Raw genomic sequence first — 55,183 nt, 5'->3', positions numbered from 1 at the left:
GAGGGCAAGGAATGGGGCGTCAGTCACTATCTGCTCCGTCCGGCGGAACGGAGATGACCGCGGTCCTCAGAAACGTTGTTGCAATAGCGCGGCGCTATGCCGATCATCCGGATCCGCGCGTCGCTTGCGCAAACACCATCGCGCTGCTCGTCGCGTCCAACCAGCCGTTCTATCCGCTCTATGTCCTGTGGGCGGTGAGGCAGGATATCACGCCGGTCTGGTTCACTTTTTTCTCCACGCCCTTCTTTCTCGCGGTACCGGCGCTCTCACGTCGCAGCGGTGTCGCGGGGCGGGTCTTGCTGCCACTCACGGGCATTGCAAATACAGTTCTCAGCGCATGGCTGTTTGGCGTAGCCTCGGCCGTGGAGATTTTCCTTATCCCTTGCTCGATTATCGCGCTTCTCCTGTTTCGCCCCTCCGAGCGCGCTGTCGCCTTTGCCTTGGCGGGATTGGCTCTTGTAGCGTTCCTGTTCCTCCACGAGGTCTATGGAGCGCCGATGATCGACTATACGGCACAAGAATATGCGGCGCTTGCACGGCTGAACGCGATCAGTGCTGCGATGCTGACGGGGTTTGTCGCGCTTGTTTTTTCGAACCGCCTCGCCGAGGCCGAACGATCAGCCGAAGCGGTTGGCGACCAGAAATCCGGTTGACGCGCCCACCGCTGTCACGAAGGCGCCCCAGGGAATGTCAGCGAGCGTTACCGCCAACGGCCAATCGCGCAGGGTCGCCTGGTTCGTCAGATCGTAAGTGGAATAGGCGACAATCCCGAGCACTGCACCGTTGAGGGCTGCCTTTCCCATTCCGCCGCCCTGAAGCGCCGGCAGGACCGCGAAGAAGACGATACCCGCCACATAGATGAGATAGAAAAAAATGGCAGGCGCGAGCTTGAACGCCGGTTCGAGCCTGTCGCCCAGCAAAGGTCGGTAAAGCGTGTCGGCCATGGTCGTCAGCCAAATGGCATCAACGACAAGGAACGCAATGCCGACGGCAAAATAGGCGATCACTGCAGTCTTCATGCCGAAACTCCGGTGGGATCTTTCGGCTTTTACGCCTTCTCCGCCTCTTCGGATCACCTCAGAGTGAACCATTCGCCTTTCTGTCGCGTATGAAAGAGATGGAGGATACGCGATGAAAATCCCTCTTCTGACAGCCCTTGCCTTCTCCACACTCGCCGCATCTGCGGCCGCCCAGCAACCGGCCGATCCAAGCGGTGTCTGGATGCGCGACGACGGCAATGCCCGCGTACGCATCGCGCCATGCGGCACGAACATCTGCGCCACCAACCTTTGGATAGGCGATACGAGTAAAGGCGAGGAGGCCGGTGATCGTCTCGTGATGTCGCTCACGCAGAAAACGGCCGATACGCTCGCCGGAACGGCCTACGATCCCAAACGCAACAGGACCTATTCGATAACCGTGGTCGTCTTGGACAAATCACTGGTGACGCGCGGATGCATTCTCGGCGGCATCCTTTGCCGGGACGTGCATTGGGCGCCCGCACAGTGACGGCCGCAGGCAGGCCCACATGACCCACCAGAGGATTTCTTGCATGACGGAAAACGGGCCGCCTTCCGAAGCGGCCGGAACCCTCTACTGCGGAAAGGTCATGCATCAGCGGTTGAGCCCCTTCGGCCACCGCTTCAGCTATTCCGTCTTCTCCCTGCTCGTCGACATCGATCGACTGGAAGAGCTCGGCCGCATGACGAATCTGCTCTCCGTCGACCGGCCCGGCGTCCTGTCCTTTCACACGCGGGATCACGTCGAGCAGGAGAAAGAAACCGTGCGGGCGTTCGCCGATCGCCTGTTGGCCAAGGCGGGGATTGCAACGCCGGCAGAGCGCATCTTGCTGCTCGCGTTCCCGCGGATGTTTGGCTACGCGTTCAATCCGCTTTCCACCTATTTCGCCTATGACGCGCAAGGAAATCTGATTGCCATCGTCTATGCTGTGCGCAACACCTTCGGCGAACGGCACAGCTATGTCGCCCCGGTGTTGCCCGGCGAAGAGAGCGCGGCCGGCATTCGCCAGAGCCGCACGAAGATCTTCCATGTTTCACCCTTCATGGACATGGGCCTGCGCTACCATTTCCGGGTATTGCCTCCGGGAAAAACCGTGCGGCTGCGCATCCACGAGACCGCGGGAAACACGCCTGTTCTGACCGCAACGTTCAATGGCACCGCGGCCTGCGTCTCCGACGCCAATCTCGTTCGCGCTCTCGTGCGCTTTCCCTTCATGACGCTGAAGGTCATTGCCGGTATCCATTGGGAAGCGCTCAAGCTGTGGCTGAAGGGCGCCCGCTTCCGTCGCAGTCCACCGCCGCCAGCATCCGCGAGCTTTGGTGATGAGACCGGGAGCCCATGAAGTGGCGCAGACCGGAGGCTGGCGACGTCGTTTTCTATCCCCAGCGGCTGGCAACGGATCGAAGAAACCTCCGCTCATCACCAGCACAATGGCGGCGCCGGGCCAGCCCCTCCGACGCGCTTGGGTGAGCCGTCAACGCACCAGCGCCTATGCTTGGTGTCGCATACGAATTCGTTCCGCTCGGTCACCCATCAAGACGCCGCGGATCGTCGCCGCGCCCCCTAAGGTGACTGAACTCCGCCACGCGCTCCAAAAAGGGGCCTCTTCTGATAATGAAGAGGCTCCAGTTGGACTACATGCTGCCGCAACAGGGGTCGTCGCCTGCCGCAATCGCACGATTTCAGGTTACAATGCCGCCAAATGAGCGCAACTCGCCCGATAGAAGTGTATCTAGCTGATTGGAATTACATTTCCCCGCAGGTGGCCTCGTTTCGACGGTCGGTTAGATTGGCGAGCATGCGTGGATGGCCGCCCCTTGGATGCGAAGAAGACCACCATTTCTTTACGCTTGGACGGGGGCTTGAGCCTCCGCGCCGGCGTTAAAGGCTGATTGAGGCCGTCCAGCAATCCTCCACCGAGGCGAATGGACCTGCGCTACTCTCCTCGTCCAGAAAGCAATGCGTCGAGCTGCTCCATCTGCTCCGGCAATGCGGTCGCCGAGCCCTGTAAGGCTTCCTCGAGCGCCTCCTTCGAAGGATAGATCTCGTGGAATGTCAGCAGCGTTTTCTCGCCCTGACCCTTAAAGGTTACGGTTGTGACCGCACCTTCTTCGCCCTCATCGTTGGTCCAGACGATGCGCTCGTTCGGCACCACCTCGAGATACTTGCCGTAGAAGGCCATTGTGTCCGATCCGCCGGCGCCGAACTCCAGTCGATATTTGCCGCCGGTACGCACATCCATTTCGCACGAGACGAGCAAGATGCCGGGTGCCGACTTCGGCACCCACCAGCGCTGGAACAATTCAGGCTGGCTCCATGCCCTGAAAACCGTGCTCGGTGACGCATCAAATGTCCGCGTTACGACGAGCTCACGGTCCCCTTTGCGCTCGACCGACGTGCGGTTCTGCGCGCCAGCTGCGTCGTTGACTTGCTCATTCATCGCCTACCTCCCGTTTCAGTTCGTCGATGATTTCGTCCAGTGCCTCGAAGCGAGCCTCAAAGAGCTTGCGGTGCGCCTCGATCCACTCGGCCTCCGCCTGAAGACCGTCCTTCCCAAGCTTGCAGGTTCTCACCCGCCCGACCTTTTGCGTGACGACGAGGCCGGCCCGCTCGAGAACCTGGACGTGCTTCTTCATGCCGGTCAGCGTCATGTGGAACTGGTCCGCGAGACTGGTGATCGACGCCTCCCCTCGCCCAAGCTGATCGATGATCCCGCGGCGGGTCGCGTCGGATAGCGCCGCGAACGAAAGATCGAGAGGGGAACCTATATACTGAACCATTCAGTTCAGTTTTACCCTGCCGACGCGCGAAGCGAAAGCGTCTCGGAGCGCGTCCGCGTGCTTGACGCTTCCGCCCGATCGGGGGCGCCTCAGCAGGCGCGAAAGCTTGCGCTGGCTTGCCTCGTCGGGCCGAGACTGGGCCGAACGCCCGACGGCGTGCACTAAACGACGCTTCCAACGATCATCGCACTCAATGCGGCAACCGCTTCATCTGCCAGTGTCTGCACCGTTCGGGCTTCGCCTGCCATCGCTTCGGCTGCGCCCAAGATACCGACGCAGCGCAGGCTAAGCTGCTCATCCGTGAGGCTGGAGTGAACGCGCAGCGCTCCGCACATGATTTGCACGTATTCATCGACCATGGCTCTTTGTTGCGCCGCCATCTCGTCGGTGCCTTTGAGTGCCGCCGAGATGGCTGGTGCCTCCGCGCCAATATCGGCGAGACAGTTGAAATATGCGCGGCTCATCACGTCGGCCAACGCCTGCAAATCCCCGGGAGCCGAGGCAAGAGCCTGTCGCAGTTTTTCAGCGTAGTTGTCTTCGAGGCGCTGGAACAGCGCCAGCAACAAACCCGGCCGCGTGGCAAAGTGCTCATAGGTGACGGGACGGCTGACGCCGGCGCGCGCAGCCAGTGTCGCAAGGGTCAGTTCGTCCGCACCCTTGTCCCGGACGATCTCCATCGCCAAATCGATCAACTGCTCACGCCGCTGATCCTTGGGCATCTTTGCCATTCTCGCCCCACTTGTTTTCTACATTTTGTAAGTTACATTTTGTAGGAATTGAAATCAAGGAGGGAATGCGTGATGAGCGATGTCAGCGTAGTGGGGCTCGGAGAAATGGGCAGCGCGTTGGCGCGGGCCCTGGTCGGTGCCGGCAAGGGCGTGACGGTCTGGAACCGCAACATGTCGAAGGCTCCTCCGCTGATTGCACTCGGCGCGACAGCTGCCGACACAGTCGCCGAGGCATTGGAAGCCAGTCCGGTGACCGTGATCTGCCTCTCGGATTATGCGGCAACACTGTCGCTCCTCGACAAACCCGTAGCCCGGAAAGCGCTCGAGGGAAAATTGGTGATCCAGCTCAGCTCCGGCGCACCTGACCATGCCCGCTCGTTCGATGGCTGGATCAGAGATCACGGCGCGCGTTATGTCGACGGCGCCATCGCTGCCTGGCCACGCCAGATCGGCGGTCCGGAGGCCGCAATCACAGTCGCCGGTTCCGAGAACGCGTTTGCCGCCGCTGAGCCTTTGCTCAGGACACTGGCCGGCAACATCAACTATGCAGGTACGAACATTGGCCACCCGGCGGCGCTGGCCAATGCCGGCCTCGCGTACTTTGCCGGACACTGGCTAGGCTTTGCCCACGGTGCCGCTGTATGCGAAGCAGAAGGCATTGATCCGGCCGTGTTTGGCGACATGATGGCTGAGATCGCGCCGATGTTTGCTGACGACATGCTGAGGATGGGCAAGGCCATGGCCGAAAACCGCTTCGACAGCGCCGAGGCTACCATCAAGACGATTTCCGCCGACCTCCGCTGGCTCGCCGAATATGCAGAGCGTACCGGGATCAGCAACGCGTTTCCACGGCTGGCGGCCGACATCTTTCAGCAGGCCCAGGATGCCGGCGCAGGCGCCCAACAGCATGGCGCGGTGATCAAGGTCATCCGGCCCACAAGCAAATAGCCACCGCGACGCATCTCGAAATGGCAGCTTTCGAGACGTTTCAAATGGGCCCGAACGACGACAAAGGGCAAGCGACGCATCTGTCTTATCCGCGTCAGTTTAACGGTGTCGCGGTGCGGACAATCTGTTCCTCAACGGGCTTTTTTCCAGTAACTGATCCTCATTTGTGTCACCGAACAATGACGACCAAACGGGAGATCAGATGAAAGGCCGAAGAACGCATACGGCAGTGCTGGCGCTAATTGCAGCAACCGTCTTTCAGCCGTCAGCAGCTGCGCCCAGGACACAGGAGCAAATCATGGCAGATTTGGCTGCCGGCAAAAAAACTCCCCTCGATCCTGAGACCTTTCTGCGCCTAACAGGACGCGCAATCGCGATTGGCATGTACTGTCCAGATGCCGAACCCAACATGTCTTACATTCAGGGCGTCTCTGACGGCGCTGGATTGGCCACCGACTTACATCCAGTCTTTCGGGATTCTTTCAACAGGGCGCAAGAAGAGGTCAAACAGCAAGGGGAGGACCTGTTCTGCGAAGCTTACATCAAGCTTCTGAATGCGAGTGGAATGCCTATCCTCACGCCCAGAGTGACGCCTTTGCGCGGCACCAAAACAAGCAGGTAAGGGCTTGGTGTCGATAGGCTCCCAAAAACCGTCCGATGGCTCACATCGACAAAATGGCCTCGTACAGACGCATCGCGTAGCGGATGCGAGCTAGCTGGTGGCCAATCGAGACATGAGGGCGAGTGATCAGGGCATCCTCCCTTCACCTTCTCTATTCGGCGGGTCGAGGTCAAGCGTCGTCGAGCTCCGTTTCCGTCCTAAGGAATTCCATCGCGGGGTCTTGCTTCTCTCCGGGATCGGCCTTGCGGGCCTTCCCACTATGGGGTCAGAAGAATGAAGCAGAACAATCTGCACCGACGTCCTGATCGCCTGCGGCAATCGATACAAGGTGAGGGCCGAACTTACTTCATCCATCGTCCCGCGAGGGACCTCTTCTCCGCACGAAGCGGAAACCGTCATCTTGTCAGGATCATTAGCCGTGTCATGCATGCACGGTGGTTGGTAATCCCTTCCTCGTCCAGCGGAACTCGGTGCCATCACTCCACATGCGGTGCATGATCACTGCCAGGCGGCGCGCCAATGCGGTAATGGCTTTTTGGCGCCCTCGCCTCTTGGCCACGTTCATGGCCCAAGCTTTCAGCCACGACCATTTCCTTGTGACGGACAACAAGCTTTGCGCGGCTTCATGGAGCAGCATCCGCATCATCGCGTCCCCGCAACAAGAGATGTGCCCAACGCGTTTGCTTTCGCCCGACTCGTTCAGTTTGGGCGTCAATCCCAGCACAGCACCGACCACCTTTGAGTTTTTGAATCGCTGAGGAATGTCGATTGTGCTGGTGAATGCGAGCGAAACGACGGGGCCGACGCCGGGAATCGTCATCAGCCGCCGGCATTCAAGGTCGTTGCGGGCGATATCCAGAACCTTTTTGTGAAGCCGCGAGAATTCGTCACGCAGCTTCTGTCTTGCCGCCAACAGTGGCTCCATAATTTCTCCGATATCGGAGATGTCATCCACCAGTTCCCGGATTCGCTCCTCGAACTTGACCGCGCCGACGATACCGACCTTCAGTCCAAAATTGCGCAACAGTCCGCGGATGTCGTTTTCAATGGCGATCGCCTTTCCCTGCAGCAATTTACGCGCCGTCAGCAAGGCCCGGCGCTTCTGGCTCACCAGTGTCTTCACATGCACCGGCCGGAACAGATTGACGCGCATCATCTGGGCGATCCCACGGGCGTCGTTGCGATCGCTCTTGTTCGGCTGTGCCTTGAGAAATGCCTTGGTATGGCGCGTTTCGATGCAGATGACCGGTAACCCGGCCATCGCAAGGCCTTCGAACAGCCATTGCGATAGGGGGCCGGCCTCAAGACCGATCCGGTCCAGATTCCAGGCAGGATCTCGCAACACGGCCACCAGGTCGTCGGGATGGCTGACCGCCTTGAACTCGCGGCAAATCCTGCCGGTTTCATCGACGATGCAAATGGACGTCTCCTTCACCGAAACGTCGAGGCCGCTATAGTATTTCATGCTGCGCTCCTTTCCGATGTTTGTGGCTGTTGCAATACAAGACCACGTTTTATCATCGCTCGAAGCGCAGCACCTCCTCTCTACAGTCCACCGGTATCGAAAGATGAGGCTTGAGCCGAATACCTCATCTGCCCGGCTGCGTCCGACTGGCAATGTTTATGATGCCATCCTGCGTTGCGCCCCGTCACAGTTGACGGCTCGCGATCAGGGCGCATCGACCGAAAGCTCCTAAAGGCGGCGACCTGCCACTTGTTCTCCAGCCTTTGCCGAAATAATCTTCGTTGGTGGGAGTGGCCTTCGCGTGAACACCAATGTTGTGATCGTCGGCGCCGGGCCCGCGGGCCTCGCGGTCGGCGCCTGCCTGACACGGGCGGGTCTCGATTTCATTGTCCTTGAAAAGGCGGGCGAGATCGCGCCGGCCTGGCGACGTCATTATCGGCGCCTGCACCTGCATACGGTCAAGGCGTTCTCCTCGTTGCCGCACATGCCATTCCCGGAGAACTATCCGCGCTACGTGCCGCGCGAAAAGATGGTCGAGTATCTCGACGCCTACGCCGCGCGTTTCGAGCTTCGGCCGCACTTCGGCGAGACGGTCAACTCCATCCGCCGCGAGAACGGTAACTACCTGGTCGAGACCGGCACGAAAACCGTGTCCGCTCGCCACGTCGTCATCGCCAGCGGCAACAATGCCGAGCCCATCGTTCCCAATCTGCCCGAAATGGGGACCTTCGCCGGCAGCCTGTTGCATAGCGCTGACTATGCCGATGCCACCCCGTTCGTTGGCCAATCGGTACTGGTGATCGGCATGGGCAACACCGGCGCCGAGATTGCGCTCGACCTTGCCGAGTTCGGCGCCCGGCCGACGCTGTCGGTACGCAACGGCGTCCACATTGTGCCGAGACAGCTCTTCGGCGTACCGATCCAGATGGTTGCAATGGCCACCCAGCTGCTGCCGCGAGCAGTGAACGATGCGTTTTTCCCGATCATTCTCGACTTTGCGCTGGGCAAGCCTGAAGAATTCGGCATCGTCAGACCAAAGCATGGCATCCTTGAGCAGGTCGCTGCCGGGCACATCCCGGTCATCGATGTCGGCACTGTTGCAGCGATCAAGTCCGGCAGCATCAAGGTGGCACCTGCCATCACGCGTTTCACCGAGCGCGGCGTCATCTTTGTTTCTGGCAGACAGGCAGAGTTCGACAGCGTCATCCTTGCCACCGGCTACCGGCCAAGTTTCGAGAAATTTCTGCCTGCGAACCTTCGCCCCGGAAAAAGCGGCGTCACGCGGCAGTCCGCCGAACTCGGCCTCTATCTCGTCGGCTTCCACAATCCAGTCACCGGCCTGCTCCGGGAAATCGGCCGAGAGGCGGCCGCGGTGACCGCCGACATCGAGCGACAAAGCCGCGTAAAGTAATTGCTGCGAATGTGTGCGATGGTGGAAAGTGTGCGCAAATGAGGCGGGCTACCCGGTTCGCCTAGCCGCGTCAAAAACCAGCGCTCGCGTGGCATCATCCATCGACTCCGAAGTCGAAAGGACACGCGCGCCAATCGATTTTTGGAAACGCCGACGAAACCGTCGATGCCGGCCAAGCGACGTTCAGCGTGTTTGACGGCGGCCGTCTCGCCGGTATGTCGGATCCAGTTGCTTCGGCTCGCTCGCCGGTCCCTCTGTTTTCTCAAATCCAAACACGCTGCGGCCGCCCCATTCGGCCGAACGGCGAAACTCTCCGGCAACGATTTCCTTAAGGTCCGGGCCAGTGGCGTATCTCTCGAGCTGCCGTGCCTGGTCGTCCAGACGCCTCAGAGCCTCCAGCTCCTCGCCAAGTCCCAGCCGCGCCTTCGTCACTGCCGATCGCATGACCGCAATCGTGTGGTCATAGACCTTGAGCGGCACGGGAAACGGATGGCGATCCTTGCCGCCGTGGGCAAGCGAAAACCGCGCCGGGTCGGCGAAACGGCAAGGGGCGCCGTGGACGACCTCCGCCACCATCGCGAGCGCGTTGACCGTGCGGGCACCGACGCCCGGAACCATCAACAGCTGCTCGAAATCTTCGGGGCCGCGATCGGCGGCCGCAGAAAGTGTCGCATGCAGCCGTCGCATATTGACGTTCTCCTCCCGCACATCGTGGTGCGCCGGCATCACGAGATGCGGGAGCAAAGGCTGATCAACCTTTTTCGACCTTCCCTTTGGATCCAGAGCAACGACTTCCCGGACAATTCGGTCCGGCCCAAGCGACGCCAAAAGGTCAAGCTGCCCATTGCGCGAGGCGGCGGCCCGCTTGTCTGCGAGATTGACGATTTCCCCCTGCCCTTTTCCTTCGATCGCCGCATGGGGAGAGTCGACGAAACTCGAAACGCCTTCGGAGAACCAGTGATAGCGCCGGGCCTGGCGTTTATCGCCGTTCATGCCCTGCTGCACCACCACCCATTTGCCGTCATCGGCAACAATGAAGCCGTGCAGGTAGAGATCGAAGCCATCCTGGACAGCCGCACTGTCGACTTTTGCAACAAGCCGGCTGGTGGCAGCAAGCCCGGCACCATCGAAGCCGACGCGGTTGCCGATGGCAATCAGTTCGTCAGGCGTCTGCCGCGAATGCCGCCCGCGGCCACCGCAGACGCTTATCCCGAGATCCCGGGAACGAGAAGCCAGACCACGCTTGAGAGCGCCGATCACGCTGGTCGTGATGCCGGAAGAGTGCCAATCCATGCCCATGACGCAGCCGAAGGACTGGAACCAGAAAGGATGGGCCAGCCGGCGCAGAAACTCGTCACGGCCATATTCGATGACGATGGCTTCGGCGATGATCGTCCCGAGCTTCGTCATGCGGTCTCCGAGCCAAGGAGGAACCCTGCCGCCATGAAGAGGGAGATCTGCACTTCCAGCTCGCTGAACCATTCGTGTCTTATAGGCCGCTTACAGGCGTTGCGACAGAGTAAAGTTCTGCGAATGTTCCACCCAGCGGAATTCAGAACACGAATGACCCTGAAGGCAGCACTTCGAACTGGCGGTAGCGAGAACAAACGCTGACAGCGTATCGGGCATGACGCTCCAGGAGATTCCCCTGGAGCGTCACCCGGTTGCCTCAAGCCACCTGAATTTGCCAGCAGATCACGCGACCGTCATCGGCATCAATGCGCTCCCCCGTGCGCAGGAAGCCATTGCTTTCAAGTACGCGCTGAGAGGCCACGTTTTCCGTGCCCGTTTCTGCCGAGACGTGCGTGACCCGCGGATCATGCAACGCCCATTCAAGCATCTGGCGCACACCCTTGGTCGCAAACCCGCGGCCTTGGCGACTTGGCGCGACCCCGTAACCGATATGGAGATCGCCTTCGGGCGAAACCCGTATCACAGAGCAAAGACCAACGATCTCGCCCTCATGCACGATCCACCAAGCCGACGGGGCAAAACGTCGCCTTGTTTCGAAAGCGAGGTTGCGCAGCATTTCCATCACCTCTGGCGGAGCGATCACAGTATCTGCGGCGAGGTACAGGCCTTCGCGCACGACGCCTCCAGGCATCGCGATGAAATCATCATCAATTGCTTCGATAAGCATTTTTCGGCTTTCTGATCTGTCAGGTGTCCAAAGCCGAACAGCGAGCGCGTTTAACTATGCCGAACCCGACGACATCAACGCACGCACCGCTGCGGCCAACGATTTTGGGAACAACTCGACGGCAATCATAGGCCTTCTCCTGCGGTTGAACGCGACGCTACTCGATCCCAGCCGAAACGACAACGTGTTGCACCCCCGCCGGTCGCGGCTTTCCGGCGTACGAGGCCCGGCAATGAGGCGATGCAGATCTCAGTTGTTAAGGTTTGTCAGCGGTATGCGAAGCGCCAGACAAAGTCCGTCGGTCCGCCAATTTCGCACCAGCGATCCGTTCAGCCCCAGAACGGCCGCTTTCTCCAGCGTCGTGCCAAATCCCGTCCTTTCGGAACTCTCGGATAACGGATGTGAGCCATGTTCACTCCACTTGACGTGAAGTTCCTCGTCGATGGTCGAAACGTCGATGGTCAGTTGCCCCGTGGGGACGGAAAGGGCGCCATATTTGACAGCGTTGGTGGTCAGCTCGTGCAGAAGGAGGGCAAGGGACGTCAGTGCCTTGTCGCCGAGCGGAGCGTCCGATCCGGATATCATGACGCGAGAGCCGTGAGCGTGGTCGTGTGGTGCAACGATTGCCTTCAACAGGGCTACAACCGTCGTCGCAATCTCTGCACGATTGTCCTCCCGAACAAGCTCGGGCAGTGTAAGCTCGTGAGCGCGAGACAGCGCGTGCAGCCGCGACCGTAGATCAGCCTCGAGATCGGAGACGGTTTCGGCTTGCCTGGCACTGACCGAGATCAACCCGGCGGTGAGGCTGAACAGATTCTTGATCCGGTGATTGATTTCCCGCAGCAGAATATCCTTGTGCTCCGCTGCCTGTTTGAGCGCCTGTGCCTGGGCAGCGAGTTCATCTCGTTGGGCGGCAAGTTGCTGCCGCTGCCGGTAGAGTTCGAAGAACACGTTGACTTTGCTGGCCAGGACGTCCGGTTCAATCGGCTTTTGAATGAAGTCCACCGCTCCAGCTTCGTAGCCGCGAAATCGGCGTTGGCCGTCTGCGATACCGGCCGTCACGAAAATGATGGGAATGTGCCGCGTGCGTTCGTTGCCGCGCATCAGCTCGGCGAGTTCGAAACCGTCGAGACCCGGCATCTGAACATCGACGAGCGCGAGCGCTACGTCTTGTCGAAGCAGGATCTCAAGCGCCTGATCACCGGACCGCGCTTTCATGAGAAGGCGATCGTCGCGGCGAAGCAGTGCCTCCAGCGACAGGAGGTTTTCCTCGAGGTCATCGACCAGTAGAAACGGGACGGGCTCCATAATTATTCTCAGACCTCTTTCAAGTATTCGGCAATGGCATCGAGCGTCAGGATAAGAGCGCTCGGGCAAGACTGGATTGCGGCTTCCGGCATGGCGCGAGCGTGAGCGCCTTCAGGGTTTTGCACGATCGCCGTCCCACCTGCTTCATGGACTGCCGCCAGGCCATCCGCCCCATCACGATTGGCACCGGTCAGGACAATCGCGACGAGAGCCGGCCCGAAGGCATCGGCAGCACTTTCGAAAAGTATGTCGATCGACGGGCGGGAAAAGAGGACAGGCTCATCCGAAGAGAGGGACAGGTTGCCGTCCGTTTCCACGAGCAGATGATAGTCCGGCGGCGCAAAATAGATCGTGCCGGCCTCGAGCGACTGCTTGTCCTCGGCCTCTTCGACAGGCAACAGGCACTTTGCACGGAACAGGTCGACCATAAGGCTCGGTCTGTCCGATGGAATGTGAACGACCACGATCACGGGCAGCGCGAAGCTGCGCGGCAGCGCCGGCAGGATGGCCGAAAGCGCTTCGACGGCCCCGGCCGACGCGCCAATGATCACCACTTGGGCTTTTGCGGGCGTCATTCGGCACGCCTTTGGTAGATTTTCTCCTCGCGTACGAAATCCGTGAACGCATCGGCATGAAGCGAAAACCGCAGGTTCTCCTTGGCGCCGAGCCCAAGGAAACCTTTGCGGGCGAGCGAGTCCTTGAAAAGACCCACGGCTCGGTCCTGGAGCGCGCGGTCGAAATAAATCATGACGTTGCGGCACGATATGAGGTGCATTTCTGCAAAAACAGCGTCGGTCACCAGGCTGTGGTCCGAAAACACGACGTTGCGGCGCAAGGTCTTATCGAACAGCGCCTTGCCGTACGCCGCCTGATAATAGTCCGACAACGATGACTTTCCGCCGGATTTTCGATGGTTCTCGGTGAAAAGCTGTACCCTGTCGAGGGCATAGACGCCCGCCTCGGCCGCCTCCAGCGCTTCATGACTGATGTCAGTGGCATAGAAGATCGTTCGATCTTCGAGGCCTTCTTCCCGAAACAGGATAACCAGCGAGTAAAGCTCCTCGCCGCTGCTGCAGCCAGCAATCCACACCTTCAAGGAAGGGTAGGTCTTCAAATGGGGAACGACCTTTTCCCGGATCGCCTGGAAGTAACTGGGGTCCCGAAACATCTCGCTTACCTGAACCGTCAGAAAGCGCAGCAATTGCGGCAGCATTGCCTGATCGTGCAGAAGTGCCTCCTGCATCGCCGAGAAAGTTTCGAACCCCAGTTGTTCGCGGGCCTTCTTCAGCCGGCGCTTGATCGACGCCAACGCATAGTTGCGAAAGTCGTAGTGGTATTTGAGAAACAGCGCTTCCAGCAGCAGCCGGATTTCGATGTCTTCCACCTTTTCAACCGCGGCGGCTTCGATCATTTGGGCATCCATACGCGCACCAGCGACAACAGTCTGTCGACGTCCAGGGGCTTGGCCATGTAATCATTCGCGCCAGCTTCGATGCAGCGCTCCTGATCGTCCGGCATCGCCTTGGCTGTCAGCGCAATGATCGGCAACTTCCTCCAAGCCGGGTTCCTTCGAATCTCGGCGGTTGCGACCAACCCATCCATAACGGGCATCATGACGTCCATCAGCACGAGTTCGATGGGGCGCCCTGGGCCAGATGACGCATTTTCGAGGGCGTCCAGCGCCTCGCGCCCGTTGCGCGCGATCTCGACGATCGCGCCGCGCGGTTCAAGAATGTTGGTCAGCGCGTAGACGTTTCGGATATCGTCTTCCACCACGAGGATGCGACGGCCCTCCAACAGCGCATCGCGGTTTCGCGCCTTGCGGATCATCTTTTGCTGCTCGTCCGGCAGTTCCGATATCACCTGATGCAGGAACAGGCTCACTTCATCAAGCAGCCGCTCAGGGGATTTAGCCCCCTTGATGATGATTGACTTCGAGTATCGCCTCAACTTCTGCTCATCATCTGCCGAGAGTTCGCGTCCGGTGTAAACGATGACAGGCGGGAAGGCATAGGCGCTCTGCGAACTCAACGTCTCAAGCAACGAATATCCGGACGCGTCAGGCAACGACAGGTCAAGCACCATGCAGTCGAAAGTCTGGTGCTTGAGGAGGTCAAGGCATTCGGCGGCGGTGCTGGCGGTCACCGTCTCGACGTCCTGGGTACCGATCAGTTTTGCGACCGCCTCGCGCTGAACCGGATCGTCCTCGACGACCAGGACGCGATGCATCTGTTTCGTAAAACGCGCCTCAAGTTCTTGCAGAACTTTCAACAGCTCTTCTCGATTGACGGGCTTGATGGCATAGCCCGCGGCCCCGAGAGAGTAGGCACTCTCGGCATGATCGCTGCCCGACACGACATGGATGGGGATATGACGGGTGAAGACATCATGCTTCAACCGGTCAAGCACGGCCAGGCCCGATTGGTCCGGCAGCCCGATATCGAGCACGATGGCGCTTGGCATGAACTCCTTGGCAAGTGAGAGTGCCTCTTCGGCCGTTGCCGCGACAATTGCCTGGAACCCCATTTCCCTCGACAGGTCGCGAACGATAGCTGCAAATGTGTCGTCATCTTCGATGACCAGCAACACACGTCTGGTATCGCTCAGAACGTCGCGGTCGTCATCGATCCGGCGGATCGGCACTGGCGTCGCTGCAGGCACCTTTGAGGCGGCACCCGCCATCGGGAGCGAAAGCGCGCGTGGTTCAAGAGGCGTTTGCTTGGTTGGCTCGTATCGCTCAGCGATCGAGAAAGCGAAGGTGCTACCCTTGCCCACCTGGCTATCAAGCGTGATCGCTCCTCCCAACAGCCGCGCCAATTGCCGAGATATGGAAAGGCCGAGGCCGGTGCCGCCATACTTGCGACTGATCGTGCCATCGGCCTGATGAAACGCGTCAAAGATCGCATTCTGGTGTTCCTGCGCAATCCCGATCCCGGTGTCGCTGACGCGGAAGCTGATCTTGCCGTGGCCCGCAGGCCCGATCGACAAGGTGACCTTGCCTGCCTCGGTGAACTTGATCGCGTTTGAAATCAAGTTCTTGAGGATCTGTTCGAGTCGCAGCGGATCGGTTTCGATGCTGACGGGGCATTCCTCAGCAAGTTCAACGGAGAACCCGAGTTTCTTCTCGGTCGCCAACGGCAGAAACACCTGGCGCAGGTTGCCGGCCAATCGCTCGAGCGACACGGTTTCCGGCCGGATTTCCACATGCCCGGCCTCGATCTTGGAGAGATCGAGAATATCGTTGATCAGGTTCAAGAGATCATTGCCCGAGGATTGGATCGTCTTGGCGAACTTCACCTGCTCCTGGGTCAGGTTTTCGTCTGGATTGTCCGCAAGCAGCTTGGCCAGGATCAGCGAAGAGTTGAGTGGCGTGCGCAACTCGTGGGACATGTTGGCAAGGAAGTCGGATTTGTATCGGCTTGCCTGCTCCAGTTCTTTCGCCTTGGCCGACATCGATACGTTCGCGCGCTCCAGTTCATCGCGCTGAACCTCGAGCCGCTGGGCTTGTGTTTCCAGCTGAGCATTGTTCTGCTCAAGTTCAATCTGCTGCTGCTCAAGGTGCGCCTGAGATTCCTTCAGCGCCCGCCCCTGTTCCTCGAGCTCCTCGTTGGAAACGCGCAACTCCTCGCTTTGCGTTTGCAATTCCTCGGACTGCCTTTGCGTTTCCTCCAGCAGGTTGTGGAGCTGGCCGCGATAGGTTGCTGACTTCACGGCAGTCGCGATTGCTTCCGACGCGCGATCAAGCAGGGTGACGATCGCCTCGTCGATCGGCGTTAGAAAGCCGAGTTCGATCACCGAATTCACCGACCCGTCGACCTTGCCCGTCTGGATCGCGAGATGGCGTGGCTTGTCCATCCCAAGCCCGGAACCGAAGGTCAGGTAGCCGTCCGGGACATCGTCAACCACGATTGCCCCCCCTTCCACAACCGCTTGGCCCAGGAGACCTTCGCGAGGCCGAATAGTCATCGGCAGGTTCGCCTCGGGCGGAACGCCACGGACGCAAGCCCGCTGGAACGAACCGCCACCGCGAATGAAGATCGCTCCGGCAACGGCGCCGGCATACGGCGCCAGAAAGTCGAGGATACTGTTGCCCAGCTGCTCGATCGACTGATCGCCCATCATCGCCGATGCCAACCCGACCTGACCGGCCTGAAGCCACTCATCCCTGCGGCGGGCGATCGTGGCCTTGCGGATGAGGAGTACGATTGCAGCGGTCAAAGCAATGCCGAGAAGAGCAGAAAGCAGAGTGCTGAGGCGCGCCGTCTTCTGCGCGCTTTCCATTTCAGCTAGCCGATCAAGGCGCACTTCCAGCTCTGCGCCCGATATTGCCGCGACTTGCGCGCGCACGGCATCCATTTCGATCTTACCGCGATCGGAATTCACCATCGCGATCGCCGCGTCCAAACCGTTGGCCCGTCTGACGTCAATGGTTTCGCCAAGTTCTGCAAGCTTGGCGTCCACATGTTGCCGGAGGGCGACGAGCCGCTGGCTCTGACCCGGATTGGCGGCCGTCAACTGGCCGATCTGATCGAGCTTCGGCCGGATGGCGCGAACTGCGGCATTGTAGGGAGCAAGATAGCCGCCGCTATTCGTCAACAAAAAGCCACGCTGTCCGGTCTCGGCATCCTGAACAAGCGACAACAGTTCGTCGAGAGAGACAATGGCCACGTGCGTTTGCACGATCCTCTCGTTGCCTCGCTGCAGCGCCTCCAGGTTGAGATAGGCAACGACGCTACTTGCGACAAAAAAGATGAGGGTGCCTGCCAGGCCGAGGGCCACGCCCGGTTCCAGGCCCAAAAGCGCTCGGAACGAGCGCGAACTCAAGCTCGGTCTTTTGGTTGCGGTCGCGGACATTCAGACTCCGGGGAAAAAGCAATTGCTGAGGGGAACAGCGGCCGTTTACGGACGTTGCATTGCTGATTGAAAGACCATCCATGCATTGGCGGTTCCTGCCGAAGCCCGAATCCCACCAGTCCATACGGGTTCGCACCGCTTCTATATTGCAATATCAGGACTGCCCACCGATGCGTACAAACTTTTGAAACAAAAGGCCGTTTGTTCACCCATCTCCCCCAGAAACCTCCCCCTTGAAACCGCGCAATGCGGGACTTGCGAGCTCTAACTATGGCTCCCTCATTCTTTTTCCATCTCCGGGCCACCACGTTACTGTCGGCAGGCACCACATGTCACATTTTGGTGACACCTCACGGCAGTCACCGCAGCGGCTTCACAAAGAAACCCGCGGCACCTCCAGGAAGCGTTCCGCGGGCCCGACCAATCGCCACCGGGCAAATCCATCTCCGTGGGCGGATTCTACCTTTGCGTTTAGGGCTTGCGGTACAGTCCTCTTCAGCACGACCGCGCCAAACCCTGAGTGCGGCAACTGGTAGTCGCGACCTTTCGAGCCAAGGTGCTCATCCCAAATCATTGAGAAGGCAAGGCCCGCCGGAGACGTTGCCAGCGCCCAGGTGATCGAAATCGTGCCGTCGCCCATCCGCAACACGCCACCCTTTGATGAATGCAGGGCCAACTCGTGGATCGCCATCCCAAGATTTTCGATCGCAGCCGGCGCAAGTGCTATCCCTGGGCCAGAAATCCGACAGAACGCTTCGGCATGAAACGCCGCGATCTGCTTTTCGACCAGGCCTCTCAGATCCGTTGCTTGCCAATCCGCCGATGCGATCAGGTCGTGGGATGCCGAAAGGGCCCAGATGCGGTTCTCAAGATCCTTCTGGAAGACCGCAGGTTCCGTGTCTTCGCTCCTGCTTTGCCTGATCATCGAAAGAATGATGGCATAGTGGTTCTTGACCCGGTGATTGACCTCCCGCAGGAGCAGGCGAATTCGCCTTTCGCGGTCCTTTGTCGCCGTGATGTCACGGGCAACCTTGGAGGCTCCGATGATGCGGCCTTTGGCGTTGCGGATCGGGGAGATCGTCAGCGAAACGGTTATGTAGCTGCCGTCCTTGCGTTGCCTGACGGTCTCGAACGGTTCAATCTGCTCACCTTTGCGCAGGCGCTGCAGCAACTCTCTCTCTTCACCGTGAAGGTGCGAGGGGATGATCTTCAGGATTGACTGCCCGACCATTTCCTCGGCCGGATAACCGAACATGCGCTCGGCAGCGCCGTTCCAGGTTTGCACAGTACCATCGAGATCCTTGCTGACGATGGCGTCGAAGGACGACTCCACAATGGCTGCAAGCCTCGCCCGCAAGATATCTTCACTCCCCTCCTTGTCGAAAGAACCCAAGGGCATCGCTTACTGCTCCAACTTCACGAACATTCCCTTTTCAAAGGGCTACCAACCCGGTGGAAAGACGTGGACGTTGTTATTGTTCCAATGCCCAGTGCGGACGGCTCGGCGCGATCGCGGTGCAGTTGATCGATGCACGCATGGAACCTGCCGGCATCCAGGGGCGCATGAGCAAGCCGGCGCATCAGGAACTTGGCGCTGGCTCTCGACGTTACCTCTGCCAACAGGAAATGCTGCAGCGTTCTTGTGAGGCCGACAGCAGCCTTGAGAGGGAAAGATGACCAAGGGCAGGACGCGGGCCGATTTTGACCATGGCCGCTTCGCGAAGGGCCTGGCACGGGGCTTTGCCGGCGCGTTGCTTTTTGCGCTGCCCATGTTCCTGACGATGGAAATGTGGGAACTCGGGCTCTACATCGACCGCGGCCGGCTGCTGGTCCTGCTTCTGGCCAACATTCCGCTCCTCGTCCTCCTTGCGCGTCGGATCGGCTTCGAAAACGTTTCGACGTGGGGCGAAGCGCTGCGAGACGCGAGCATTGCATACTGCCTTGGTGTCGGGGCGAGTGCCTTTGTTCTTTTCATCATTGGCGTTCTAAAGATCGGCCAGGCAGTGCCGGAAGTGCTTGGAATGATCACTATCCAGGCGGTCCCGGCCAGCATCGGCGCCTTGCTTGGCCGCAGCGAACTGGGGACACGAACCGAAGGTAGCGAGGACGAGAAGGATCCGATCGGCGAAACCCGGGGAGATGGCTACGGCGGCGAACTTTTCATGATGGTCGTCGGGGCTCTGTTTCTCGGTCTCAATGTTGCCCCAACCGAAGAAATGATCCTGATATCCTTCAAGATGTCACTGTGGCACGCCATTGCCGCCCTATTGGCGTCGATCCTGCTGATGCATGGCTTCGTCTACGCCTTGTCCTTCATAGGCGGCCATGAACTCGATGAGACCACGCCGGGCTGGCATGCGCTTATCCGCTTCACAATGCCGGGCTACGTTATCGCGTTTGCGATCAGCCTCTATTGCCTGTGGACGTTTCATCGGCTCGACGGCCTTGAGCCAACCCAGGCGATTGTCGCCACGACGGTTCTCGCCTTCCCGAGCGCAATCGGCGCGGCGGCCGCGCGGCTCATCCTCTAGGTGATATGATGGCGAATTCCCCCAAACCAGGCTTAGTTGAAAATCGCAAGGCGCATTGGATCGAATGGGCGACCGGTGCGGTGTCCGCGATCCTGGTCATGACGCTTGTTGGCTGGATCGCATATGAGGCAGCAACACAGGATGACAGCCCTCCGGATCTCTCGGTGACCATCGTCAACAGCGCGGGGCGTGCTGGCGGATATCTGGTCATGTTCGATGTGAACAATGCAGCCGACCGAACGGCGGCGGCCGTCGTCGTGCGCGGCGAAATCACGGATCAAAACACCATCATAGAGACCGTCGAAACCACACTCGACTATGTGCCGGCGCGATCGACGGCGCGAGGCGGGCTGATCTTTCGCAACGACCCGACGGGCAGGTCCCGTCTTTTCGCGACCGGCTTCAGCGAACCATAGCGATCGGAGCCCGTCGGCTTGGCATCAAGGAACCTGTTTGTGCCGTGGCAGTTAGAACCTGGAATCAGCCAATGGGAGCAAGGCAATGACTTTGACGCTGAACGACATCTCAGATCACCTGAAAAACATCGACTTCGGGATGCTGTCGACAAAGAAGGCGGACGGAACGATCGCCAGCCGTCCAATGAGCAACAACGGCGACGTGGAGTATGCGGGCGACACATGGTTCTTCTGCGACGCACAATCGCGCAAGATCACGGAAATCATGTCCGATCCGAACGTCTCACTGACGTACACCGCTCGCCCAAGCCTGCTCGGCAAGCCCGGCATTTTCATTGCCATCGAAGGTCGCGCATCGCTCGTGGACGACAAGACGACATTCACCGAGCATTGGCTATCCGAACTTGAGAGGTGGTTTCCACAGGGCGTCGACACGCCAGGCCTTTTGATGATCAAGGTTCACGCCTCGAAAATCAGCTATTGGGACGGCGAAGAGGCGGGCAACATCGCTGTCCGACCAGATGGCCCTTAGGCAAATCGATCGCCGGGTGCGAAATCGATACCCGCGCAACAACGACCACGACCCGGCAATGCCGGCCCGCGCGCCTGAGCAATCAGCCGATCGATAAAGTCCAACTTCACGACGACCGGCGGCAACAGGACGAACGGAGCGCGCTTGCCCATGGTCCCTACGAGGGCGTTGGAAGCGAGATCCACCGGAACCCAAGGACCAATTGCCGCGCGCCGAGCCCCTTTAAGGGTTAGTCGCCCTCTGCTTCGAGATCATCGTGGCGACCAACGGTCCGAAGGATCTTGTCGTTTCGCGCGCGTCAACGACGTTAAACAAGTGCGCCGGGCTTCTTGCAATGTCTTCGAATGGATCACTGCTTGCGTAGGCGGACATAAAGCTGTCTTGCCAATTGGCAGGTGGACCGCCGTCGTCGTTCCTTTCCCGCAAATTGGTAGAGGCGCATATCTCACGTCCACTCGCGCCGCCGAAGGCGCCGATAAAGGCCATCGTGGCGGCGCGCATCGTCCAGAGGCGCTCATCTGGCAGAGGTTCTTGCATCGATCGGGCAAAACAGCTGCGCGCGCATCAAACGCCGAAAACGCGTAGAAGTTCCTTGAAAAAACTTCGTTTTTCGGCGCCCCGAAGAGGGAACAGATCGGCTCGTTCTGCCGTTCAATCGCCGTGAAGGCCGGTGTCGTATCGGCCCATGGAGAAGATCACAATGCTGAAACCGATTGTTACTCTCGCCTTCGTCGCGGCGTTCGCCAGCCCGGTCCTCGCACAGCAGAAGGTCGTCTGCGACGAAGCCTCGATCGCCAAGGCTGAACAACAGGTCGCACAGATTTCCGACGGGGCTAAGAAGATCGAGTCTACGAAGGAATTGACCATGGCGCGGGATGCCATGATGGCGAACGACATGGAGAAGTGCACGTCGCATCTCGACAATGCCATCAAGGGCATGGACGCCATGTAGCATTCCGTTCGGACGGGTTCTCACTGCGCCAAGGCGCAGTGCTCCCGCCGACCGCCAGTCGAAATGAATTCGGGCGCAATCGGATTTGCCCCTCGGACCTTAAGTCCCCGCAAATCGAGACGCCTTGGCCGGGAAGGCCACGAACAAGGAACCAGATCATGAAAAAATTGCTGCTCGCCGCGGTCTTCCTCGGCGCATCGACGATTGGCGCGCTCGCGCAGACTGCAACGCCTCCCGCCACCGCGAACGGCGATACGCCTGCGGTTGCCACGCCCGACACGACCAACCCGACGGCTCCCGTTGCCGGCGCCAACAGCTTTACCGAAGCGCAGGCAAAAGATCGGCTCACAAAGGCCGGCTACAGCGATGTGACGGGGCTCAAGCTCGACGACAAGGGCGTCTGGCGCGCAACCGCATCGAAGGACGGCAAGTCCGTGCAACTCGCCCTCGACTACCAGGGCAACATTGTAGCCAACTAATTCCAAAAGCGAGGAAATCCCAATGAAAACCGTTAGTGGACTTTTTGACGACTATGCCGACGCCCGCGCCGCAGTGTCGGCGCTTGAAGATCGCGGCATTCCCTCCGACGACATCAGCATTGTTTCCAACAATGTCGGCGATCGCTATGGCAGCGAAAAAGACAGCAATGCCGCCGAAGGCGCCGGAACGGGCGCCGGTGTCGGCGCTGCGGTCGGGGGCATTGGTGGCCTGTTGACCGGTCTCGGGGTCATGGCCATTCCGGGTGTCGGGCCGGTGGTCGCAGCTGGTTGGCTTGCCGCGACGGCAGCTGGTGCTGCGGCCGGCGCGGTTGCCGGTGGGGCCGCCGGCGGCATCATCGGTGCGATGACGGATTCGGGCGTTTCGGAAGAACACGCCCATGTCTATGCCGAGGGCGTACGCCGCGGTGGCGCCGTCGTCACGGCACGGGTCGACGACGCGCTCCAGGCGGATGCGGAAGCGATCCTGCGGCGCGGTAGCTGGGTCGACCCGGTGCAGCGCCGAGCGTCCTATGCCGAACAAGGCTGGCGCCGCTTTGACCCGACGCTCGCCCCCTACACGGCCGACGAGGTCGAAGAAGAACGCCGGCGCTACAGGCTCTGACGCCTTTTTCTGGATATCTTCTCGGTGTGTTCAACTCCTCCGTTGCCAGCATGGTCCGCTGGCAACGGATAGCTTTGTCGGCCGAAGGCACCTTATTCTTCCTCAGGCCCCTCGCCCGATTTACTCCCCGTCATAAAGATCGAGCCCCTCCCAGGTACGAATCCCCTCCCCAGATGTCGAGTTTGCGCGCAGCATCTGCTGCCTGGCGGCATCATTTTATCGACCATCTTGCCGACCAGGCCTCGTCGACCGACCCCACCGCTCTTCCCACGACAACTTCGAGAAAAAACGGAACAAGTGCGAGGTTCAGTCGTTCCAGAAATGTACCTGAAACAACAACGGAGTGTCCTCGATGGATTGGAACCGTGTCGAAGGAAACTGGAAGCAGATCAAGGGCAAGGTCAAGGAGCAGTGGGGAAAACTGACAGACGACGACCTCGACCAGATCAATGGCAAGCGTGAGCAGCTCGAAGGCAAGATCCAGGAGCGCTACGGATATGCCAAGGATCAGGCAAAGAAAGACATCGACGACTGGTATTCAAACCAGCGTTTCCATTGAGCCAAGATGCGCTCGTGCTTTAGCTTTCAAAGGTCGCCGTTCCGGCGGCCTTTTTGATTTGGGGTCCGGCGTCGAACTCAGCGAAAAGCGAACAGTTCGCTGTCCGGATCGCGGTGGCCCAGAATAGCTGACGACACGATCTCGGCAGCGATCTGGCTGTAGGTGATGCCATTTCCCCCGTAACCCATCACAGCATAGACATTGTTGAAACCTGGAACGGCTCCGATGATCGGCAAGCCGTCAGCGGTCGTGCCAAAGGGCGCAGCCCAAAGGTAGTCCGGTTCGCCAATTTCTACGTCCAGGAGCGCCGACAGCTTTGCGCGCAAGGTCTTGGATTTCGACTTGAGCTTTGAAGGGTCGGCAAAGGCCGTGTCACCTTCTTCGTCTTCCCCGCCAACAATCAGGCGACCATCTATCGTCGAGCGAAAATAGAGGTAGGGATCGGATGCCTCCCAAACGAGATGGTTCTTGAGCCAGTCAGGCCGCGGGTGATACGGTTTGGTTGCAAGAGCCCAGGTGGATACCATTCGATGGCCTTGGTCGGCCACGGCGTCTAGAAACTCGTAGCCTGTGCAAAACACAACGTGCCTGGCCTGGATGATTTCACCTTTCGAGGTTGCGACAGCGTTCCATTCGCCAACGCTGCGAACATCCGTGATTTCGGTATCGGCAACGAGCGAGACGCCGTCATCCTGTACTTTATGCCACAACCCGGCTGTCAATTGCGCCGGATTGGCGGCTGCAGAAACATCGGACTGGATTGCCGCGGTGCGATTGAGACCAAACTCGTCGCGCAAGGAAGAGGACTTGAGAAACCTTGCTGAAATGCCGGCGGTCTGCCGCGCGTCGGCTTCCAGGCGAAGCGCTCGGGCCCCATAGTCATTGCCGGACAAATAGAGAGACTTCTTCCTTTCAAGGCGACAGCCGATCCCGAGAGTGTCGACAAGCGTGATCAGTGTTTCCACCGCTTTTGCCGAGCGTTGCCAAGCCCGCCGCGCCTTGTCCTGTCCAATCATCGTGGTGAGCCGGTGGAGCGGCACATCGATCTCGTGCTGGATCATCGCGGTGCTCGCCAAGGTACTGCCCTTCGCCGGCCCGCGGCGGTCGACGACGAGAATTTTCATGTTTCGCTTGGCAAGGGCCAATGCCATGAGCGCTCCACCGATGCCCGCGCCGACGATCAGCACGTCGACGTTGTCGGCGCAGATCCGACTTTGCGCGGCAACCTTGATATGAGGCGTGTTGGACCACAGTGGCCGGTTGGCCCGCAGCTTGCGCTTTCGTGTAATCTCCTCCAACTGGGGCGTCTCCATGTTCCGGTAGATGGCGCATAGCCGGACGAATGCGCCTCATTCCGCTTTGGGCTTTGTACATTTCCGGATCCCTTGCATGCCGCGGGCGTCGCAACGCCCGCAAGAGAGGAGCCCCGCCGACAAGGGGTCGTGCCGCAGATAACAGCGCGGGCCGCTCATCGCTCCGACACGGACCACACGCCGTTGCTCGCTTCGAGACGCGCGTCTTGGGATGGATGCAGGCAAGGCCTGCGAGGACCGTTGTATGGCTGGTAGGCGTTGTCAGCGGCGCGATACGACTGATAGCCGGCGCACGATGCTAGGCGCAGACCGGCCGTCGCGTAGCCCACAAACCGCCGATTGATTTGCGCCGTCCGGCTTTCGTTCGTCGGATGGCCGGCCGCGTAGGGCGACCGGCACGCTCGCATTTGCCCGCCATACGCGCGGTACGCGTTGGTTTCTGGGTCATAGGACTTGTAGCGGCTCGAGCACCAATCGAGGTGGGCGGTCGAGATGCCGGCACCAGAGGCCGCCCATGTTGGAGCGGTGGTTGCCGGACGCCGCGACGTTAGCTTCACTGAGACCGGGTTCGTAACGTAGCTGGAATAGACGGGCGGCAAACGCTCGTAGTTCTGCTGGCTCCGATCGATCCGTACCGGCGTTGCGGTCCAAAGGTCTGGAGCTGAAGCCGCCTTGAGCAGAGGACGTTCGGTGGGCTCGGCCAGCACGAGTGATGCCACGGATGCAGCCCCGGCGCTGGCGCAAACCGACAACGCGATGCCAAATGCCAGCGATCCGATCGCTTTCATGGTTTTGCCCCTCCGTCCGCCACTGGGAATGCCTGTTGGTATCGGCGCAAGATCGGAAAGCGATTGAATTCCCAACGAAAACGCCTTGCCGCAACGACCGTGGTCGCCGACAGCTAAATGCCGAGGCTGATTTTTTGTTCCCGCTACCGTCGTTCGGCGGATGAAATTCAGACCAGGTGGGGCTGATCGAGCGCTTTGAAATCCCGAAAGCGCGGACTTGGCGATTGCACGGCGGCCTTGTCGACCGACTGCGCGCAGGCGGCGATCCACCAGTGAAATGCAAGGACGCCTGGCGCGCCAGGTCCGCTTTTATTGGCGGATCAAGCTTTCGACCCGCCGCGCCAGCACATCAGCGGTGAAGGGTTTCGTGACCACTTCCATACCATGGTCGAGGTGCCCGTGGTTGAGCACTGCGTTCTCCGCGTACCCTGTGACGAAGAGCACGTTAAGACCGGGACGCTGGACGCGCACCGCATCGGCAAGCTGCCGTCCGTTCATGCCATTCGGCAGCCCGACGTCGGTGACCAGAAGATCGATGGTGGGGCGTGCGTCCAGTATCTTGAGGGCGGAAGGACCGTCGCTCGCCTCCAGCACCTCGTATCCCAGCTCTTCGAGGATTTCGACCGCGACCATCCTGACCAGAGGCTCGTCGTCCACGACCAGGATGGTGTGCACGCCGGACGCCGCAGGCGCAGGGCCCGCTTCGACTGGCATGTCGGGGCTATGATCTTCGGCCGCATGGCGGGGCAAATAGATGCAGATCATCGTGCCCTTGCCCACCTCGGAATAGATGCGCACGGCACCACCGGACTGGCCGGCAAATCCGTAGACCATGGAAAGGCCGAGCCCCGTACCCTGGCCGATCGGCTTCGTCGTAAAGAACGGATCAAAGGCGCGGGCGACCACATCGGGCGACATGCCCGTTCCGGTGTCGCTAACGCACAAGGAAACATATTGTCCCGGCAGCAATCCCCGTTCTGCCGCTGCGCGTTCGTCGAGCCATCGGTTACCCGTCTCGATCGTCAAGCGCCCACCATCCGGCATCGCGTCGCGGGCATTGATGCAAAGATTGAGCAGAGCGTTCTCGAGCTGGCCGACATCGACGAACGCCGTCCACAGTCCTCCGGCTCCGACCGTTTCGACCGCCACCCCAGGGCCGACGCTGCGACTGATCAAGTCCTGCATGCCCGCAACGATGCGATTGATGTCCGACGGCTTGGGATCGAGCGTCTGCCTGCGGGAAAAAGCAAGGAGGCGCTGGGTTAGGCCGGCGGCCCGTTTTACCGCCCCTTGTGCGCCCGTCATGTAACGATCGATTTCACTCACGCGGCCCTGGGCCAGCCGCGTTTTCATCAGGTCGAGGCTGCCGCTGATACCGGCGAGGATGTTGTTGAAGTCGTGCGCCAGCCCACCGGTCAGTTGTCCGACGGCCTCCATCTTTTGCGCCTGGCGCAGGGCGTCTTCAGCCTGAACCAGTGCCGCGGTGCGTTCCTCTACCCGTTGTTCCAGCGTCTCGTTGAGGGTGCGCAGGGCCGCAAGGGCATCGTCACGTTCGGCCTCGACGGCGCGCCGCTCCTCGATATCGATAAGGACGCCGGGAAATTTGAGCGCAACACCGTCGCTGCTGCATTCCACGCGTCCGTTCGCCTCGAGCCAGCGATATGTCCCGTCCTCGCGGCGGGTCCGGTATTGCTGGGCATAGGCGCCGCCTTTTGCCAGGGCGTTTTTGACGGAGGCGGTGACCCGTTCCTGGTCGTCGGGGTGAACGGCGCCGACGATATCGGCAAGGCTGAGACCCGAACGCCCCTGCCCCGGTTCGAACCCAAATGCAGCCGCGAATGCTTCGTCGACGGTGAAGCGGTCGGAAGGCACGTCCCAGAGCCACGTGCCGATGATCGCCCCTGCCGCCATCGCCATCTGCACGCGCTGGACGTTGTCGCGCGCGTAGCTTTCGCTCTCGCGCAACGCCGCTTCGGCTTTCCTTCTTTGCGTCACGTCGCGAAACAGCACCGCAACCTGACGCAGGCCTTCCGGCTCAATGCGGGTGGCGGAAACCTCGATGTGCCTGGCGACCGACTGGAACTCCTGCTCGAAGCGCACTGGTTCGCCAGTGCGCAACACGCTGCCGTAGATATCCAGCCAGACATCGGCGTTATCGGGCTCGATTTCGCGAAGCCGCTTGCCGACGATGTTCGAGATGCCAGTGTGGCGCCCATAGCCGGAATTGGCTTCGAGGTGCACGTAGTCGCTGAGCGGGCCATGCGGTCCGTCGATGAAGCCGATAATACAGAAACCGTCGTCAATTGCCTCGAACAGCGCACGGTAGCGTGCCTCGCGCGCATCATCGCCGGCGTCACCCCTCTTCTCGCTGACACCGTCCTGCAGCAAGGCTCTCAACCCCAGGATCTCTTCTTCGAGTTGCTCGCGAGACAACGATTGGATGTCGGACATCGATTTTAGTCTTTCTCACTCGCGTCACTGCGCTTTGCGCGCATCCCGATGGGTCTCGTCCCACAGCAGTGAAAGTGCCCCGACCATGGCGCTTCGACTGTATGGTTTGCGCACGATCGACACGCCAACGAGTTCCGGCGGCAGATCCGCCCCCTCACCATAGCCCGTCGCAAACACGAATGGGATGCCCCTGCGCATGAGCTCGGTGGCGATCCCGAACGAATTGGTCTGACCGAGATTGATATCGAGGATCGCCAGCTCCGGAGCAGCTCTTTCGATATGTGCCATGGCCTGCTGGACGGAGCTCGCGGTCGAGACCTCCGAGAACCCCTCGTCCGACAACATTGCTTCGAGATCAAGCGCGATGAGCATCTGATCCTCGACGATCATGATCCTGGGGTTTGCACGGACAAGGCCGCTCTGTTCTGGGGCGGCGGTGCCGACCATGTATGTTGCCATTGTCGGACCTGACCCGGTGAGTTTGACGTGTGGGGACGGGATGCTGAACTCTGCCTCAAGCCCTGATGGTTCGAAGCGGACGGAGCTGCGTCCATGAAGATCGTAGGGAACGCTGCGCTCGATGAGCGCGCTGCCGAAGCCTCTGCGCGACGGGAGAGTGACGAGAGGACCGTTTCGCTCGCGCCAGGAGACGTCGCAATCCCGGCCGGTCATCGTCCAGCGCACCTCCACTTCGCCAGCCGTCACCGAAAGCGCGCCGTATTTGGCGGCATTGGTCGCCAACTCGTGAAACACCAGCGCCATTACAGAAAAGGCACGGCTGTCGAGCCAGACGGCAGGACCTTCGAGCGTGATTGTCGACAGCTTTGTCCGGTAAGGCTGAAGCTCTGCCTCAAGCAGGTCAGCGAGTATGCCGCCACCATCGCCGCGCACCACCTGGTCATGCGCGACGGCGAGCGCCTCGATGCGACCTTGCAGGGTCGAGACATACTCTTCGAGCGAATTCTTGTGCTGCTGCGGGCTCGTCACCAGCGACTTGATGACAGCGAGGATGTTCTTGACGCGATGGCTCAGCTCCTGGTTCAGCATCCGCTGCCGAACTTCGGACTTGCGCCGCTCACCCGCCATCAGCTCGTTGTGCCGCAGCACCACCTCGACAATTGCGACCCGGACTATCTCGGCGATTTCGCGTTCGGCCTCCGACCATGGCTGCGCCTGCGCCTTAACCGTTTCCTTCCAGATCGCAAAGCTCTTGCGCGGTGTCAGCCGGTCGCCGAGAGGACCTGCTTCATAGGTTTTTTCAGGGTTTCCGGCCCAGTTGAGGGTCTGGACCAATTCCTTGCGAAAGAACAGCAGGCAATCCGAGCCGGTCTGCGAAAGGGGAATGGCCAGAACCCCTGAAAGCCGCTCGCTATAGCCCGAAGCCTCCGGGACTTTCTGAGACAGGGCGTGCGTGGCCCAGACGCGGCCTTCGCTGACGGTGCGGATGAAGTCCAGAAGGGCGGCTCTTTCTTCGTCCGGCGGAGCGGTGCCGATCCCCGCCCATTTGCCGTCGACCATGACGCCGATACCGTCGTTTGCCAGCAGTTGCGAGAATTCACGCAGGCTCTGGCGCAGCAGTTCCCCGACATCCTCGTGATGGGACGACAGAATGAGAAAGCGGTCGAGCGCTTCGCGTGTGCCGGCGACGGCCGCCACCCGACGCCGTTCCTTCAGAGATTTCAGGTGTAGCGAAAAAAATTCGCCGAACACTTCGAGAGCGACGCGCTGGGCCATCGGCAGTGCGCGCGGCGAATAGTGATGGCAGGCGATCAACCCCCAGAGCTGGCCGTCCAGAACAACCGAAATCGACATCGACGCAGCGACGCCCATGTTGCGCAAGTATTCGCAATGGATGGGCGAGACGCTGCGAAGATGCGCGAAACTGAGGTCCAACGGCTCGCCCGATCCGTCCAGGACCGGCTCGACGGGGACGCGGGCGCCGCTTGCGTCCGAGATGACGCGAATGGTGTTTTTCAGATAGAGCGCACGCGCCTGCTGCGGGATGTCGCTTGCTGGAAAATACTGGCCGAGAAAACTTTCAAGGTCGGCCCGTTTCGCCTCGCTGACCACCTTGCCGGATCCGTCCTGTTCGAAGCGGTAGATCATGACGCGGTCATAGCCAATCGTACCGGCAACAATCCGGCACGCGCGCTGCACGAGACGGTCAACGTCGGTAAGGTCCTTGATGCGGCCGATCATCTCGCGGGCAATATGCAAGGGTTGACCGATAGACGGGGCCGGCTCGAATTCGATGATGACGGCCGACTTGTGCAGGTGGACGGCAATGTCGAACACGCGGTCGCCGAAAGCGACGTCGAGCATGAGGGCCGGGCGTGAAGCCGCCCCCGCGGCCGCAAGCGCATTGCGCAGATCATGCAACAGTTTCGGACCGAGCACGTCGGCAAGCTGGCGCCCGAGCAGATCGCCGTCCCAGGCGAGCATTTCGGCAGCGTTGGCCGACACCCGCTCGATCCTCGTAAAACCGATGTCGCAGGCCACAAGACAGCCGTGCGGCTGGATGCTGCCGGGAATATGAATGGGCTCCCTGTCGCAAGTCTCAAGGTTTACGGGTTCAGCTGGCGGCAACGGACGTACTTTCAAAGCAACTGAGGGCGAGCGCGAACACGGCATTTGCCGCGACCGCGGACCGCCCGACATCATAATTAGGTGTTCCCTCCAGGAGGGAAAGGAACGATGGCCACCGGGTCGTGTCACTTGCCATAGAAACAAGGTGCCTCGCACCAAAGGTTTCATCGAGCCCAAGCTTCAACGCCCTTTGACGCAACACCCGCGCACCGAGAGACGACCCTTCCACCACATAGAGCGCACCGAGCAGTGCGCTTGGATCGGAAAGATCGAAATCAGGCTCCGCATGGCGGACCGGCGGCACGCCGAGATCGCGCGCATCCTGAGCGAGCAACTCTGCAACCGCGGACGGCTGCCAATTCCAGCCTTCAGGCCAGGAGACGTTCTGCAGCGCTTCGTCCATTGTCACACGAAACGGCAAAACGTGCGCCACGTAGCGACGATAATCCTCAAGGGTGCTAAGCGTGCCGACCGCAGCGTCTACCCGCTGATGCGCTTCCCGCGTCCTGCTCCTCAATTCAACGCGTTCATTGCCGCGCATGCACCCTCCGCCCAGTCCTAAGATACTGCCTGTTTCGCAGCACGTGCGAAAAACCAAAAATCGCATCAGGAACTAGGGCATCACCATGACTGCGACAAGGGAATTGCCTTCAATTTTCGAGGGATAGCTGCATGGGGCGAGACTCTGGAACGTCAAAGCTGGACGGCTTTCAAGGGACAGTCACACGCGAACGCCGGGCTCGTCGACCCGTGACGCCTCGGGCTGCGACGCAGATATTGGACTGGTATTGACCTGGTGGGTGTCCGCCGGTGCCAGGACCTCATTTTTTGGCGACTTGAAATTCGTCATAAACCGGAGTGTCGCGAACGTGACGATCGAAAGCACGATGGCGGTATCGTAAGACCCAAGCCCGACAGCGACGCCGATTGCGCCGGTTGCCCAAATGCTCGCAGCCGTGGCGGTCCCGCGAGTGCCGAGTTTTCCAACGAGGATCGCCCCGCCTCCGATGAAACCGACACCGTTGATCAGGCCTTCCACCACGCGGGCCGTGGCCTCCGCATTGCCGAGTGTAATCGTTTCTGCTGACTGGATAAAACCGCATGAGGCGATCGCGACCAGCGGGAAGGTGCGAAGGCCAGCGCTCCGCTCGTTTTGTTCACGATCCCAACCGATCGGTAGCGCGAGGACGTAAGCCACCATCAAGGCAATGAGATGCGGTAGGATGTCCAGTTCCACGCCCATCGATACCAGCCAGTCGTTCACTCGCGCCTCCTTGAACGGTGTAAGTGCCCGGCTAGATATGAGCGCAGATGAAAATGGCCAGCCCAAAAGTCGAAATAGTGTCTTCTCGACCGGCCGATGGTCCGACGCTTCACACGCACCTCAAGCATCAGGCACGACAAGAGCGGTCGGCGTCCCTGCCATTTACGCGGCAGCCGGAACGCGCTCCTGCAGTGGTTCCGGCTTGATCTCGATTTAATACGATGCGGCTGGTCGAGCCCTGCCCCGTCCAACAAAAGCCAGTTCCGCGGCCTTCAGCCATTTGCCATTACCCCCCACCCGCTGTTGGTTTTACGATGGTCGGATCGTCAGTTTTTTGGCAATCCATCGGGTCTCAGGTACTTTCGTAGCGCCGCAATGCGAAAGATCGCATTAGCGGCTCCGTAGCCGCGATAGCCGCGCCTTTCGACGATCTCGAAGAAAAACCCTTCACCAAAGGTCGGGCTGTAGAGCTGGAAGTACTCGCCGTCCTCGTCACGGTCATAGAGGATGTTTTCGGACTTCAGCCTCTCAATGAGTTGAACGTCGAGACCGAAACGCGCTTCGACGTCATCGTAGTAATTTGGCGAAATCGGTAGAGCCTTGAACCCATTGGCGCGCAAGGCCTGCGCGGTCGAAAAAATGTCGTCGGTGGCAAAGGCCAGATGCTGGACACCGGAACCGAAGGTTTCGGCGATGAACCGGCCGGCCAGCGTGTTGCGGTTTTCCGCGCCATTCAGTGTCAGACGCAACGTGCCAGCGTCATTTTCCACGACCTGGCTGCGAACGATGCCTGCCGGATCGACGATGTCGATCATCGGCGTCTTATGAGCATCGAGTAGCGATGTGTAGAAGAGCAGCCAGGTCAGCATTTCCTCATATTTGACGGTCTGAGCGATGTGATCGACGGAGCGTAGTCCGGCAGCGACGACCGAGCCGCCGTCTCGCACTGGCTCGAACTCGATCTCCCAGATCTTGGAGAGCTCGGATTTGTCGTCCAGGAAATAGACGAGCCCTCCGCCTACGCCATGGATCGCCGGAACCACGAGCTCGCCTGGGCCAACCGGCTGCTCGAACGGTTCTGCTCCAAGCACCCGCGCCCTTTCTACCGTGGCCGCAGCATCGTCCACCATGAGGCCGAAGGCATAGGCGGACGTGCCGTGGACAAGATAGGAAGCGCTGGCAAAGCCTTCGCGCTCTGTGTTGACCACCAAATTGATGGCGCCCTGGCGATAAACCACCACCTGTTTCGTCCGATGCTGTGCTGTTTTCGCAAAGCCGATTGAAACGAGCAACGCTTCGAGTTCGCCTGCTTCCTCCGCCGAGGCACTGAACTCAACAAACGCTACATCTCTCACGTCGACGCGAGGAGGCATTGTGGGGACCGGCAAACGAGTATCCGGTTCGGCGCGCTTGACCTGATCCCCGAGATAGATCAGCGAACGATATCCGTCGACAGCGATCGCACTGGGGTTGCCGCCACGAAATTGGTCGTTGAAGATTTCGAGCGACAAGTAGCCGTCATAGCCGGTCGCCGCCACTGCGCGGGTAAAATCGGTGACCGGCAAGTCGCCCTCGCCCGGCATGTTGCGGAAATGCCGGCTCCAATACAGCAGATCCATGTCGATCAGTGGGGCATCGGCCAACTGGACGATGAAGATCTTCTCCTTTGGGATCGAGCGGATCGAGTTGATCTCGATCTTGCGCGACAGCGTATGAAAGCTGTCGAGGATCAACCCGATACTCGGGTGATCGGCGCGCCGGACGATCTCCCAGGCGTCGCGATGATCGCTGATGTGGCGCCCCCAGGCGAGCGCCTCGTAACCCACGCGCAGGCCCCGTTTTGCGGCCCTTTCACCGAGTTCGCTAAAGTCCGCAGCTGCCCTGTCAATGCCACCAACGGCAGCAGGCGAAACATTGGAGCAGACAAGGACGAGGTCGGTGCCAAGCTCCTCCATCAAGTCGAACTTGCGCTCGGCACGGTCGAACGTTCGGGCTCTTAACGGCTCCGGCATGCCCTCAAAATCCCGGAACGGCTGGAACAGACTGATCTCCAAGCCGAAATCTCGCACCATGCGGCCGACCTGACGCGGGCTTTCATCAAAAGCCAGGAAATCGTTCTCGAAGATTTCCACACCGGCAAAGCCCGCCTTGGCAATCGCACGCAGCTTGTCCTTGAGGTCGCCGCTGAGCGAAACCGTTGCTATCGAGGTCTTCATCACTCGCTCCTCGCTGAGTTCTTCGGGGTTCAGCCGGTCAGTGCCTTGAAATGGGCAAGCATCCGCGTTGTGTCGGGCTCAAGACCTGTAAACAGGCGAAATGCACCAACTGCCTGGAATACAGCCATTCCTCCACCGTCGAGCGTGCGGCATCCGCGTCGCCTTGCTTCTGAAAGCAGCGACGTCTCGAGCGGGAAATAGACGATCTCGGCGACCCAGTGGCGCGGATCGAGAAGCTCGACGTCAAGCGGCACTCCGGGATAGTTGGCCATGCCGGTCGGCGTGGCATGGATCAACCCGGATGCCGAGCGCATGGCAACAGAAAGCTCCGTGCCGGCGGTAATATCTGCGTCTGGAAACAGGGCGGTCAGCATCGCGGCCAGCAATCGCGCCCGTTCCGGCTCGCGATCGAAAACGATGAGACGCTTTAGACCGAACGAAAGCGCGGCATAGGCTGTTGCGACGCCCGCACCGCCTGCGCCCAGCTGCACGGCCGTGGACAGGTCTGCATCGGGCAATCCTCGCCTGAAGCCTTCGGCAAAGCCCCACCAATCGGTGTTGTGGCCATATCTTCGTCCCCCCTTGAGCACGACCGTGTTGACGGCACCGAGCCGCTGGGCGTCCGGCGACAGTTCATCGAGATGGGCAATGACCGCCTGCTTGCACGGATGTGTGATGTTGAGACCGGAAAACCCCTGCGTCTCAGCGTCGGCGAGCAGCCGCTGCAGATCATTTTCCGTCGCGCCGATCTCGAAAAGATCGATCAGCTCGTAGGCATAGCGGAGCCCCTGAGCTGCACCTTCGGCCACGTGCATCGCAGGCGTTAACGAGGCCTGGATGCCAGCACCGATCAGGCCCGCCTTCAAGGGTCTTACAAGCGTTTCGGACATTGTTTGTGTTTCCATCTTCCGAGCCCGTTGCAAGGGGCAACCAGCCTTCGGCCCGCCGCGGCGTCGCGGGCGGGCCAAAGTATTCGCGCGGTTACTGTCCCCGCGCGGCACCTATCTCCTTGAACAGCAACTGCACCGTATCGGCGCCGATCTCGGCGCTAAACTTTTCGATCACCGGCTTGACGGCGTCACGCAGCTTCTGCGTTTCTTCGGGGCTGAATTCGCTGACCTCCATGCCTGTCTTGCGGATTTCCTCAAGGGCTGTGGCATCCGCCTCGCGCGAGACCTTGCGTTGATAATCGCGGGCCTCCGTCGCGGCCGCTTGCAGCACGTCCTTTTCCTCGTCATTCAGCCCATCCCAGAACTTCTTGCTGACGAGCACGATCTGCGGATTGTACTGGTGACGGGTCAGCGTCATGTATTTCTGCACTTCGTAGAATTTGGCATTCAGGATGTTTGCCGCCGGGTTCTCCTGCCCATCGACCGTCCCAGTCTCAAGCGCGGTGTAGAGTTCCGTATAAGGCAGCGGAACAGCGTTGGCGCCGAGCGTGTTGAAGAGCTCGATCGGGATCGGAGACTGGATCGTGCGGATCTTCAGACCCTTGATATCTTCAAGCTTGGTCACTGCATGGCGATTGTTCGTCAGATTGCGGAAGCCGAGCTCCCAGTACCCAAGTCCGACTAGGCCGGTATCGGGCAAGAGCTTGCTGAGGCTTTCCCCGAAGGGGCCATCCATCACCTTGTCCGCCTCTTCGCCACTGTCGAAGAGGAACGGAAGGTCGACGGCGCCGAATTGCTTGACGTTGTTGGCAAGAATACCAGCGTTCAACACGGTCATCTCGATAACTCCGCCCTGGAGAGCGGAGACAGTCTGGACGTCACCACCAAGTGTGCCGCCGGGAAACAGCTTCACCTCGATCTTGCCGCCACTCTTTTCATTCACCAGCTCGGCAAACTTCTCCATGCCCGTCACTTGGGGGTGCCCCTTGTTGTTGGCTGACGCGAACTTGATGGTCTGGTCGCGTATCTCTGCAAGCGTTGGTCCTGCTGCAAACAAAACGATCGGCAGGGCGACGCCCAGGGCCACTTTTGTCAATCGGTTCAACAACATCTTATCCTCCCAGATTGGGCCGGTAATCCTGCCGGCCTGTTGAAGCGCAATAGAAAGTTGCCGTCAGTGCCCGAACCAGGAGACCGGTACGGTCACCAGTTCGGGGAACAAAACGAGCAGGAAAAGGACGACCAGTTCAGCAATGAGGAAGGGCCACACGCCCTTCATCAGGTCCTCCATCGACAATTTCGAGACGCCGCAGATAACGTTGAGGACCGTGCCCACTGGCGGGGTGATCAGGCCGATCGAATTGTTGATGATGAACAGCACGCCGAAATAGACCGGGTCGATCCCCGCCTGTTTGATGATCGGCATCAGAACCGGCGTCATGACGAGGATCGTCGGCGTCATGTCCATTGCTGTCCCGACGACAACGATCAGGACCATGATTGCGATGAGCAGAAGGGTCTGATTGTCCATCAGAGGTTCGACCAGTGCGGCAAGCGCACCGGGCACGTCGGCAACCGTAATCAGCCAGGCGGAAACGGCAGCGCAGGCAACCAGGAACATCACGACGGATGTAATTTTCGCGGCCGCGACGAAGACATGGAAGAGCTGGCCCGGCGTGAGCTCCCGGTAGATGACCATCGAAACGAACAGGGCGTAGACCGCCGCAACAACACCGGCTTCGGTTGGCGTGAACACGCCAAACTTCAGACCAACGATGATGATCACCGGCAAAAGGAGCGCCCACACACTGTCGAGCAGCGCTCCAAGCCGCACGCGGGCGCTTTGTCTTGGCGGGAGCTCGAACTGCTCCTTGCGCGCGACGATGAGCCAAGTGATGCAAAGGGCCGCGGCGATCATCAAACCCGGGAAAATGCCCGCAAGGAAGAGCTTGGTGATCGAGACGCCGCCAACCACACCGTAGAGGATGAAACCGATTGACGGTGGAATGATAGGCCCGATGATCGATGCAGAGGCAAGCAGCCCCCCGGCGCGCGCCGGATCATGACCGCTCTTCAGCATCATCGGCAGAAGCAGCGCGCCGAGGGCAGCGGCGTCGGCGACAGCTGAGCCAGAGAGGCTGGAAAGAATGCAGGCGGCAAAGATCGCCACGAAGCCGAGGCCGCCGCGAATATGACCGACCATCGCCATTGCCAAGGCGACGATGCGTCGGGAAAGCCCGCCGGTGTTCATAACCTCCCCTGCAAGCAGGAAGAAGGGCACGGCCATCAACGGAAAGCTGTCGGCGCCGTTCAAGACGTTTTGGGCGACGATCTGTGCATCGAAGAGCCCGAGAAAGAGCATCAAGGCGACACCGCTGATGATCAACGCAAATGCAATCGGCACGCCGAGCACCATGGGACCGAGAAGCGCGCCAAGGAAGATGGTGACCGTCATCGGCTCGTCCTCAGTGTTTGACGGGCAGCGGCCCGAGCGTGGCGGTGGGGGGCGGGTCGAGCGCTACTTCGTCTTCGCTGTCGCGAACCAGTTCCGCCGTCGTCACGTCGATGCGTCCGGTCGCGATGGCGAAAGCATCGGCAAGCAGGATGAGGAATGCGGGTACCCCAAAGGCGAGACCGGCCCCGTAGAAGAAGCCCATGGAAAGCCCGGTCGCAGGCGCACTGACATGCAGGTTGATGAGCGTCTGCGTCCAGCTGCCGCTAATCATCAGCCAGGTCACATAGAGCATCATCATATGACCAAGCAGCACCGCGACCTTTGCGGCGACCGGCGGCAGGCGTTTGATAAGCGTATCAACGCCGAGATGCCCGTGTTCGCGCAAGGCAACCACGGCGCCAAGAAACGTCAGCCAGACGAAGAAGATGCGTGATATTTCCTCAGAGGCCGTGATGCCTTGATTGAACGCATACCGCAAAACGACGTTGCCGAAGACGAGGACGACCATGCCGGCAAGCAGCAAGGCAATCGCCACCTTCAGTGCGAAGAAATAGAAATCGATAATACGGATCATGCGCTCCTCCCAAAGCGGAGTGCCGTCTTGGCGCCCGCGCATTACATTAGCGCCACGGGGCGGCGTCAGGCACCGGTGCGAACACATCCTCCTCAAGCGGTCTTCGCCATCACAAAATGTACGAACTAGTACGTATGTCAAGTAGACTCTCTTGAAAGACCCCCGTAACCTCAATATGAATTTCGAGGAGGCGATGTAGAGAGCCTTGGGGCTTGCCCGTTTCGATCTGGTTTCATTGGAAAATTCGGCGCGTGCCGGGGAGTAACGAAAAAAGAATGGCGCGGCGGGTTGAGGCAAGTCGGAAGAACGATCCGGAACGCACCAAGGAAGACATCCTTGTCGTTGCCACCGAGGAGTTCTCGACGCACGGCCTTGCGGGTGGACGCGTTGACGCGATCGCAGAACGGACGCGAACCTCCAAGCGCATGATCTACTACTATTTCGGGGGCAAGGAGGGTCTATACCTCTCCGTGCTCGAGCGAGCCTATCGCAAGATCCGCACGCTCGAGGAGGACCTCAAGCTCGCAAGCCTTGCGCCGGAAGAGGCGTTGCGTACGCTAATATCCAGCACATTCGACCACGATGAGGCCAATCCCGATTTCGTGCGATTGGTCAGCATCGAAAATATCCACCACGCAGCCCATATGCTGCGGTCGGAAGCCATACGCGACCTGAATGTCTCGGTCATCGAAACGATCGCGGGCATTCTGGAACGCGGTACCGCCGAGGGTGCTTTCAAGCGAAAGGCCGACCCGATCGATGTGCATATGCTGATCAGTGCCTTCTGCTTCTTCAGGGTTTCGAACCGATATACCTTCGGAACCATCTTTCGCAGGGATCTCTCCGAATCGGCCACAATCGGCCGCCATCGCCGAATGATCGCCGACGCCGTGATCAGCTACCTCCAGACGGAGGAAGGGGCAGATAACCCCATATCCTAGGGATATAGCGCATGGGATGGGAAGCACTCAGGCAATGGGGAGGAAATGCAAACCGCATCGCACCGCTCACGGGCGGAGTCGCAAACGATGTCTGGAGCGTTCGCATCGACGGGCAGATCGCAGTCGGCCGCCTTGGCTCGAGGCCTGATGCCGATCTCGCATGGGAAGCCAGTCTGCTCCAACACCTTGGCCGTGAAGGCATGACTGTTCCCGTGCCGATTCCGACGCCTGATGGGCGCCTGTTCGTGGGCGGCTTGATGGTGATGACATATATGGAAGGCGGGCCCCCACAGACGCCATCTGACTGGCGCCGGGTGGCCGACACGCTGCGCGAGTTGCATCGGTTGACCAAAGACTGGCCGCAACGCCCGGGTTGGAAGTCGTTGAGCGATCTCTTGCATGCTGAGACCGGAACAAGGATCGACCTTACCGCGATGCCACCTGAGGGCGTCGCCCGATGCCGAGCAGCATGGGCGCGGCTCCTTGGGCGTCAAACCTGCGCTGTTCATGGCAACCCGGCCAACCCGGGAAACATTCGCATGACGGCCGATCGCGTCGCATTGATCGATTGGGACGAGGCACACGTCGATGGTTCCCGACCTTGACCTCGTGCTTCCCAACAACGCTGCGGATCTCGATCACGGTGCTTATGACATTGCCGCGCAAGCGTCCGCCGCATGGGACGCCGCCGTTTGCTGGAATGACGACTACTCGATCAAACGGCTTGCCGAGGTTCGAGCGCTCTAAGCTTTGGTGGACAGGGACAACTGCTCGCGCCGTCGACCGGGCAATCTCGATGATGTGTCCCGTAACGCCTTCGGTCTTGTCTTGCTTCGTTGAAAAGTACGGTTCTGGCGCGAGAACGTAGATTTTGCCCGCATGCGCGATTGCCGCCAGGGTAAGTGCTGTATAAGGTCCTGCGGCAAAACGCAGAACACTCAGTTGACGAGGATGACATGGCAACCGGTACCGTTAAGTTTTTCAACCAGGACAAGGGTTTTGGTTTCATCACGCCCGACAGCGGCGGACCTGACGTCTTCGTCCACGTGTCGGCGCTGGAAGGCGCAACCTCACTGCGCGACGGCCAAAAGGTCAGCTACGAACTCGGCCAGGACCGCAAGACTGGAAAATCGAAGGCTGAAAACGTCAGGTCAGCCTGAACATCGCATGCCACACCGCGGGAATTCGCTTCATTGCATTCCCTCGCCTGCCCGGCCGCGCGAGCGACCGGGCAATCTCGGTGATGTCGCCCCCCAAGCCCGATCTTCAGATCGACGCAACGCACCGGCTTGAGCTCGCCGCTGCGGTTCGGCACATAAATGTTGGCGGCCAAGACATGCAGCTTCGGCTGTACATTTAGCTTTTGCGATGGCTAATCCACCCGGTCGCTTCAGCGGTTTTGTTTGTGCTGATGCGACGAGAGTGGGCGGCGCATGACCTACCGTGGCTCAATGAGCGTGCGGCGCCACAAGCTCCAAACAGCGTCGGCTTGAAACGCTCACCTTCCCTGCTTCAGATCACTTGCGCTGCGACAGGGTGGTTTGAGTTGTTGCCGCAACATAGACGGCTCCACTCGGCGCGCACGGGTTGCGTCCGGCCCGTCATGCCGGTGGCGCGAGCCTTGCCCCGCCCTCCCCGGCGGGGTTTTCTTTTGGACGATTTTATGGGCGAACCAGCCTGGAACGTCTGCTCTTCCTCTCGCCCAATCAAACGCCATAACCTCAAAAAGCAAAAGCGCCCGCAGGAGATGCAGGCGCTTGGCAATTCTTCAGTCTGTTTGGGTCGCCTTAGCGGGCGAAGGCCGTGCGTGCGACGCGGTCGATGTCAGCACGTTCGATGCCGAGGTCGCGAAGTTCGCGGTTCGACATGCGGCCCAGTTCGGTGACCGTCTGACGGTACTTGCGCCAGTTGTTGATGGAGCGTGCGATGTTCATTTGATCCCCCTTTCAATGGGCTTTCGAAGCCTGGCTGCCAGTCCGTGGCGCCTCGTTCACTTCGATGAACACCTTATAGCTCAGGCTTTCCGCAAGTTGCAGCGCTCAAAACTCAGCGCTCCCATGTGCGAAATGCATAGGCGCTCGACGAGCCAACGGCGATGGCCACAAACCATCGTGAGCTGGGCGCTACATGTCCGGTGGCAAGGTAAAACACGGCGCGAACGCGTAAGAGTGACAACCACCGAGCGGATCCATTCCACTTTGAGTACGGTCTAGTCAATCAAGGCGACCTTCGTCGCGGACTGGCGTAAGCCGGCATAGATTTGCAAGCACAAACGCGGCGCCGAGACATCCCTATCCTTTTTGACTGCGGTCGCTACCAACGAAGGGCTATCGAAACCACTCACCGTCCGCGCGATGTAGGTCTGATCCTTCGCATACCTTCACCTCAGCGGACAGCCTTGCAAAGATGACCCTAAACGAAGCAGATCCTCGCCGAAAATACGCTGTCCGTTATCCAGACGGACTGACATCAAAAGAAGCAATCACCCTGCTCGAGCAAGCATGCGCCGACGTCGCTCCGAACCTGACACTGAGCGAAATGAGTGGCGGAGCCACGATCGAGGGCGAGCCCTGGCACATCCTGTCGGTCTGCTTGGCTCTGCCGCTGTTCGAGTTGACCGAGATACTCTAGCCCCCTCGCCAGGTTTGCGCCTTCCGCTCCAGCCGGGACAATTCTACCGGGGAGTGTTTCCCGATCCATTCCAATCGCCAATGCTGGAAGGCAGTTCTTCGAGCTGGCCAAGCGTGTCGAGCGGTTCGCAACATCTCAAAGAGATTCATCGACGATGACGACGGGGCGCCCCAGGGAGCAGGCCTCTACCCGCGCCTCGACTCGATAAACCGAGCGCAGCATATCCGCGGTGATAACGTCGTGGGTGGGGCCGCTCGCCAGCACCGATCCGCCACTGATGACGATCGTGTCGTCGCAATAGCGCAGCGCATGGTTCAGATCGTGCAGCGCAATCAGCACCGCCATACCCGATTGCGCCGAGAGGCGCCTCATGAAGCCGAGCACCTCGATCTGGCGAAAGAGATCGAGCGCCGAGGTCGGTTCATCCATCAATAGCACTTCGGGCTTCCGCACGAGCGCTTGAGCAATGGAGACGAGTTGACGCTGGCCGCCTGAAAGCTCACCAAGGCCGCGAAAGGCGAGATCGGCGATCCGGAGTTCGCCCAACACCCGGTCGATCTCGGCGAGTTCGGCGTCCTTCACCTTCCAGCCGGATCCTTGCTTGGCCGATAGCAGCACCGACTCGTAGACCGTGAGCACGGCATTGGCGCCGGTATCCTGCGGCATGTAACAGATGCCATGCGGGCCCTTCGCCGCATCGGACAGATGAACAGTGCCGGGCCCGGACGTCAGGCCTGCGATGCGCTTGAACAGTGTCGATTTTCCGGCGGCATTGGGACCGATCACCGCCGTCAGACCGCCACCACGAAGCACGCCCGTGTTGACGTCCGAGAGCACCGTGTGGCGGCCGTATTTCGCGCCGACTTTTTCCAGCGTCAGGCTTACCATGCGCGCCTCCTGTTGGTGAAAATCAGCACGAAGAAGAAGGGCACGCCGACGAGCGCGGTGATGACTCCGATCGGGAGCACGGCGCCGGGAATGATCATCTTGCTGACGACCGAAGTGACCGAAAGCAGGAGTGCGCCACACAGCACAGAAGCTGGCAGGAAGAAGCGCTGATCCTCACCGACCAGCATTCGGGCGATGTGCGGTCCGACGAGACCGACAAAACCGATCGTTCCGACGAAGGAGACCGGGATCGCCGCAAGCAGGCTGACGGTCATCATTGCCTCGAGCCGCAGCCTGCGGACGTTGATGCCAAAGCTTGCTGCCTTGTCGTCGCCAAGCCGAAGCGCGGTCAAAGCCCAGGCGTGCCGGGCGAAAAGCGGCAAGGCGAACAGCAACACGGCGCCGGTAATCCAGACCTTCGGCCAGGTTGCCTTGGTGAGACTGCCCATCGTCCAGAAGACGACGGCGGCCAGCGCCTGTTCGGAGGCGAGATATTCGAGCAAAGATAGCGCAGCATTGAAGGTAAAGACGAGCGCAATGCCGAGCAGAACGATTGTTTCGACCGTAACGCCACGCATCGTGGAGGCGAAGTGGATGAAGAGCGCTGCCAGCATCGCCATCAGGAAGGCGTTGATCGGCACCATGTATTGGACGGCGACGGGAAAAACCGCCACGCCGGCAACGAGACCGAGGGCCGCACCGAAGCCGGCAGCGGCTGAAATGCCGAGCGTGAACGGGCTTGCAAGCGGATTGGCAAGGATCGTCTGCATTTGCGCGCCGGCGACCGACAGGGATGCCCCCACCGTCACGGCCATCAGGGCGATCGGCATGCGAATGTCCCAGATCACCACCCGAAGCTGGTCGCTTACCGTTTCAGGGCGAAAGAGCGCGGTCAGCACGTCGGCGAGCGGATAGTTCGCAGGCCCGAGCGCCATGTCGACAGCAACCGACGCAAAGAGCGCGCCAACGAGGCAGGAGATCAAGACCAGGCGGCGCAGAACGAGGGAGCGGTAGCGCGCTCGGCTTTCGACCCCGGATATTTGTTCGGTCACGGCAACCATCAATCACCACTCTTGGGAAGCGAGGCGAAGTAGCCAGGGCGGTAGGTCACCGGCAGGAACTTCTCATGGAACTCGCGGAAAGTCCGGTCCGGGTCGATGTCGGCAAAGAGCTCCGGATGGAACCACTTGGCAAACTGCTGGATCGGAATGAACTCGTAAGGCGCACCGTAGAACTGGTGCCAGACGGCGTGCACATTGCCCTCCTTCACCGCCTTAAGGCCTGGAAATCCAGGGCGCTGCATCAGGCCGCGCAAGCGATCTTCTGCCGCCGCCGGATCGGCGCCGCGTCCGACGCTGACGAACTGGTTGAGATCGGATTCGGCCGACCAGTTGCTGCCGGTGATGATGACGTGATCGGGATCGCTGACGATCAACTGCTCGGGATTGAGGTCGCCGAAGGTGCCCTTGATGACGTCAGAACCGATATTGTGGCCGCCAGCCTCTTCCACCATCTTGCCGAAATTGGCCGGGCCGAAGGTCCGGCAGCAGACGACGTCGCCGGTAATGCCGGGAGAGCGCTCGATGAAGACTTTCGGGCGCGCAATTTCTCCAGCCTTCCTGAGGCGATCCGTCACCAGCGCAATTTGGGCATTGCGATAGTCGATGAATTCGCGGGCCCTCGCCTCGGCGCCGAAGAGCTGGCCCAGGATTTCGACCGACTTCTCGCTGTTGGCGGCCGGATCGACGCGGAAATCGAGATAGACGACGGCGATGCCGGCGGCAGCAGCCTTTTCGATGAAGCCCGATTCCTCGACGGCCTGCTGCGCTTCGAGATTGAGCGTTAGCACGTCCGGCTTGAGTGCAATGGCTGCCTCAAGGCTAAAATCGCCTGAAGGAATGTAGCCGAAACGCGGCAGCTTCTCGATTTCGGGGAAGCGCTCCACATAAGCGGCGTAGGAATCCGGATCCTTTTTCAGGAGATCATCGCGCCAGCCGACAATCGTGTCGAAGACATGCTCGCCTTTCAACGCGGCCGCCACGTGGATCTGCCGCGCTTCGCCCAAAAGCACGCGCTTGGCAGGCAGCGCGATTTCGACCCGGCGGCCGGTAACGTCGACAATTTCAGCCGCACTTGCGGGCAGAGCCGCCAAAACGAAGGCTGCGACCATCGACGACGCGATTTTCCTGAAGATCGACATTCTCACTCCTTTCGAACGCGACGTCGGAGACCTCCCCTCTCCGGTCGTCGATGCGCTTATTTGGCTGCCGTCAGCGAAACGAAGTAGCCGCTCTTATAGGGAAGCGGCAGGAAGCGCTCATGCAACTCCTTGAACGTCGCTTCCGGATCGAGATCGGCGAAGAGATCCGGATGCAGCCACTTGGCGATCTGCTGGATGGCGACGAACTGGTAGGGGTTGTTGTAGAACTGGTGCCAGATCGCGTGGACCTGACCGTCCTTGACCGCCGCAACACCGGTGAAGGCCGGGCGCTTGGTCAGGTTCTCAAGCTTGCGGACCGCTTCCTTCTCGTCTGCGCCATAGCCGACACCGACCCAGGCGCCGCCTGGCACATAACCCTGCCAGTTGCCGCCGGTGATGATGATCTGGTCGGGGTTGGCAGCGATGATCTGTTCCGGATTGACCACGCCGAAGGTGCCTGGAATGATGTCCTTTGCCATGTTCACGCCGCCGGCGAACTCGACCATCTTGCCGAAATTCTCGTTACCGAAAGACATGCAGCAATCGTCGGAATAACCACCGGCGCGTTCCACAAAAACGAGCGGCTTCTTCGGATTGGCCTTCGCCAAGACGTCGGTCACCTTGGCGATGCTCTCGGCGCGGAACTTGATGAACTCCTCGGCCTTTTCTTCCTTGCCGAGCAGCTTTCCCATCACGCGCATGCTCGGCTCGGTGTTTTCCATCGGCTTTTCGCGGAAATCGACGTAGACGAGCGGGATGCCGACCTTGGCGAGTTTCTCGATGTAGCCGGCCTCTTCCGTTGCCGTCTTGGCGTCGACGTTCATCAGAACGACATCTGGTTTCAGGGCCACCGCCTGCTCGATATCGAAGGTCCCATCCTTCATGCCGCCGAAGGTCGGCAGCTTGGCAATGTCAGGGTACTTTGCGAGATAGGCAGCGTAGCTTTCAGGGTCCGCCTTCGCCAGATCATCGCGCCATCCGACGACGCGCTTGAACGGCTCCTCGCGGTCAAGCGCGCCGAGGAAGTAGATCTGGCGCCCTTCGCCGAGAATCACGTGCTCGACGGGTACATTGACCTCGACATCGCGGCCTGTGACATCCTTCAACGTCACGACATCAGCGAAGGCGGCCGTGGAAAAAAGCACGCAAAGGCTTGCGGCGGCCGCAGCCACCCTGTTGAAAAACCGCATTGTTTTAGCTCCGCTGGAAAATTCAGGCGATCTAATGTTTCATGACTTTATTAGTCAACATTTATCTTTTAGAACGCCTCCAAACAGGAACGAACGGTATCGACATGAGTGGTGTGACGGAGCGGCAGAACTACAACCTGCGCGATGAAATCAAGGCCTACTGGTCGGACCGGGCGGCAACCTTCGATTTGTCCCCGGGCCACGAGATCTTCTCGGAGGAAGAACGCGCGGCCTGGCACCAACTGTTTCTCCGTCACCTTGGGCCGGGCGCAGGGCGTGCCGCGCTGGATCTCGCGAGCGGCACCGGCGTCATCTCGCATCTTCTCGATGAACTCGACTTCAAGGTGCAGGGTCTCGACTGGGCCGAGCCGATGCTTCAACGCGCCCGGGAAAAGGCGCGCAAGCGCGGACGAGCGATCCGCTTTGCCCTCGGCGACGCCGAAAATACCATGGAGCCCGACGACCACTACGATGTAATCGTCAACCGGCATCTGGTCTGGACGCTTGTCGACCCGGCCGCAGCCTTTGCCGAATGGCTGCGGGTCCTGAAGCCCGGCGGCAGGTTGCTGATCGTCGATGGTGACTTCGTCAATACCACCGCGCTCGAGCGGCTGTTTTCCAAGCTCAGTACCTGGGGGCAGCGCCTCGGGCTTTTCAAGACGGAGACGCCGACCGGTTCACCGCAAATGATGGCAACCCACCGCAGCATCCTCTCGCGCGTGCATTTCTCCGAGGGCGCTCGGGCCGAAGCCGTCGTCGAACTGTTGCGCGGAGCCGGCTTCGTCGACATCATGATCGACAGGGACCTTCACGAGATTCATCGCACCCAGGCCGCAAACTGGAATCTCTTCAAGGGCTTGGCGAGGCGCTCGCAGCATCGCTACGCCATTCGCGCGACAAAAGAGTGACGATGCCACAACCGAAGAGATCGGCGCCAACGAGCATCGCGATCTGTTCCTTGGGCAATTGACGTGCGCTGTCAACGATCAGCGGCAAGCTCCTGAAGGCGGCACTCGTTGCCGGACCTGAACGATGAGCCTGATGGGCCCGTCCGACGCAGCCGTTTTCAGAACTTAGGACCGCCCCGATCTTGGTGGGTGCGCCTGCCCTGGCGGTTGCTCGAACTTTTCCCAGCTTGCGTCCATGGCGTATGTCGCGGAAAGCAGTGGTAGACCGATATGACCGAATCGGATCGAAAGTTGCTGTTCCGCCTCCTCCTCGTCTACGTTCGCGACCTTGTTCAGATAGATCACCGAGGCTAGGCCAGTTCGATCAGAGCCGGAGCGACAATGAATCAGCAGCGGCTTGGGAGCGTCCCGGAGGATGGCCGCCAGCTTTTGCATCTCCTCGACACTCAATTCCGTGCCGGCGTTCATGCCGAAATCGATGTGGACCAGTCCTAGCGAGCCGGCGGCAGCGATTTCCTCCTTGTACCAGGTTGAGCCTTTGGCAGCACCGCGCAGGTTGAGGACCGCCTTGATGCCATAGCGCTTGCTATAGTCGATGAGTTCCGCGGCCGAAGGTTGGTTGGATCGGTAGATTTCGCCCGGCACGACAATGGCGAAGTTTCCCGACAGCTGAATGCCGAAGAGGTAGGCTCCGAGCCCGAGGGCGGCCGCGGCGACGGAGTAACCCGCCCATTTCCATTGTTTCTTCATGTCGAGCTTTCGCGCTGTCAGGACTACCCGAATGGCATCATTAGCTGACAGCAAGCTGAACGCCGGCGACGATGGTGACGACCCATCGCATCGCAACTCAGGAAGGCTCCGGTTTGGTGGCGTGAAACAGGTCTGCGGGCACCATCTGATCACGTCTTAAAAAGGTGCCATTGCCTGTGAGCGAACAGCGCAAATTGCATTGGTAAGTGTCGAAAGATCAAACGGCTTGACGAGGTAATCGGTGGCGCCGGAACTGACGGCGTTCATCCGGTCAGATATCTGATCATTCGCTGTTATGACGATCACCGGCGTGGCGTCATTGGTCGCTCGTAGGTTTCGCAGCAGCGACAAGCCATTTCCATCAGGGAGGTTGAGGTCGAGGAGCACCAGATCGAAACGCCCCGCCTGGACAGCGATATTCGCCTCCCCAAGGGGAAGGTACCAGTCTGCGGCGTGCCCCATAGCGGCGAGATGGTCGCGAAGCGCATCTCCCAACACCTCGTTGTCCTCAACGAGAAGGCATCTCATCGTTGCCTCCCGCTCTAATCGAGCCGCCGGCCGGGCACCCGATGGTGGCCGGGCAATGGACTGTGATCACCAGTTCCTTCGGTTTCATAGAGATCGAAGCTCCATCGAGTGGATCAAGGGGCGGGGCGACAGTGGCGTCACCGCGCGGATCATCGCTGACGGTATCTGCTGCGCTATTTGACGCGCTCGACCGACGACGCGACGTTTTCTCCATGCCTCTTCGTGTAAGTGGCCCTGACTTTTGTGCCGGGCTTGAAGTTCTCGGCTTCGGTGCCCTCGCTTAGCCTGAGCACCATACCGTCTCTCAGCCGGATCGCGTCTCGTGACTTATCAATGCTCGGCACTACCCCAGAAACATTGGCTGCCATTGCCGATGAAGCGATGATGGTGGCTGCGGTGACGCATGCTGTCATGAGGAGCTTTTTCATGTTCTTCGCCTTGGTCCTTCCGAACTGCGACTGCTTTCACACGCACTTTCGATTTCAACGGTGTCACGAACGTGTTCGCCAGCATACCGATTGGACAGCTTTGCAGTGTCTCGGTTCTCGTTTTCCTGGTATTTGCAGCGGCTTCTCCGCCCCCATTTCAAGGCGGCATTTCAAAGTGTTGATTGCCGCGCACCGACTCTTTCGGACAGCGGCGGGCATGTATTTGAGCCGCAAGCCGAACCTTACAAAGCCGTAAGGGTTGCGAAAGGTCACCCTATGGCCGGCGTTCTACTCTTGCTTGGAAAGCAACCTCCCTTGTGATTGTCCAAAGGAGAAGCGCCGTGAGCATGCAACCGAGTGCCTCGAGCGAGCGCTGTGCCGATTAGATACGACGCCCGGCGGTGTCTGGCCGCGCGCCGACAGGGAGAGGAGAAACCCCGCCCTTCCTCACCAGCGCAGACGCGATTGGATCCTCCTTGTTCGAGGCGACACCAATCCCGACCTTCAGGTCAACGCCAAGCGCGGGTCTGAGTTCGGAGTTGGGGTTCGGCAGATCCGAGGCAGCGAATGACGAGCTGAACATTTAGCCGATGTGACACGCCAGTTACGCCACGATGAAATCGTAGCGACCGAATTTTCCGTCGGTCGTCGCGCTGATATCGAGTACCAAGGCTGCATTGAATATGCGGTCACGTTCGTTGCCTGGCTCATTGGCAAAATAAAGTTGCGTCGTCAGCACGTCCCCGCCGGGCCGCTGGACTTTCACATGGTAGTGCCGGGTGCGACCGGGATAGAGCCCTGGCACGATCGTCTCGAACCACCATTTGCCATCGGCATCTGTGAATTGATGTCCGCGGAGTTTGTATCCGCTGTTGTCGTAGGTGCCGTTCTCATCCGCGTGCCATAGCTCGATCAACGCTCTCGCTACCGGCTGGCAGTTCTTGGTGAGTACAAGACCAGCAAGCGTCAGCCTTTCTCCGCCCGGTGCATCCTTCGCAAAGTCCTGTTTTTCAGGGCTCTGCGGCGTAAAATACGGGCCTTCGGTCTGGTCCGGCGTCAGCTCGTGGTCATCGCCGCAACTAGCCGTAAGCGGCAACTCCACCGGAATGCCAGCAGCCTGGCTCAGGCCCGGCAGCACAATCGGCGTAGCGACGAAGCTGATAAGGAAATTTCGCCGGGTCGGCATGGTGCTGTTCTCCAAACACGGAAGCCAGGATCGTTGCCGCCCCATTGGGCAGAAGTGGGGCCGACATTAGCGGAATCTCGATCACAACGTGACCGGCAACACCGCTGTTGGGAGTCTGGCGATATCGAACAGCGGCGCAGATAGCCCGCACGCAACGAAGATGGATAAGGCGGTTGGCCTGACTGTCCGCACGGTCAATCGCCAACCTGACGAAGCTTCGTGACGGCCCAACGCATTGTCCAACAACGGCGCCCATGCCCGTCGCGACCTGCAGGTCTTCCCTTCGTCGCAAAACCTGGCTATATTGAATGAACGTTCAGCAAAAATGGAGACCGTGGTGAACGAACTGGCCCGCGACATTTCCGTTCCAAACGACTGGGATCGCCGTGGGCTGCCCGGATGGTGCTATCATAGCGATGCCCTGCTGGAGCTGGAAAAGGAACATGTCTTCAGGCAGCATTGGCAGATCGCCTGTCACGTGTCCGACGTTCCCGAGCCGGGTAACTACATCACCATGGATGTCGTCGGTGAGCGGGCGCTGATCCTGCGCGGCCAGGATGGCGCGATCCGCGGCTTTCACAACATCTGCCGGCACCGCGGCTCGCGGGTCGTCGCCGACGACAAGGGCACCTGCCGCAACGCGCTCGTCTGTCCGTTTCACGGCTGGGTCTACAATCTCGATGGAACGCTGCGCGGAGCTGCGCGCCCCCGCTCCTTCCCGCCGCTCGACAAGCTGGCCTTCGGGCTGATCCCGCTCGAACTCGAGGTCTGGATGGGCTTCGTCTTCATCCGCTTCCGCCCGGGGCCGCAGCCCTCCGTCGCCGAACTCATGCAGCCCTTTGCCGAAGAACTCGGCCAGTACGACACCGAGACGATGGTGCCGACGCACGGCATCTGGACGCAGGACAGCCCCGTCAACTGGAAATCCGTTCGCGACGTCGACAACGAAGGCTACCACGTCGCCATGGCGCATCCGGCGCTCCAGGATCTCTACGGCTCGACCTACTACGACGAGCCTTTCGTCAACGGCCTCTGCCGCTCGTTCGCCACCTACAACCCGCATGCGGGCCGGCGCTGGAGCGTCCGGCAGTACGTGACGGTCGCGCCGGAAGCCACCCATCTGCCCGAGCGGCTGCGCAAGGCCTGGATCTATTTCGGCCTGTTTCCGAATGCCGTCATCGCGGTCACGCCGGAGAGCGTGCAGTTCTACCAGGAATTCCCGCTGTCGACCGGCAAGACGCTGCTGCGCGGCGCGATCTATCGCTATCCGGACGAGACGCGTCAGCAGCGGCTCGCCCGCTACCTTGCCTTCCGCATCGACCGCGACACCCAGTCCGAGGACGTGCAGCTGACGATCTGGTCAAACGAGTCGATGACCTCGAAAGCCTTCGGCGGCTTCTATCTCTCCGACCTCGAATATGGCGTGCGCACCCACCACGACCACCTGCGCGCCGTGCTGCCGGTGATGACGCTCGAACAGGCGCCGCGCGAGGAAGAGATGGCCTCGGTCAACGCGACGATGGCGACGCGTTAGCCGAACAAAAAAGAAGGGCCGGAGATCATCCGGCCCCTGAAATCGGCCCTGCCGGGGAATGCTGGCAGGGCCGAGGCATTTCAAGCCGTCTTCAACCCTTCCAGAGTCCTTCGCGCACAAGCTCGTCCATCGTCCGGCGAATGCTGACATCGAGGATCTCGGCCATGTCGTCGATCTGGCCTGTGGTGATCGTCAGCGGCGGCGACATCACGCACATGTTGATTAGCGGCCGGACGAGCAGCCCGAGTTCCTGGCAGTGCCGATCGATGCGTTTGCCGACCTCCAGATCGAGCGTCAGCGGATTGTTGCTGACCCGGTCGGCCACACATTCGATGCAGGCCATCAGCCCCACCCCGCGCACCTCTCCGACCAGCGGCAGCGCTTCAAGCCGTTTCAGCGCGCCCTGGAAATGACTGGTGATGGCGCGCGCATGGTCGAGCAACCCGTCTTCCAGAATGTCGAGATTTTTGAGCGCCACCGCGCAGCCGATCGGGTGGCTGGAATAGGTGAGACCGTGGGCAAACATCGCGTCGGGATGGTTCGACTGGCGCAACGCTTCGAGAAGCCGCGACGAGATCATCACCCCCCCGAGCGGGAAATAGCCTGACGTCACCCCCTTGGCGAAGGTGATCATGTCCGGTTCGATCGAAAACACGGTCTTTGAGGCGAAGACCTCGCCGAGTCGACCAAAGGCCGTCACCACCTCGTCGGCAATGAAGAGGATGTCGTTTTCGGTGCAGAGCGCCCGCATGCGCTGGAGATAGCCCACCGGAGGCACGATCACGCCGCCCGACGCCATGACCGGCTCAGCGATGAAGGCGCCGATTTTTTCCGCCCCGCGCGCCTCAATCACCGCGCGGAACTCTTCCACGAGGAAATCGCAGAACGCCTCTTCGGACTGGCCGGCCGGGCGGCGGAAAGGGTTAGGACAGGTGAGCTTGATCACCTGATCCGATGCGCTGTCCATCCAGTCGTGATCGCGCGGGCGCCCGTTCAGCGACGCCGAAAGATAGGTCGAGCCGTGATAGCCGCCCTGACGCGAGACGATCAACTTCTTGTCCGGGCGGCCACGCACGTTGTTCATGAACTGCATGAAGCGCAGCGCGGTCTCGACCGCCGAGGATCCGCCGGTCGTATAGAACACGTGGCCGAGATCGCCGGGCGCGTGGCCGGCAAGCCTTTGGGCAAGTTCTACCGAGGGCGTGCTCGTCGTGTACCACGGCGAATTGTACGAGAGCGCCAGCGCCTGGTCGTGCAGCACCTGAGCAAGTTCCGTCCGGCGATGACCGACATTGACGCACCACATGCCCGCCGGGCCGTCGATCAGGCGGCGCCCTTCGCCGTCCGTCACGTAGATCCCCTCGCCGCTCTCGATCGCGCCGCGATGCTCGGCGCCGATGCTGCCGGCAACCGGCCAGGGCTGGACGAGATGCCGCGCGGCGCGTTCAGAGATTTCGTCGACCTCTTCATTGTGCATATCTGCCGGATCGCGCTTCGCAGCCATCACGAAATCTCCCATTAAATATGACGACATAAGCCACTCAATTACATGATATTAATCGATAAACGTTCACTTTATTGAATGGCTGTTCAATCAATATTGCAGAAATTCCGCTTGCGTTCAATCCCGATTTGCGTTTTGCTAATCAAGGGAACACCAGAAGGCGGATACCGCCACGGGATGGATTGAATGAAGCGATCGCTGCATTTCCAGTGTCCACGCTCTACGCATTGCGCGAGGGCACGCTGATGGCGGTATTGCCGGGCATCGAAGTGGACCATCGGCCCTCAGCCCCGCCGAAAGGCCGAACGCGCTGGATCGCCAGCGAAGAGGCCAGCGGCCTCGCCCTCATCTCGCCGACCCTGCTTTACGCGCTTGCCCTGCTGTTCCTGCCCGTCCTGATCGTCATCGCCTACAGTTTCTGGACCCAGGACTATCTGACGATCGACCGCACCTTCACCCTTGAAAATTACCGCACTGCCCTTGGCGAGCCGATCTACCAGGACCTTTTGGTGCGCTCGCTGGTGATTTCGCTGGTCGTGAGCGTGGTGACCGTCACCGTTTCCTACCCGATCGCCTGGTTCATCTCCTTCCATGGCGGGGTGCACAAGAACCTCTGGCTGTTCCTGATCACCGTGCCCTGCTGGACGAGCTACCTTCTGCGCGTGATGTCCTGGAAGGTCATCCTGGGCTATGGCGGCGTGATGAACACCGGACTTCTGTCCATCGGCCTGATCGACAAGCCGCTGACGACGCTGCTTTACAATTCCAATGCGGTGGTCATCACGCTCGTCCACAGCTGGGCGGCCTTCGCGATCCTGCCGATCTACGTGTCGCTCGAAAAGGTCGATCGGTCGCTGATCGAAGCGGCGCACGATCTCGGCGACAACAAGCTGATGAGCTTCCTGCGCGTCACCCTGCCGCTCTCGCTGCCGGGCGTCATTTCCGCCTTTCTCATCGTCATGATCCCGACGGTCGGCGACTACGTCACGCCAAAACTCGTCGGCGGCAAGGACGGGGTGATGATTGCGACCGCGATCCAGGCACAATTCGGCAAGGGCGCCAACTGGCCGCTCGGCGCCGCCCTTTCGGTCACGACCATGGTCGTCGTCTCGGCGATGGCGGGGCTCGTTGTCCTCATGCTCAAGCTTTTGCTGAGGGTGACAAAATGAGCGGTCGTCACGGCATTCCGAAGTCCCGCTGGTTACCGGCCTATGTCGGCCTCTACCTGCTCTTCCTCTATTTCCCGATCCTGTTGCTGCCGATCTTCTCGTTCAACAACGCCTCGACCACCACTTTCCCGCTCGCGGGCTTCACCACCAAATGGTACGCCTCGCTCTGGGGCAATTCGGCGATGCTGGAAGCGGCCCGCAACAGCCTGATCGTCGGCGTTTCCGTTGCGATCCTCAGCACCGTGCTTGGCATCTGCGCCGCCCGCGCGCTGACCCGCTACCGCTTCCGCGGCAAGAAGCCGGCGACCGGCCTGATCATGGCGCCCTTGTTTCTGCCTGAAATCATCGTCGCGGTTTCGCTGCTGATGGTGCTGTTGCAGCTCGGGCTTGAGCTCTCGCTCGTCACCGTCATCCTCGGCCAGGTGATCTTCTGCCTGCCCTATGCCATGTCGGTGCTGATTTCCGGCTTCGACGGCTTCGACCGTTCGCTGGAGGAAGCCTCGCTCGATCTCGGCGAAACGGCGATCGGCACCTTTCGCCGGGTGACCCTGCCCGTCGTCGCGCCGGCGATCGTCTCGAGCCTGCTCGTCTCCTTCACCGTCTCGCTCGACGAATTCATCCTCGCCTTCTTCCTTTCGGGAACCGAGCCGACGCTGCCGGTCTATATCTGGGGTCAGTTGCGGTTCGCGGCCAAGCTTCCGGGCGTGCTCGCACTCGGCAGCCTGATGCTCCTGATCTCGATCCTGCTTCTCACACTTTCAGAAATCATCCGTCGCCGCGCCGAACACAGGCTCAGGGCACAAGGAGCGCAGCATGCCTGACAAACCGATGATCGCGATCGACGGCGTCAACAAGTTCTACGGCATCTACAAGGCGCTCGACAGCGTCTCGCTCGACATCGCCGCCGGCGAGTTCTTCTCGCTGCTCGGGCCTTCCGGCTGCGGCAAGACCACGCTTCTGCGCTCGATCGCAGGCTTCGACACGCCGACCGAAGGCGATATCCGCATCGACGGCCAGTCGGTGATCGGCGTGCCGCCGAACCACCGCCCGACCAACATGGTCTTCCAGAACTACGCGATCTTTCCGCATCTCGATGTTGCGGAAAACGTCGCTTATGGCCTGAAGCGGCTGAAGCTCGATGCGACCGAGGAGCGCCGCCGCGTCGCCGCAGCCCTCGAGCAGGTACGGCTCGGCCATCTCGGCAAGCGCCGGGCACATGAACTGTCAGGCGGCCAGCGCCAGCGTGTGGCGCTGGCGCGCGCCCTGGTGATGCGCCCGAAAGTGCTTTTGCTCGACGAACCGCTGTCGGCGCTCGACAAGAAGCTGCGCGAAGAGATGCAGTTGGAGTTGCGCACGCTGCAGCGCGCCGTCGGCATCACCTTCATCCTCGTCACCCACGATCAATACGAGGCACTGGCGCTG

Annotated in this window: 56 protein-coding genes and 1 pseudogene (2 of these 57 cut by a window edge); 23 read left to right on the top strand and 34 right to left on the bottom strand. The window is 60.2% G+C overall.

Annotation, left to right across the window (positions count from 1 at the left end; genetic code table 11):
* Both ACIQUG_RS22745 and ACIQUG_RS22740 read left to right on the top strand, forming a co-directional pair.
* Positions 1–57 carry the final stretch of an SAM-dependent methyltransferase gene (locus ACIQUG_RS22745; protein ID WP_402324260.1) on the top strand. Its footprint begins 975 nt before the window's first position, so the window shows 57 of its 1,032 coding nt (coding positions 976–1,032); the start codon falls outside the window, past its left edge; it ends in the stop codon at positions 55–57.
* Positions 54–653 carry a hypothetical protein gene (locus ACIQUG_RS22740; RefSeq protein WP_402324258.1) on the top strand — a complete coding sequence of 200 codons (600 nt, stop codon included), beginning with the start codon at positions 54–56 and terminating at the stop codon, positions 651–653. The genes ACIQUG_RS22745 and ACIQUG_RS22740 overlap by 4 nt, the downstream gene beginning before the upstream one ends.
* On the opposite strand, the gene ACIQUG_RS22735 is transcribed toward ACIQUG_RS22740, so the two are convergent.
* Entirely contained in the window at positions 618–1,019 is a 402-nt protein-coding gene (locus tag ACIQUG_RS22735) for a DUF2177 family protein (RefSeq protein ID WP_402324257.1), read from the bottom strand. The two genes, ACIQUG_RS22740 and ACIQUG_RS22735, sit on opposite strands and share 36 nt — an antisense overlap.
* A 112-nt stretch (positions 1,020–1,131) precedes the next feature.
* Here ACIQUG_RS22735 and ACIQUG_RS22730 point away from each other — a divergent pair, with 112 nt between their 5' ends.
* Positions 1,132–1,509 (top strand): DUF2147 domain-containing protein, encoded by a 378-nt coding sequence (locus ACIQUG_RS22730; RefSeq protein WP_043621610.1) that lies wholly within the window; start codon positions 1,132–1,134, stop codon positions 1,507–1,509.
* A gap of 43 nt (positions 1,510–1,552) precedes the next feature.
* On the top strand, positions 1,553–2,362 hold the full coding sequence (locus tag ACIQUG_RS22725; RefSeq protein WP_402324256.1) for a DUF1365 domain-containing protein: 810 nt from the start codon (positions 1,553–1,555) through the stop codon (positions 2,360–2,362).
* A 594-nt stretch (positions 2,363–2,956) separates the two neighbouring features.
* On the opposite strand, the gene ACIQUG_RS22720 is transcribed toward ACIQUG_RS22725, so the two are convergent.
* The 3 genes from ACIQUG_RS22720 to ACIQUG_RS22710 form a co-directional block, all read right to left on the bottom strand.
* A complete protein-coding gene (locus tag ACIQUG_RS22720; protein WP_402324255.1) occupies positions 2,957–3,460 on the bottom strand; it encodes an SRPBCC family protein in 504 nt (167 codons plus the stop codon).
* Positions 3,453–3,800 carry a helix-turn-helix transcriptional regulator gene (locus ACIQUG_RS22715; RefSeq protein WP_192449000.1) on the bottom strand — a complete coding sequence of 116 codons (348 nt, stop codon included), beginning with the start codon at positions 3,798–3,800 and terminating at the stop codon, positions 3,453–3,455. Before ACIQUG_RS22715 ends, ACIQUG_RS22720 begins: the two co-directional genes overlap by 8 nt.
* Before the next feature lie 161 nt (positions 3,801–3,961).
* Positions 3,962–4,528, bottom strand: a complete 567-nt coding sequence (locus ACIQUG_RS22710; RefSeq protein ID WP_402324254.1) for a TetR/AcrR family transcriptional regulator — start codon at positions 4,526–4,528, stop codon at positions 3,962–3,964.
* A 72-nt stretch (positions 4,529–4,600) separates the two neighbouring features.
* On the opposite strand from ACIQUG_RS22710, the gene ACIQUG_RS22705 reads away from it, so the two are divergent.
* Together ACIQUG_RS22705 and ACIQUG_RS22700 are read left to right on the top strand one after the other, a co-directional pair.
* Positions 4,601–5,476, top strand: coding sequence for an NAD(P)-dependent oxidoreductase (locus tag ACIQUG_RS22705; RefSeq protein ID WP_402324253.1), 876 nt, complete (start codon positions 4,601–4,603; stop codon positions 5,474–5,476).
* A 298-nt stretch (positions 5,477–5,774) separates the two neighbouring features.
* Positions 5,775–6,098, top strand: a complete 324-nt coding sequence (locus ACIQUG_RS22700; protein WP_402324252.1) for a hypothetical protein — start codon at positions 5,775–5,777, stop codon at positions 6,096–6,098.
* Positions 6,099–6,519: 421 nt separating this feature from the next.
* Here ACIQUG_RS22700 and ACIQUG_RS22695 read toward each other — a convergent pair whose 3' ends face one another.
* A complete protein-coding gene (locus ACIQUG_RS22695) occupies positions 6,520–7,563 on the bottom strand; it encodes an IS110 family transposase (RefSeq protein ID WP_402324251.1) in 1,044 nt (347 codons plus the stop codon).
* Between the two features lie 301 nt (positions 7,564–7,864).
* Between ACIQUG_RS22695 and ACIQUG_RS22690 the strand changes: the two genes are divergently transcribed.
* Positions 7,865–8,974: a flavin-containing monooxygenase gene (locus ACIQUG_RS22690; RefSeq protein WP_402324249.1), complete on the top strand. Its 1,110-nt coding sequence runs from the start codon at positions 7,865–7,867 to the stop codon at positions 8,972–8,974.
* A gap of 183 nt (positions 8,975–9,157) precedes the next feature.
* On the opposite strand, the gene ACIQUG_RS22685 is transcribed toward ACIQUG_RS22690, so the two are convergent.
* The 7 genes from ACIQUG_RS22685 to ACIQUG_RS22655 all read right to left on the bottom strand — a co-directional run bounded on the left by ACIQUG_RS22685 (position 9,158) and on the right by ACIQUG_RS22655 (position 18,675).
* Positions 9,158–10,456: a DUF763 domain-containing protein gene (locus tag ACIQUG_RS22685; protein WP_402324248.1), complete on the bottom strand. Its 1,299-nt coding sequence runs from the start codon at positions 10,454–10,456 to the stop codon at positions 9,158–9,160.
* A 187-nt stretch (positions 10,457–10,643) separates the two neighbouring features.
* Positions 10,644–11,114, bottom strand: coding sequence for a GNAT family N-acetyltransferase (locus tag ACIQUG_RS22680; RefSeq protein WP_402324246.1), 471 nt, complete (start codon positions 11,112–11,114; stop codon positions 10,644–10,646).
* Between the two features lie 249 nt (positions 11,115–11,363).
* Positions 11,364–12,422: a response regulator gene (locus tag ACIQUG_RS22675; RefSeq protein ID WP_402324244.1), complete on the bottom strand. Its 1,059-nt coding sequence runs from the start codon at positions 12,420–12,422 to the stop codon at positions 11,364–11,366.
* Positions 12,423–12,430: 8 nt separating this feature from the next.
* Positions 12,431–12,997 (bottom strand): chemotaxis protein CheB, encoded by a 567-nt coding sequence (locus ACIQUG_RS22670; RefSeq protein ID WP_402324243.1) that lies wholly within the window; start codon positions 12,995–12,997, stop codon positions 12,431–12,433.
* Complete coding sequence (locus ACIQUG_RS22665) at positions 12,994–13,833, bottom strand: CheR family methyltransferase (RefSeq protein ID WP_402324242.1); 840 nt, start codon at positions 13,831–13,833, stop codon at positions 12,994–12,996. Before ACIQUG_RS22665 ends, ACIQUG_RS22670 begins: the two co-directional genes overlap by 4 nt.
* Positions 13,830–17,276: a response regulator gene (locus tag ACIQUG_RS22660; RefSeq protein ID WP_402324241.1), complete on the bottom strand. Its 3,447-nt coding sequence runs from the start codon at positions 17,274–17,276 to the stop codon at positions 13,830–13,832. The genes ACIQUG_RS22665 and ACIQUG_RS22660 overlap by 4 nt, the downstream gene beginning before the upstream one ends.
* Positions 17,277–17,649: 373 nt before the next feature.
* Positions 17,650–18,675 carry a PAS domain S-box protein gene (locus ACIQUG_RS22655; protein ID WP_402324240.1) on the bottom strand — a complete coding sequence of 342 codons (1,026 nt, stop codon included), beginning with the start codon at positions 18,673–18,675 and terminating at the stop codon, positions 17,650–17,652.
* Positions 18,676–18,949: 274 nt separating this feature from the next.
* On the opposite strand from ACIQUG_RS22655, the gene ACIQUG_RS22650 reads away from it, so the two are divergent.
* The 3 genes from ACIQUG_RS22650 (at position 18,950) to ACIQUG_RS22640 (ending at position 20,755) form a co-directional block, all read left to right on the top strand.
* Positions 18,950–19,807, top strand: coding sequence for a TIGR02587 family membrane protein (locus ACIQUG_RS22650; protein WP_402324238.1), 858 nt, complete (start codon positions 18,950–18,952; stop codon positions 19,805–19,807).
* 8 nt (positions 19,808–19,815) lie between these two features.
* Positions 19,816–20,223 (top strand): TIGR02588 family protein, encoded by a 408-nt coding sequence (locus tag ACIQUG_RS22645; protein WP_402324237.1) that lies wholly within the window; start codon positions 19,816–19,818, stop codon positions 20,221–20,223.
* An 85-nt stretch (positions 20,224–20,308) separates the two neighbouring features.
* Positions 20,309–20,755: a pyridoxamine 5'-phosphate oxidase family protein gene (locus tag ACIQUG_RS22640; protein ID WP_402324236.1), complete on the top strand. Its 447-nt coding sequence runs from the start codon at positions 20,309–20,311 to the stop codon at positions 20,753–20,755.
* Positions 20,756–20,977: 222 nt separating this feature from the next.
* Here ACIQUG_RS22640 and ACIQUG_RS22635 read toward each other — a convergent pair whose 3' ends face one another.
* Positions 20,978–21,241: a putative zinc-binding metallopeptidase gene (locus ACIQUG_RS22635; protein WP_402324639.1), complete on the bottom strand. Its 264-nt coding sequence runs from the start codon at positions 21,239–21,241 to the stop codon at positions 20,978–20,980.
* Between the two features lie 214 nt (positions 21,242–21,455).
* On the opposite strand from ACIQUG_RS22635, the gene ACIQUG_RS22630 reads away from it, so the two are divergent.
* From ACIQUG_RS22630 to ACIQUG_RS22615, 4 genes are all read left to right on the top strand, one after another.
* Positions 21,456–21,707, top strand: a complete 252-nt coding sequence (locus tag ACIQUG_RS22630) for a hypothetical protein (RefSeq protein WP_402324235.1) — start codon at positions 21,456–21,458, stop codon at positions 21,705–21,707.
* Between the two features lie 158 nt (positions 21,708–21,865).
* Complete coding sequence (locus tag ACIQUG_RS22625) at positions 21,866–22,186, top strand: PepSY domain-containing protein (protein WP_192448987.1); 321 nt, start codon at positions 21,866–21,868, stop codon at positions 22,184–22,186.
* Positions 22,187–22,208: 22 nt separating this feature from the next.
* Positions 22,209–22,808, top strand: a complete 600-nt coding sequence (locus ACIQUG_RS22620) for a general stress protein (RefSeq protein ID WP_043621578.1) — start codon at positions 22,209–22,211, stop codon at positions 22,806–22,808.
* Positions 22,809–23,160: 352 nt separating this feature from the next.
* On the top strand, positions 23,161–23,367 hold the full coding sequence (locus ACIQUG_RS22615) for a CsbD family protein (RefSeq protein WP_043621574.1): 207 nt from the start codon (positions 23,161–23,163) through the stop codon (positions 23,365–23,367).
* 77 nt (positions 23,368–23,444) lie between these two features.
* On the opposite strand, the gene ACIQUG_RS22610 is transcribed toward ACIQUG_RS22615, so the two are convergent.
* The 11 genes from ACIQUG_RS22610 to ACIQUG_RS22560 form a co-directional block, all read right to left on the bottom strand.
* A complete protein-coding gene (locus ACIQUG_RS22610) occupies positions 23,445–24,665 on the bottom strand; it encodes an NAD(P)/FAD-dependent oxidoreductase (RefSeq protein ID WP_402324232.1) in 1,221 nt (406 codons plus the stop codon).
* 170 nt (positions 24,666–24,835) lie between these two features.
* On the bottom strand, positions 24,836–25,468 hold the full coding sequence (locus tag ACIQUG_RS22605) for a BA14K family protein (RefSeq protein WP_402324231.1): 633 nt from the start codon (positions 25,466–25,468) through the stop codon (positions 24,836–24,838).
* A gap of 309 nt (positions 25,469–25,777) precedes the next feature.
* Positions 25,778–27,919, bottom strand: coding sequence for a response regulator (locus ACIQUG_RS22600; protein WP_402324230.1), 2,142 nt, complete (start codon positions 27,917–27,919; stop codon positions 25,778–25,780).
* A 24-nt stretch (positions 27,920–27,943) separates the two neighbouring features.
* The gene (locus ACIQUG_RS22595) at positions 27,944–30,550 is read right to left on the bottom strand and encodes an HWE histidine kinase domain-containing protein (RefSeq protein WP_402324229.1); all 2,607 of its coding nucleotides are present in this window, start codon (positions 30,548–30,550) and stop codon (positions 27,944–27,946) included.
* Positions 30,492–31,046: a biliverdin-producing heme oxygenase gene (locus ACIQUG_RS22590; RefSeq protein WP_402324228.1), complete on the bottom strand. Its 555-nt coding sequence runs from the start codon at positions 31,044–31,046 to the stop codon at positions 30,492–30,494. Before ACIQUG_RS22590 ends, ACIQUG_RS22595 begins: the two co-directional genes overlap by 59 nt.
* 180 nt (positions 31,047–31,226) lie before the next feature.
* Positions 31,227–31,748, bottom strand: a complete 522-nt coding sequence (locus ACIQUG_RS22585; RefSeq protein ID WP_402324638.1) for an MgtC/SapB family protein — start codon at positions 31,746–31,748, stop codon at positions 31,227–31,229.
* A gap of 347 nt (positions 31,749–32,095) precedes the next feature.
* Positions 32,096–33,985, bottom strand: a complete 1,890-nt coding sequence (locus ACIQUG_RS22580) for a bifunctional sugar phosphate isomerase/epimerase/4-hydroxyphenylpyruvate dioxygenase family protein (protein ID WP_402324226.1) — start codon at positions 33,983–33,985, stop codon at positions 32,096–32,098.
* 29 nt (positions 33,986–34,014) lie between these two features.
* A complete protein-coding gene (locus tag ACIQUG_RS22575) occupies positions 34,015–34,875 on the bottom strand; it encodes a shikimate dehydrogenase (protein ID WP_402324636.1) in 861 nt (286 codons plus the stop codon).
* 91 nt (positions 34,876–34,966) lie between these two features.
* Positions 34,967–35,983 (bottom strand): TRAP transporter substrate-binding protein, encoded by a 1,017-nt coding sequence (locus ACIQUG_RS22570; protein WP_402324635.1) that lies wholly within the window; start codon positions 35,981–35,983, stop codon positions 34,967–34,969.
* A 66-nt stretch (positions 35,984–36,049) separates the two neighbouring features.
* Complete coding sequence (locus ACIQUG_RS22565; RefSeq protein WP_402324225.1) at positions 36,050–37,330, bottom strand: TRAP transporter large permease subunit; 1,281 nt, start codon at positions 37,328–37,330, stop codon at positions 36,050–36,052.
* Between the two features lie 10 nt (positions 37,331–37,340).
* Positions 37,341–37,904, bottom strand: coding sequence for a TRAP transporter small permease (locus tag ACIQUG_RS22560; protein WP_402324224.1), 564 nt, complete (start codon positions 37,902–37,904; stop codon positions 37,341–37,343).
* A 275-nt stretch (positions 37,905–38,179) separates the two neighbouring features.
* Here ACIQUG_RS22560 and ACIQUG_RS22555 point away from each other — a divergent pair, with 275 nt between their 5' ends.
* The 3 genes and pseudogenes from ACIQUG_RS22555 to ACIQUG_RS22545 all read left to right on the top strand — a co-directional run bounded on the left by ACIQUG_RS22555 (position 38,180) and on the right by ACIQUG_RS22545 (position 40,005).
* A complete protein-coding gene (locus tag ACIQUG_RS22555) occupies positions 38,180–38,845 on the top strand; it encodes a TetR/AcrR family transcriptional regulator (RefSeq protein WP_402324223.1) in 666 nt (221 codons plus the stop codon).
* Positions 38,846–38,856: 11 nt separating this feature from the next.
* Positions 38,857–39,592, top strand: a pseudogene (locus tag ACIQUG_RS22550) (phosphotransferase enzyme family protein).
* A gap of 209 nt (positions 39,593–39,801) precedes the next feature.
* A complete protein-coding gene (locus tag ACIQUG_RS22545; RefSeq protein ID WP_043621551.1) occupies positions 39,802–40,005 on the top strand; it encodes a cold-shock protein in 204 nt (67 codons plus the stop codon).
* A gap of 627 nt (positions 40,006–40,632) precedes the next feature.
* On the opposite strand, the gene ACIQUG_RS22540 is transcribed toward ACIQUG_RS22545, so the two are convergent.
* A complete protein-coding gene (locus ACIQUG_RS22540; protein ID WP_064817045.1) occupies positions 40,633–40,779 on the bottom strand; it encodes a DUF1127 domain-containing protein in 147 nt (48 codons plus the stop codon).
* Positions 40,780–41,251: 472 nt separating this feature from the next.
* Between ACIQUG_RS22540 and ACIQUG_RS22535 the strand changes: the two genes are divergently transcribed.
* Positions 41,252–41,476, top strand: coding sequence for a hypothetical protein (locus tag ACIQUG_RS22535; RefSeq protein WP_402324221.1), 225 nt, complete (start codon positions 41,252–41,254; stop codon positions 41,474–41,476).
* A gap of 135 nt (positions 41,477–41,611) precedes the next feature.
* Here ACIQUG_RS22535 and ACIQUG_RS22530 read toward each other — a convergent pair whose 3' ends face one another.
* The 4 genes from ACIQUG_RS22530 to ACIQUG_RS22515 are packed head-to-tail and all read right to left on the bottom strand — an operon-like array spanning position 41,612 to position 45,754.
* Positions 41,612–42,364: an ABC transporter ATP-binding protein gene (locus ACIQUG_RS22530; protein WP_402324220.1), complete on the bottom strand. Its 753-nt coding sequence runs from the start codon at positions 42,362–42,364 to the stop codon at positions 41,612–41,614.
* Positions 42,358–43,425 carry an iron ABC transporter permease gene (locus tag ACIQUG_RS22525; protein WP_043625235.1) on the bottom strand — a complete coding sequence of 356 codons (1,068 nt, stop codon included), beginning with the start codon at positions 43,423–43,425 and terminating at the stop codon, positions 42,358–42,360. Before ACIQUG_RS22525 ends, ACIQUG_RS22530 begins: the two co-directional genes overlap by 7 nt.
* A complete protein-coding gene (locus ACIQUG_RS22520; protein WP_402324219.1) occupies positions 43,425–44,564 on the bottom strand; it encodes an ABC transporter substrate-binding protein in 1,140 nt (379 codons plus the stop codon). The genes ACIQUG_RS22525 and ACIQUG_RS22520 overlap by 1 nt, the downstream gene beginning before the upstream one ends.
* 56 nt (positions 44,565–44,620) lie before the next feature.
* Complete coding sequence (locus ACIQUG_RS22515) at positions 44,621–45,754, bottom strand: ABC transporter substrate-binding protein (RefSeq protein WP_402324217.1); 1,134 nt, start codon at positions 45,752–45,754, stop codon at positions 44,621–44,623.
* Between the two features lie 104 nt (positions 45,755–45,858).
* Here ACIQUG_RS22515 and ACIQUG_RS22510 point away from each other — a divergent pair, with 104 nt between their 5' ends.
* The gene (locus ACIQUG_RS22510; RefSeq protein ID WP_402324216.1) at positions 45,859–46,662 is read left to right on the top strand and encodes a class I SAM-dependent methyltransferase; all 804 of its coding nucleotides are present in this window, start codon (positions 45,859–45,861) and stop codon (positions 46,660–46,662) included.
* A gap of 165 nt (positions 46,663–46,827) precedes the next feature.
* Here ACIQUG_RS22510 and ACIQUG_RS22505 read toward each other — a convergent pair whose 3' ends face one another.
* The 4 genes from ACIQUG_RS22505 to ACIQUG_RS22490 form a co-directional block, all read right to left on the bottom strand.
* Positions 46,828–47,412, bottom strand: a complete 585-nt coding sequence (locus tag ACIQUG_RS22505; protein ID WP_402324215.1) for a dual specificity protein phosphatase family protein — start codon at positions 47,410–47,412, stop codon at positions 46,828–46,830.
* A 156-nt stretch (positions 47,413–47,568) separates the two neighbouring features.
* A complete protein-coding gene (locus tag ACIQUG_RS22500; RefSeq protein WP_402324214.1) occupies positions 47,569–47,940 on the bottom strand; it encodes a response regulator in 372 nt (123 codons plus the stop codon).
* Positions 47,941–48,113: 173 nt separating this feature from the next.
* Positions 48,114–48,368: a DUF1344 domain-containing protein gene (locus tag ACIQUG_RS22495; RefSeq protein WP_402324213.1), complete on the bottom strand. Its 255-nt coding sequence runs from the start codon at positions 48,366–48,368 to the stop codon at positions 48,114–48,116.
* 604 nt (positions 48,369–48,972) lie between these two features.
* Positions 48,973–49,554, bottom strand: a complete 582-nt coding sequence (locus ACIQUG_RS22490) for an intradiol ring-cleavage dioxygenase (protein ID WP_402324212.1) — start codon at positions 49,552–49,554, stop codon at positions 48,973–48,975.
* A gap of 325 nt (positions 49,555–49,879) precedes the next feature.
* Here ACIQUG_RS22490 and ACIQUG_RS22485 point away from each other — a divergent pair, with 325 nt between their 5' ends.
* Entirely contained in the window at positions 49,880–51,088 is a 1,209-nt protein-coding gene (locus ACIQUG_RS22485; RefSeq protein ID WP_402324210.1) for an aromatic ring-hydroxylating dioxygenase subunit alpha, read from the top strand.
* Between the two features lie 91 nt (positions 51,089–51,179).
* On the opposite strand, the gene ACIQUG_RS22480 is transcribed toward ACIQUG_RS22485, so the two are convergent.
* On the bottom strand, positions 51,180–52,592 hold the full coding sequence (locus ACIQUG_RS22480) for an aminotransferase (RefSeq protein ID WP_402324208.1): 1,413 nt from the start codon (positions 52,590–52,592) through the stop codon (positions 51,180–51,182).
* Positions 52,593–52,801: 209 nt separating this feature from the next.
* On the opposite strand from ACIQUG_RS22480, the gene ACIQUG_RS22475 reads away from it, so the two are divergent.
* The 3 genes in view from ACIQUG_RS22475 to ACIQUG_RS22465 are tightly spaced (at most 7 nt apart) and all read left to right on the top strand, a layout consistent with a single transcriptional unit that may run on beyond the window.
* The gene (locus ACIQUG_RS22475; RefSeq protein WP_402324206.1) at positions 52,802–53,761 is read left to right on the top strand and encodes an ABC transporter permease; all 960 of its coding nucleotides are present in this window, start codon (positions 52,802–52,804) and stop codon (positions 53,759–53,761) included.
* Positions 53,758–54,582 (top strand): ABC transporter permease, encoded by an 825-nt coding sequence (locus ACIQUG_RS22470; RefSeq protein ID WP_402324205.1) that lies wholly within the window; start codon positions 53,758–53,760, stop codon positions 54,580–54,582. The genes ACIQUG_RS22475 and ACIQUG_RS22470 overlap by 4 nt, the downstream gene beginning before the upstream one ends.
* Before the next feature lie 7 nt (positions 54,583–54,589).
* On the top strand, positions 54,590–55,183 hold the 5' portion of the coding sequence (locus ACIQUG_RS22465; protein WP_402324634.1) for an ABC transporter ATP-binding protein. The gene runs 480 nt beyond the window's last position; only the first 594 of its 1,074 coding nucleotides appear in the window; the start codon lies at positions 54,590–54,592; the stop codon falls past the right edge of the window.

The organism is Ensifer sp. NPDC090286, assembly GCF_044769565.1.
In the GTDB taxonomy this organism is placed as follows: Bacteria; Pseudomonadota; Alphaproteobacteria; order Rhizobiales; family Rhizobiaceae; genus Ensifer.
Note: the sequence above shows the minus strand (reverse complement) of the source record. Positions and strands in the feature narration are given on the sequence as shown.

Excerpts from the sequence above, each read along its gene's own strand:
- ACIQUG_RS22495 (WP_402324213.1), bottom strand. The coding sequence starts at position 48,368 with ATGAAAAAGCTCCTCATGACAGCATGCGTCACCGCAGCCACCATCATC.
- ACIQUG_RS22640 (WP_402324236.1), top strand. The coding sequence starts at position 20,309 with ATGACTTTGACGCTGAACGACATCTCAGATCACCTGAAAAACATCGAC.
- ACIQUG_RS22535 (WP_402324221.1), top strand. The coding sequence starts at position 41,252 with ATGACCCTAAACGAAGCAGATCCTCGCCGAAAATACGCTGTCCGTTAT.
- ACIQUG_RS22675 (WP_402324244.1), bottom strand. The coding sequence starts at position 12,422 with ATGGAGCCCGTCCCGTTTCTACTGGTCGATGACCTCGAGGAAAACCTC.
- ACIQUG_RS22585 (WP_402324638.1), bottom strand. The coding sequence starts at position 31,748 with ATGGGCGTGGAACTGGACATCCTACCGCATCTCATTGCCTTGATGGTG.
- ACIQUG_RS22635 (WP_402324639.1), bottom strand. The coding sequence starts at position 21,241 with ATGGCCTTTATCGGCGCCTTCGGCGGCGCGAGTGGACGTGAGATATGC.
- ACIQUG_RS22500 (WP_402324214.1), bottom strand. The coding sequence starts at position 47,940 with ATGAGATGCCTTCTCGTTGAGGACAACGAGGTGTTGGGAGATGCGCTT.
- ACIQUG_RS22470 (WP_402324205.1), top strand. The coding sequence starts at position 53,758 with ATGAGCGGTCGTCACGGCATTCCGAAGTCCCGCTGGTTACCGGCCTAT.
- ACIQUG_RS22605 (WP_402324231.1), bottom strand. The coding sequence starts at position 25,468 with ATGAAAGCGATCGGATCGCTGGCATTTGGCATCGCGTTGTCGGTTTGC.
- ACIQUG_RS22615 (WP_043621574.1), top strand. The coding sequence starts at position 23,161 with ATGGATTGGAACCGTGTCGAAGGAAACTGGAAGCAGATCAAGGGCAAG.
- ACIQUG_RS22485 (WP_402324210.1), top strand. The coding sequence starts at position 49,880 with ATGGAGACCGTGGTGAACGAACTGGCCCGCGACATTTCCGTTCCAAAC.
- ACIQUG_RS22515 (WP_402324217.1), bottom strand. The coding sequence starts at position 45,754 with ATGCGGTTTTTCAACAGGGTGGCTGCGGCCGCCGCAAGCCTTTGCGTG.
- ACIQUG_RS22580 (WP_402324226.1), bottom strand. The coding sequence starts at position 33,985 with ATGAAGACCTCGATAGCAACGGTTTCGCTCAGCGGCGACCTCAAGGAC.
- ACIQUG_RS22630 (WP_402324235.1), top strand. The coding sequence starts at position 21,456 with ATGCTGAAACCGATTGTTACTCTCGCCTTCGTCGCGGCGTTCGCCAGC.
- ACIQUG_RS22560 (WP_402324224.1), bottom strand. The coding sequence starts at position 37,904 with ATGATCCGTATTATCGATTTCTATTTCTTCGCACTGAAGGTGGCGATT.
- ACIQUG_RS22595 (WP_402324229.1), bottom strand. The coding sequence starts at position 30,550 with ATGCCGTGTTCGCGCTCGCCCTCAGTTGCTTTGAAAGTACGTCCGTTG.
- ACIQUG_RS22545 (WP_043621551.1), top strand. The coding sequence starts at position 39,802 with ATGGCAACCGGTACCGTTAAGTTTTTCAACCAGGACAAGGGTTTTGGT.
- ACIQUG_RS22490 (WP_402324212.1), bottom strand. The coding sequence starts at position 49,554 with ATGCCGACCCGGCGAAATTTCCTTATCAGCTTCGTCGCTACGCCGATT.
- ACIQUG_RS22700 (WP_402324252.1), top strand. The coding sequence starts at position 5,775 with ATGGCAGATTTGGCTGCCGGCAAAAAAACTCCCCTCGATCCTGAGACC.
- ACIQUG_RS22590 (WP_402324228.1), bottom strand. The coding sequence starts at position 31,046 with ATGCGCGGCAATGAACGCGTTGAATTGAGGAGCAGGACGCGGGAAGCG.
- ACIQUG_RS22660 (WP_402324241.1), bottom strand. The coding sequence starts at position 17,276 with ATGTCCGCGACCGCAACCAAAAGACCGAGCTTGAGTTCGCGCTCGTTC.
- ACIQUG_RS22525 (WP_043625235.1), bottom strand. The coding sequence starts at position 43,425 with ATGGTTGCCGTGACCGAACAAATATCCGGGGTCGAAAGCCGAGCGCGC.
- ACIQUG_RS22725 (WP_402324256.1), top strand. The coding sequence starts at position 1,553 with ATGACGGAAAACGGGCCGCCTTCCGAAGCGGCCGGAACCCTCTACTGC.
- ACIQUG_RS22625 (WP_192448987.1), top strand. The coding sequence starts at position 21,866 with ATGAAAAAATTGCTGCTCGCCGCGGTCTTCCTCGGCGCATCGACGATT.
- ACIQUG_RS22510 (WP_402324216.1), top strand. The coding sequence starts at position 45,859 with ATGAGTGGTGTGACGGAGCGGCAGAACTACAACCTGCGCGATGAAATC.
- ACIQUG_RS22480 (WP_402324208.1), bottom strand. The coding sequence starts at position 52,592 with ATGGCTGCGAAGCGCGATCCGGCAGATATGCACAATGAAGAGGTCGAC.
- ACIQUG_RS22685 (WP_402324248.1), bottom strand. The coding sequence starts at position 10,456 with ATGGTTCAGCGAGCTGGAAGTGCAGATCTCCCTCTTCATGGCGGCAGG.
- ACIQUG_RS22720 (WP_402324255.1), bottom strand. The coding sequence starts at position 3,460 with ATGAATGAGCAAGTCAACGACGCAGCTGGCGCGCAGAACCGCACGTCG.
- ACIQUG_RS22620 (WP_043621578.1), top strand. The coding sequence starts at position 22,209 with ATGAAAACCGTTAGTGGACTTTTTGACGACTATGCCGACGCCCGCGCC.
- ACIQUG_RS22730 (WP_043621610.1), top strand. The coding sequence starts at position 1,132 with ATGAAAATCCCTCTTCTGACAGCCCTTGCCTTCTCCACACTCGCCGCA.
- ACIQUG_RS22645 (WP_402324237.1), top strand. The coding sequence starts at position 19,816 with ATGGCGAATTCCCCCAAACCAGGCTTAGTTGAAAATCGCAAGGCGCAT.
- ACIQUG_RS22715 (WP_192449000.1), bottom strand. The coding sequence starts at position 3,800 with ATGGTTCAGTATATAGGTTCCCCTCTCGATCTTTCGTTCGCGGCGCTA.
- ACIQUG_RS22665 (WP_402324242.1), bottom strand. The coding sequence starts at position 13,833 with ATGATCGAAGCCGCCGCGGTTGAAAAGGTGGAAGACATCGAAATCCGG.
- ACIQUG_RS22655 (WP_402324240.1), bottom strand. The coding sequence starts at position 18,675 with ATGCCCTTGGGTTCTTTCGACAAGGAGGGGAGTGAAGATATCTTGCGG.
- ACIQUG_RS22695 (WP_402324251.1), bottom strand. The coding sequence starts at position 7,563 with ATGAAATACTATAGCGGCCTCGACGTTTCGGTGAAGGAGACGTCCATT.
- ACIQUG_RS22600 (WP_402324230.1), bottom strand. The coding sequence starts at position 27,919 with ATGTCCGACATCCAATCGTTGTCTCGCGAGCAACTCGAAGAAGAGATC.
- ACIQUG_RS22710 (WP_402324254.1), bottom strand. The coding sequence starts at position 4,528 with ATGGCAAAGATGCCCAAGGATCAGCGGCGTGAGCAGTTGATCGATTTG.
- ACIQUG_RS22650 (WP_402324238.1), top strand. The coding sequence starts at position 18,950 with ATGACCAAGGGCAGGACGCGGGCCGATTTTGACCATGGCCGCTTCGCG.
- ACIQUG_RS22575 (WP_402324636.1), bottom strand. The coding sequence starts at position 34,875 with ATGTCCGAAACGCTTGTAAGACCCTTGAAGGCGGGCCTGATCGGTGCT.
- ACIQUG_RS22565 (WP_402324225.1), bottom strand. The coding sequence starts at position 37,330 with ATGACGGTCACCATCTTCCTTGGCGCGCTTCTCGGTCCCATGGTGCTC.
- ACIQUG_RS22540 (WP_064817045.1), bottom strand. The coding sequence starts at position 40,779 with ATGAACATCGCACGCTCCATCAACAACTGGCGCAAGTACCGTCAGACG.
- ACIQUG_RS22555 (WP_402324223.1), top strand. The coding sequence starts at position 38,180 with ATGGCGCGGCGGGTTGAGGCAAGTCGGAAGAACGATCCGGAACGCACC.
- ACIQUG_RS22740 (WP_402324258.1), top strand. The coding sequence starts at position 54 with ATGACCGCGGTCCTCAGAAACGTTGTTGCAATAGCGCGGCGCTATGCC.
- ACIQUG_RS22505 (WP_402324215.1), bottom strand. The coding sequence starts at position 47,412 with ATGAAGAAACAATGGAAATGGGCGGGTTACTCCGTCGCCGCGGCCGCC.
- ACIQUG_RS22705 (WP_402324253.1), top strand. The coding sequence starts at position 4,601 with ATGAGCGATGTCAGCGTAGTGGGGCTCGGAGAAATGGGCAGCGCGTTG.
- ACIQUG_RS22670 (WP_402324243.1), bottom strand. The coding sequence starts at position 12,997 with ATGACGCCCGCAAAAGCCCAAGTGGTGATCATTGGCGCGTCGGCCGGG.
- ACIQUG_RS22520 (WP_402324219.1), bottom strand. The coding sequence starts at position 44,564 with ATGTCGATCTTCAGGAAAATCGCGTCGTCGATGGTCGCAGCCTTCGTT.
- ACIQUG_RS22735 (WP_402324257.1), bottom strand. The coding sequence starts at position 1,019 with ATGAAGACTGCAGTGATCGCCTATTTTGCCGTCGGCATTGCGTTCCTT.
- ACIQUG_RS22680 (WP_402324246.1), bottom strand. The coding sequence starts at position 11,114 with ATGCTTATCGAAGCAATTGATGATGATTTCATCGCGATGCCTGGAGGC.
- ACIQUG_RS22530 (WP_402324220.1), bottom strand. The coding sequence starts at position 42,364 with ATGGTAAGCCTGACGCTGGAAAAAGTCGGCGCGAAATACGGCCGCCAC.